Below are 57,671 nucleotides of genomic sequence, written 5' to 3'. Positions count from 1 at the left end.
CCTGTTTTTGTCTCGCCTACGTTAGTCAGAACCTTACCAGAGGTATCCTGAGTAATGGAGTAGCCACGTTTTAACGTCGCAAGTGGGCTAACAGTATCGAGTTTCTCGACAGCAAGCGCGAGTTGGTGGCGAGAGTTAAGTAGTTTTCTGCTCATCGCGTCCATTAATGTCTGTTCTAATCGCTGCAATGCCAATTTCTGCTCGCTCAAGCGTGTGAGTGGAGAGTGAAGCTGTAGCTTGTGTTGTTGACGTTCAATTTTTTGATGATGTACTGAAAAATAGCGTTCTATCGAACGCTCGAGACGAAGTGACAGTTCATCAAGTTGTTGGCTTTGTCGCTGTAGCTGATGAGTAGGGTGGTGGCGCTCAAGTCTATGCAGTAACGTTGAAGTAGCCTGCTTATGTTTGGTGAGATAATGACGAATTGAGCTCTGCAGTCTGTGTTGACGGGTATTGAATGCCTGAGCTTTATGGCTATTATCTCGGCTGACTAATTCCGCTGCAGCCGATGGAGTCGGTGCGCGCATATCGGCAACAAAGTCGGCGATAGTCACATCAATTTCATGTCCAACAGCACTGATTATAGGTATCTGACTGGCTGCAATCGTGCGTGCGACAATTTCGCTGTTGAAGCACCAAAGATCTTCCAAAGAACCGCCACCACGGCCAACTATCAAAACGTCACATTCGTTGCGACTATTCGCGCAACCTATCGCTTGTGCGATCTGAATAGCGGCGTCCTCTCCTTGAACCAATGTTGGATAAACCACAACAGGTAACGAAGGATCACGTCTCTTAAGGACATCAAGAATATCGAATAGGGCTGCGCCTGTTTTAGAGGTGACTACACCAACGCGTTTGGGATACTCTGGCAATGACTTTTTGTTGGTTTGGGCAAACAGTCCTTCCCCCGCCAGTTTCATCTTCAGCTCTTCAAATTGCTGTTGAAGTCTGCCATCACCTTCGGGCTGCATACTTTCAATGATCAACTGATAGTCACCGCGAGGCTCATAAAGAGATAAACGTGCTTTGACTAAGACTTGATTGCCGTTTTGCGGTTTGAAAGTAACGCGACGATTGTTACCACGGAACATGGCACATTTAACTTGAGCGCGAGAGTCTTTTAGAGTGAGGTACCAGTGCCCAGAAACAGGCGCAGAGAAATTAGAGATTTCTCCCACTAACCAAACAATGCCCATTTCATTTTCTAGTAACAGACGGACTTCAGCATTAAGACGAGAAACGGTGAAGATGTTTTGATTAGTCAGAGAAGACACAGCTAATCCCGTGGACGTGGGTATGGAAATTAGCGGCAATATAATACATAGCAAGGGGGTAATTGCAAGAAAAAAATCAAAAAACTTGTGGTCAAGCGATTGCGTTAGCCGTATAATCCGTCCGCAATATCTAATCCAAATGCAGCCAAGCATCTCCGCTTACTGCCCTCATTATGCGAAACGATGAGATTGGATTGTTCTTTTTACTCCTCTAATTGTGAGATATTGCAAATGCTAAGAATTGCCAAAGAAGCGCTGACATTCGATGACGTACTACTTGTGCCAGCACACTCCACTGTTCTCCCAAATACAGCTGATCTTCGCACTCAGCTAACTAAGAACATCACCCTAAACATCCCAATGATTTCGGCGTCTATGGACACCGTGACTGAAGCGCGCCTAGCAATTGCACTAGCGCAAGAGGGTGGCATTGGCTTTATCCACAAGAACATGTCGATTGAGCAGCAAGCAGAAATGGTTCATCAGGTTAAGATTTACGAAGCAGGTGTGGTTTCTCACCCTGTGACAGTTAGCCCTGATGCATCAATTGCTGATGTGGTTGCTCTTACTGAAAAGCATGGTTTTGCAGGTTTCCCTGTAGTTACTGAAAACAATGAACTTGTTGGTATCATCACTGGTCGTGACGTTCGTTTCGTAACCGATCTTTCTAAGAAAGTAGAAGTTGTGATGACACCTAAAGAGCGTCTGGCGGCTGTTAAAGAAGGTGCGACTCGCGAAGAAGTTCAAGAGAAAATGCACGAAGCGCGCGTAGAGAAAGTACTGGTTGTGAATGATGAGTTCCAACTAACCGGTATGATCACCGCGAAAGACTTCCATAAAGCAGAGCGTAAACCAAACGCATGTAAAGACGAGCAAGGTCGCCTACGTGTAGGTGCAGCCGTTGGTGCCGGTGCAGGTAACGAAGAGCGTGTTAAGGCACTCGTTGAAGCTGGCGTTGACGTATTGCTTATCGACTCTTCACACGGTCACTCTGAAGGTGTCCTAAACCGTATTCGCGAAACTCGCGCGGCATACCCAGATCTAGACATCATTGGCGGTAACGTAGCAACAGGTGCAGGCGCTAGAGCGCTGATCGAAGCTGGCGTAAGCGCAGTCAAAGTGGGTATTGGCCCTGGTTCTATCTGTACCACTCGTATCGTTACTGGTGTTGGTGTACCTCAAGTTACCGCTATTGCAGATGCGGCAGAAGTTGCCAATGAATACGGCATCCCAGTTATTGCAGATGGCGGTATCCGTTTCTCCGGTGATATCTGTAAAGCTATCGTTGCTGGCGCATCATGTGTGATGGTTGGTTCAATGTTTGCGGGTACTGAAGAAGCTCCGGGTGAAGTGATTCTATATAACGGTCGTTCATACAAAGCATACCGTGGTATGGGTTCACTAGGCGCGATGTCTCAAGGCTCTTCTGACCGTTACTTCCAGTCAGATAACGCAGCAGACAAGCTAGTGCCAGAAGGTATCGAAGGTCGAATCGCATACAAAGGCCGCCTAAAAGAGATCGTTCACCAACAGATGGGTGGTCTACGTTCAAGCATGGGCCTTACAGGCAGTGCAACGGTTGAAGATATGCGTACTAAAGCTGAATTCGTACGTATTTCAGGCGCTGGCATGAAAGAGTCTCATGTACACGACGTTCAAATTACCAAGGAAGCACCAAACTACCGTCTAGGCTAATCCTAATTTGATTAGTATAAACCTGACGGAAACGTTTGCTTTTTCCTTGAAGCATTAATAGGAGGCGAGTACACTCGCCTCCGTTTTAATAACCTAGCTTATAAGACTGCTCAAAATGACTAAAAATATTCATGACCAACGTATTCTGATCTTGGACTTCGGTTCTCAGTACACTCAGCTAGTCGCGCGCCGTGTACGTGAAATCGGTGTGTACTGTGAACTGTGGAGCTGGGATGTAGAAGAAGCGGATATTCGTGAATTCAATCCAGACGGTATCATCCTATCTGGTGGTCCAGAAAGCGTAACGGAAGACAACTCTCCACGCGCGCCTCAATACGTATTTGACTCTGGTGTGCCAGTACTAGGTGTATGTTACGGCATGCAAACTATGGCTGAGCAGCTTGGGGGTAAAGTTGCTGGTTCAACCGAGCGTGAATTCGGCTACGCACAAGTCAAAGTTTCTGGTGAATCGGCACTGTTTAAAGATCTTGAAGCAACTCAAGACGTGTGGATGAGCCACGGTGACAAAGTGGTAGAAATTCCAGCGGACTTCGTAAAAGTCGGTGAGACAGACACTTGTCCTTATGCGGCAATGGCCAATGAAGAGAAGAAATACTACGGTGTTCAGTTCCACCCTGAAGTAACGCACACTAAGCAAGGCAAGCAAATGCTTGAGAACTTTGTTCTTGGCGTATGTGGTTGTGAAGGGCTTTGGACTTCTGAGTCGATCATTGAAGATGCTGTTGCTCGTATCAAAGAGCAAGTAGGTGACGACGAAGTCATCCTAGGCCTGTCGGGCGGCGTGGATTCATCTGTCGTTGCGATGCTGGTTCACCGTGCAATCGGTGACAAACTAACTTGTGTATTCGTTGATAACGGTCTGCTTCGTCTAAATGAAGGCCAGCAAGTGATGGATATGTTTGGCGATCAATTCGGTCTGAACATCATCAAAGTTGACGCAGAAGAGCGTTTCCTGACAGCTCTTGAAGGTAAGTCGGATCCAGAAGAGAAGCGTAAGACTATTGGTCACGTATTTGTCGACGTATTCGATGAAGAATCTAAGAAGCTGAAAAATGCGAAGTGGCTTGCTCAGGGGACTATCTACCCAGACGTGATAGAATCAGCGGCCTCAAAGACGGGTAAAGCACATGTAATCAAATCCCACCATAACGTTGGCGGCCTGCCAGACGATATGGAGATGGGGCTTGTTGAGCCACTACGTGAGCTGTTCAAAGATGAAGTACGTAAGATTGGCCTAGAGTTAGGTCTGCCTTACAACATGCTTTACCGCCATCCATTCCCAGGTCCTGGTCTCGGGGTTCGTGTTCTTGGCGAAATCAAGAAAGAGTACTGTGACTTACTACGTCGTGCAGATGCTATCTTCATTGAAGAGCTACATGCCGCGGATCTTTACAACAAAGTATCGCAAGCGTTCACGGTATTCCTACCTGTACGCTCTGTTGGTGTAATGGGCGATGGACGTAAATACGACTGGGTGGTTTCTCTACGCGCCGTTGAAACGATCGACTTCATGACGGCACATTGGGCCCACCTACCATACGATTTCCTTGGTAAGGTATCTAACCGTATTATCAACGAAGTTGACGGCATATCGCGTGTGGTTTACGACATTTCAGGTAAACCACCTGCGACGATTGAGTGGGAATAATCCTGTTCGTTGATGCAAAACGCTAAAAGCCAGCCTTCGGGCTGGCTTTTTAATGGTTTGAGTATCGTACAGTCTTTCGTTCCGAAAAATTCTTATTGTTCGCCGATGATGACAGGGTTATTGAATTCTACGTCAGTGAAATATTGAGTGTTTTTGAATCCAAAAGACATTTTACTGGCTTTGACCGTTTCTTATTTCGTTGTAACTCCAAAGTGACTCGCAACTTCACATCAGCCGTGTCTATTCACCGTGATTCTTAATCTGACTTTTTCTAATCTCTTTTCAGTTTTATAAAACAAGGAAAAGTGAGATGAAGAAAGTAAGTTACTTGGCCCCCGTCGTATCTTTGGCCGCCATATCGTCCAGTTGGGCGATGAGCAATATTCAACCTGACCCGCAGAATCCGAATGGTTATGTGGTTGCCCGCGCTGACATTCAGGCGGCAGAACACGCACAAACGTCCAACCCTATGTACCAGATATGGTCTCAGGCACTGACCACTGCACCGAACAGCGTTGTTGAGGCTATTGAGCCTAACCTTGCCACTAATCCAGATAACGTTAAGCGTGCTGAACGTGTGTTTCCTCAGGCGGAGTGGGATTTTCTGACCAATATGGCTGCGCCTGAGTACACTTATACTCGCTTCCTACGAGCAATTGGTAAGTTCCCTGCGTTTTGTGCTGAGTATACTGATGGACGAGATTCTGATGCGATCTGTAAACGCTCGATCGTGACGGCATTTGCCCACTTCGCGCAGGAAACAGGCGGGCATATTGCCAAAGATAATGTGTCGGATAACCCCTTAGGCCTTGAAGAGTGGCAACAGGCGTTAGTGCATGTACGCGAAATGGGCTGGTCAGAAGGTCAGGAAGGCTATACCACTGGTTGTGGCCAGAACGATTGGCAAAACAAAAAATGGCCGTGTGCGGCAGGACAGGGTTATTTTGGACGTGGTGCTAAGCAGCTTTCTTACCACTTTAATTACGGCGCGTTTTCCGAAGCAATGTTTGATGGTGATGCGTCCGTCTTGCTCAATAACCCAGGCTTAGTTGCTGACTCTTGGTTGAACTTGGCGTCTGCGATCTGGTTCTTTTTAACGCCACAAGCACCGAAACCAGCGATGTTGCATGTGATTGATAAAACGTGGTCGCCTTCTCAACGTGAAATTGAAGCGGGGATTGGTTATGGCTTTGGCACCACGATTAACATCATCAATGGGGGCATTGAATGTGGTGAGCAGAATAAAAACAAAGGTCAGCCCGTTAACCGAATAAGATATTGGCAAGGGCTGTCGTCTTATTATCAGATTCCAATTGAAGCCAATGAAAAGAACACCTGTTGGCAACAAACCCCATACGGTAGCCTCAACCTAAATGGTGCAAAGGATGTGTTGTACACCAACTGGGATGGCAATTGGAAGTACTATGCCGATCGCCCAGGTGGTTATTCATTTGAGTGTGAATTAGTTGGATTCCAGACCGCTTACTCTGCGCTGGTACCGGGCGACTACGAAAAATGTGTGACTAATTTGTACGGCTCTCACGCGAGTTGGCCTGAAGTGCGTGTTGTTGACCAGCTAGACCCAGTTGACCCTGATCCTGGCACAGGAAAGATTTGGAGTGTCACTAAGGTCTACGGCACGGGGGATGAAGTCAGCCATGAAGGGGCGACGTATAAAGCGAAATGGTGGACTCAGGGTGATAATCCGAGTGCTGGTGGGCCATGGGAATTAGTTTCCGGGACGCCAACGGATCCTACGCCAGATCCAACCCCGAACCCTGATCCAACGCCAGTGCCTGATACCTTTATTCAGTGGCAAGCTGGTGTAACTCAGGTTGCCAACGGCGATAAAGTTACTCATGAGGGTAAATGTTTTGTCGCTAAAAATGGCCCAGGCATTTGGGACACGCCAACCCAGTCGAATTGGTTCTGGGATGAAATCTCTTGCCAGTAATGTAAAAGGTTCATGACTCAGTAAACTAAGCTCCTGCAACAAGCAGGAGCTTTTTATTTGCGGCGACTGAGAGGAGCAATGAACAGTGGCCTCAAACCGCTGATTGTTTTATTGATGGCGCAACCTGTCGTTGTGTCTAAGTTTATAGAACGGTTTTCGGAATCTTAGATTGCACATTCCAGATCTATCTTTTTTTATCGAACGGAACTAAACTTCGCGCGTAAATTTTATTAATTTTTTTGAAAGGTGTGCGAAATGTCAACAAAACTGGCTAACCCAGCTCCACTTGGTCTGATGGGTTTCGGTATGACGACCATCCTGCTAAACATTCATAACGCAGGCTTCTTCCCAATTGATTCAATGATTTTGGCAATGGGTATTTTCTATGGTGGTCTGAGCCAAGTGATTGTCGGCATGATGTGTTTTAAACGTGGTGATACGTTTGGGACTACCGCATTTACTTCTTATGGCTTGTTTTGGCTCACACTGGTTGGCTTGATCGTTATGCCTTACATGGGGTTACCGGCAAGCCCAGCACACTTCATGGGTTGGTACTTAGCTTTGTGGGGCATCTTCACGGGTTTCATGTTTATTGGCTCGCTTTGCTACCCAACAGCGAAGCAAGTGGTTTTCGGCTCGTTAACTATTCTATTTTTCTTACTTGCCGCACGTGATTTCACGGGGAGTGAGCTGATTGGCACAATTGCAGGTTTTGAAGGCATTTTCTGTGGCGCCAGTGCAATCTACTTCGCGATGGCTCAAGTACTGAACAACGAATATGGCCGCACGATTCTGCCGATAGGTGAGAAAAAAAACATCAGCGGCAACGGAAGCTGTTGCAGCGTAAAGAGTATTGCTTGCATGGCTAATTGCCGTGTTAGAAATATATTTGGGAACATAAGATGAAAGGGGTTAGCCATTGGCTAACCCCTTTTTTTACCACTGCTTTTTTATCTTAGATATCCACACTAGGTTGAAGGTTGTTCAACAGGTTTGGACTCTTCTTCTACTGCTGTAGGCTCTTTGCCTGTCTTACGACGGTATTTATCTTCCCAGTAATCTGCACCTTTGATGCCCAGTTTTACAGGGTTGAACGTGTACTCTTTCACACCTTGTTTCTGCTGCTCTTCGTAATCATTTAGTGCCTTAAGTGCTGGCTTCGCCATGAAGAAGATAATCAGAATACCAATAATGTTTAGCCATGCCATCAGGCCAACACCCACGTCACCCATTGCCCATGCAAGGTTTGCAGTCTTAACTGTACCGTAGAACACAACTGCAATAAGTGCCAATTTCAGTACGAACATCAAGCCGTTAACTTTGATGTGGCGACGGATGTAGGCCACATTGGTTTCCGCGATGTAGTAGTACGCAAGAATGGTTGTGAAAGCAAAGAAGAACAATGCAATCGCAATGAACGGTTTACCAATACCCGGTAATGCACTTTCAATTGCCATTTGAGTGAAGACTGGGCCGTTCGCTGCAATATCCGCTGCTACGTTCTGAACTAGGAAGCCTTCTGCACCGTGTACGTTGTAAGCACCCGTGATGATAATCATAAATGCTGTCGCCGAACATACTAGTAGCGTATCGATGTAGATAGAGAACGACTGTACCAGACCTTGCTGAGCTGGGTGATCAACGCTTGCAGCTGCAGCTGCATGAGGGCCTGTACCTTGACCCGCTTCGTTTGAGTAAACACCACGTTTAACACCCCAACCGATAGCCGCACCAACACCAGCCATTGGTGTGAATGCATCGCCAATGATCATTGAGAATACGCGCGGTACTTCACCGATGTTGAGAAGGATGATGATGAAGGCGGTTATGATGTAAGCCAGCGCCATGAAAGGAACTACAATCTGAGTGAAGTTTGCTATACGCTTAACACCGCCGAAGATGATGAAAGCTAAGATCACTGAGATAACTGTACCGGTGAAGATTTTCGCAAAGCTGAATGTGCCGATCGCTGTCTCGATCATTGCACCTGACCCGAACGCTGCTTCAACCGCATTACCAATACTGTTTGACTGAACACCTGGTAACAGGAAGCCACAAGCGAAAATAGTCGCGATAGCAAAGATCCATGCGTACCACGTCTGCCCCATTGCTTTCTCAATGTAATAAGCTGGACCACCGCGGAATTCGCCGTTATCTTCTTCTTTATAAATTTGAGCGAGTGTGGATTCTGCGTACGCTGTTGCTGCACCAAAGAATGCCACAACCCACATCCAGAACACTGCACCAGGTCCACCGAAACCGATAGCGGCTGCAACCCCTGCGATGTTACCTGTACCTACACGTCCAGAAAGTGAAACGGCGAGTGCCTGGAAAGAAGAAATGCCCTTGGACGAGCTTTTACCTGAAAGAAGTAAACGCCACATTTCACTAAAGTGACGAACCTGCACGAATCGCGTCATGATTGAGTAGAACAAGCCAGCGCCAAGACACAAATAAATGAGTGCCGGACTCCAGATGATTCCATTCAGAAAATCAACTAATGACTGCATAAGTATTTTCCCTGTTATGTTTTATAATGGTTGTTTTCTGAGCAGGATATTAACCTTTTTGTAACTCTATTGTTAACCAATTTATGCTTTAAAGTTTGTTTGCGTGAGCTTAGGCACAAAATGCTAAATAAATGTTAACGATTGGTGTTATTGTAGGGCGGAATTTTAAATTGCCTGAGAATTGAATTGATATGACTAAAATCACAGCGCAATTAGAGATATGCGCTGTGTTTGGTAGATTGTTTTTTGTACTGTTAGTTTTATTTATTGCAGCTATTTCTACTATTTTTCGTATCGATGAGTACTTAGCGCCTTATATTGATGGTTATTCGACCTCGTGATTACCTCCGTCAGAATATCGGCTGAACCACAGGCCATGGTCCAACCTAATGTACCATGACCAGTATTAGTGAATAGATTGGCGACTTTGGTGGCTCCAATGATGGGTGTCCCGTCGGGTGTCATTGGACGGAAGCCTGTCCAGTATTCTGCTTGGGTTAAGTCCGTGCCTTGAGGAAATAGGTTAGAAACGACATGATTTAAGGTCGCGAGTCGCTTGTCTGGCAGAGCTGGGTCAAATCCGGCCAACTCGGCTGTGCCAGCGACGCGTATTCGGTTTTCAAATCGTGTGACCGCCACTTTGTATGTTTCATCCATGATGGTCGATTGCGGAGCAAAGTCATGGTTGATCACAGGTAAAGTCAACGAATACCCTTTTACTGGGTAAAGCGGAATGTCTATTCCGACTTGTTCCAGAAGTTTTTTTGAGTAACTGCCCATTGCCACCACAAATTTGTCAGCTTCGATTTCACCCTGTAATGTCGCGACAGAGGTAACCTGATTACCTTGAATGTTCAAATGCTGGATCTCAGTGTTAAACAGAAACTCGACGCCTGCGTGCTCTGCCATTGCCTGCAGTTGCTGGCAAAATAGGTAACAATCTCCAGTTTCGTCATCTGGCAGGTAGAGTCCGCCAGTCAAAGTGCCTTGAATATTCGCTAGCCCTGGCTCCTGAATTAGGCATTCCTTGGCATCCAGTAATTGATAGCGAGTGCCACTCTCTTCCAGCAGCGTAATGTCCTTCTCAATGGCTTCTAATTGTTTGTGGTTGCGGAATATTTGTAGCGTCCCTTGAGTGCGCCCCTGATAGTTGAGGTCATACTGTTGGTTTAGCTGCGCTAAACACTCTCGGCTACGATTAGCAATCGCTAGCATTCGGGCTTTGTTAATTCGGTACCTGTCAAGCTGGCAATTTTTTAGCATTTGACTGGCCCAATGGAGGAGCTCTGGACTGAGGTTAGGTTTGATTTTTAACGGAGCATGTTTTTCTAATAGCCATTTCATCGCCTTGAGTGGTACGCCAGGTGCAGCCCAAGGGGATGAATAACCGTAGGAAATCTGTCCGGCATTAGCAAAACTGGTTTCTTCCGCAGCGCGGGGCTGACGATCAATCACCGTGACTTGAAACCCAGCCTGCGATAAATACCAAGCGCTGGTTAACCCTACGACACCACTGCCTAAGACAACGACTTTCACACTCAAACCCTCAATTTAACGATTTTGCCAAGCATGATAGATTTACATTTGATTAACAATCGATAAGAATTAACAGTACTGTATAGAAAAACTAAAAGCTTTTATGAAGTCTGTTCTGCTCAATGGTATCAATCTGGTATGCACCGTCGCGAAACACAGCAGTCTGACTAGTGCTGCCCGTGAGCTCAATCTCACTACGGGTGCGGTCAGTCAGCAGATTCAATTAATCGAAGAACGTTTAGGTTTTAACGTATTCGAACGCCATGCAAGAGGTATTCGTCTGACTGAAAAAGGGGATAAGCTAGTTCAATCAGTGACACCACATTTGCTGGCAATCGAGGAAAATACCTACAAATTGACGCATGTTAGCGACAGTAAGCAGATACGGCTTAAACTGACCCCCTCTTTGGCCTTCAAATGGTTGGTGCCACGTTTGGATGATTTTCAAAAGCGCCACCCAGACATTCAGATCCACACATTTGCGGAAGGTGCTTTGGTTGACAGCGATAGCAGAGATTATGATATTGCCATCGATTATGGACCACTACCCTATAAGTTACCCGATGCTGAACTCTTGATGGAAGAGTCTCTGCTTCCGGTAATGAGTTCAGAGTATTTTCGTCATTTTTCTCATCTTAAGTTGTCAGGCAGTGCGCAAGAATGGCAACAAGTGACGCTGCTTCATGATGCGATGCCATGGAAAGATTCTGCCAAAGACCATGAATGGCACTTTTGGGCACAACAGCATACACTCAAATTTGAAACACATAGTGGGCACTTCTTTAATCGCACTGATATGGCGATGTCTGCCGCAGAAGCGGGTTTAGGAATAGCGCTAGCACGAATGGCTCTTTTGGGAGATGAGCTTTATCAAAAAAGATTGGTCGCACCATTTCCCGCAATCCGTGCCAATGCGGGCTACTTTATTATTACCCACCTAGATAATCCCCATACCCGACTATTTAAAAGTTGGCTGAAACAACAAGTCATTAATGATTAAATTGTAAATTGCGTTTGCGAGAGCATATGCACCCACTACACTTAATGAAGTCAGTAAGCGTCAGTTTGCTGACTTGCTTATGGGGCAGCGCATATGAAATCTACACAAGGCCAATGCAGCTATCAAAATCCTGATGGCTGGTGCTGCGATCAACCGTGTGGGGAGTCAGGACTTTGTTACTGGCATGATCCCAAAGTCGATAAAAGCAAAGATAAGATTAAAGACAAGGTTGAACAATGGGCCGCAGCGGGTAAACCTTTAGACGGATTTCAGTTGGCAAAAACAGACTTGGTTGACATTAATTTGGTTAATCGAGGCAGTAAAGAAGGCTTTTCATGCCGCAATGTGGACTTTTACCGCGCGGATTTGACCGATGCGCATTTTTTCGGTCTTGATTTACGTGGCTCTTCCTTGATGAAGTCAAAGATGTTGGGAGCAAACCTTCATTGTGCAAAGTTAGATAATTGCAATTTGCTGGGGGCCGAACTTAGCCGAGCTAAGCTTGAAAATGTTGAGTGGGGGAAGTTCCTCAAGCAAGAGCTGCAGGCCAAGCAGGCTCGCAGAAAGCGTGAATACAAACAAGCTGCCTCCTTGTATCAGGAAGCGGAAGAAGTATGCCGCAATATCCGGAAACAGTGTGAAAAACAGGGATTATTTGAAATGGCGGGCGATTTCTTTAAACGAGAGATGCGCTTCCGTCGCTATCAAATGCCTAAGTTGAGTATCAAGCGAATCGTATCTAAGGTTGTTGATTTGTTCTGCGGCTATGGTGAAGATCCAATGCGTGTCGTTGGTTTTTCTATCTTTTTGATACTGGTCTGCGCTATGGCATACTTCTTTCTCGACACAACAGGGGCACATCCGATATATGAGGGCCTAAGTGGCTGGCAGTTCTACTTGTTTGAATTTCTTAATTCACTCTATTTCAGTGTGGTTACCTTTACCACTCTCGGTTACGGGGATATCTCTCCAGTCGGTTTCGCCAGGTTTATCGCTGCCTTCGAAGCTTTTCTTGGCAGCTTTACCATGGCACTGTTTGTGGTGGTGTTTGTTAAGAAAATGACACGTTAGAGGCTGCGATAATGTTGTACCAACCAGTTTTCAGCATCGATCTCATCTGCTTTAAACTGGTTGGAAAAGTGTTCGATCAGCGCAGATAAGTACTCGCTAGAGTCACACATGGTATCAAACAATAAGTCTTGGGAAGCGGCTAATGGCCCAGCCTGAGGCTTTGCTTTTGCCGCTAGTAGGACAGGAACCATATACCGCGCCTTGTTGAGAGGGGTGAGATCTTTCAACTGTCGGGCTAACTGATGAACCTTGGTTATCGAGTCCGCCTGATAGCTATTACTCTCAAGTTCAAGTTGAATAACAAATACGATCCCACGATAAAGCACCACGGCGTCAATCTCTTCACTCTCTATACCCATTGGTAAACGTAATATCACTTGTCCTGCTAGATGTGGCAGCGCTGTTAGTTGCTTTTGCAACAGGCTAATCTTGTCTTGCCACATTTGCTTCGCATCTGGCGTAAGCAGTGAGAGGTCCGCTATGTTGACCGTGTCGAGTTGGTGACAAAAGGTACAAAGAGGCGTGTTTAGTAGAATCTTCTCAGTCATGGTTTTCAAGGGTTTAGTGTGAATGCATTCACAATATGGTTAGATTTTGAACACAACGTGGATATTTATTGATAAGACATTAATTCCACATTTATTCGCTTGCCCAGGACGGTATATGAAAGACGAAACCTTATCAATTCACTTTGGTTATGAAACTGACCCAATCACCAAGTCTGTCGCGACACCTATTTACCAAACGGTTGCCTATGAGTTTGACAACGCTCAGCATGGTGCTGACTTGTTTAATCTTGAAGTCCCCGGGAATATTTACACCCGCATTATGAATCCGACCAATGACGTGTTGGAAAAGCGGATGGCTGCTTTGGAAGGAGGTGTCGCTGGTCTGGTTGTTAGCGCGGGAAGTGCGGCGATTAACTATGCGATTCTCACTTTGGCACAGGCTGGAGATAATATCATTTCTACACCACAGCTTTATGGTGGGACTTACACACTCTTTGCGCATATGTTGCCTAATCAAGGCATTGAGGTAAAGTTTGCTAAAGACGATAAGCCTGAAAGCCTTGCTGAATTGATCGATGAAAATACCAAGGCTGTGTATTGTGAAAGTATCGGTAACCCAGCCGGTAACATCATTGATCTAGAGCGAGTAGCAGAACTTGCTCATGCTCAGGGTGTGCCTGTTATCGTCGATAATACAGTGGCTACGCCAGCGCTTTGTAAGCCAATCGAGTTTGGTGCTGATATTGTTGTGCACTCGCTGACCAAGTATGTTGGCGGTCATGGTACCACGCTCGGTGGCATCATTATTGACTCCGGTAAGTTCCCTTGGGCGCAGCATAAAGCCCGATTCCCTGCTTTTAATCAGCCAGAACCGTCTTATCATGGTGTAGTGTACACTGAAGCGTTTGGTGAAGCGGCCTTCATTGGTAGAGCTCGGACAGTGCCATTACGTAACACAGGCGCTGCGTTGTCACCGATGAATGCGTTTATGTTGATACAAGGTTTGGAAACATTATCATTGCGTATGGAACGTCACACAGAAAATGCGCTCAAAGTTGCCGAGTTCCTTAACCAGCACGACAAAGTAAGTTGGGTAAGTTACGCCGGCTTGACTACCTCAGAGCATTATCCGTTGGCCGAGAAGTACATGAAGGGAAGACCCTCTGCGATTCTGTCTTTTGGTCTTAAAGATGGTTACCAAGCTGGTGTGCGTTTCTACGATTCACTAAAAATTTTTAAACGTTTAGTCAATATCGGTGATGCTAAATCACTGGCATGTCATCCCGCTTCAACCACTCACCGCCAGCTTAGCGAAGCTGAGCAGAAGCAGGCGGGTGTTTCGCCTGAAATGATCCGACTTTCAGTCGGCATTGAGCATATTGATGACATTCTTGCCGATTTAGAACAGGCACTTAGATCTTAATAGCCAAGGCACTGGGAAGTCCCAGTGCTGTCTGCCAGATCTTTTTTATTTTCACTTTCTACATTGGTTTAGTGATAATTGATTCAACAATTTGTTCGTGTTGCCGTTATAGTAGTGTAGACATTGAGTTCACGTGTTTATACAAAGACTTACTAGTATTTTTTCCCCGACAGCAGCTCGCCTCAAAAAGCAATTCTTGTTGGTTTAATGAAAGTTCATCACTCGGGGCTTATACTAGGAGAGGTAACCAGTGGTTCATCATAGTGTGAGCAACTCAAGAGCTTGCCATGAGATTGATGAATTGTTCTGGTATTTATATTGATAAATGAGATAGTTTTACTTTCGCCTCAGCATCAACGAAAAATACAAAACCTGAGGCGGTAGATTAATGGTAGCTACGCAAATTAAAATCATGTGCGTAAGTGTGAATAATACCGGGAATGAGTAAAATCAACTATGAGCGTTTCAAGCAGTACAATTCTTACAGAAAGCGGCACCAACGAACTTGAGATCATTGAATTTCATTTGGTCAAACAGATGCCAGATGGCTCGAAAAAGACGTGTTACTACGGCATTAACGTTGCTAAAGTTCGTGAAGTCATTCAAGTGCCAGAGACCACAGACTACCCTAATGCTCAGCCACATATGGTCGGTGTCTTCTCTTCCCGTGACATTCTTACTCCATTAGTGGATCTGGCTGGCTGGTTAGGTGTGCCAACCAGTACAGACTTGGAGAAGAAGTTTGTGATTGTCACAGATTTCAACCGCATGACGAATGGCTTTCTTATCGATAGCATCAGCCGCATTCATCGCATTTCGTGGAATGATGTCGAGTCCCCAAGCCAATTCCTTGAAGCAGGTGAACAAGACTGTGTCGTTGCGGTAGTACGCAAAGATGGCAATCTGATCATGATCCTAGACTTTGAGAAGATTATCGCTGACATCAATCCTGAGCTGAGCATGGAAAAATACGATGTCAAAGTAGATAAAAGCGTCGATCTCAACCAGAAAATGGTATCCAAGCGTAATGCGAAGACGGTTATGGTGGTGGATGACTCGGCCTTTATTCGCAGCTTGATTCAGGACACATTAAGTTCGGCGGGTTATAACATCATCGCATGTAAAGATGGTGGAGAGGCGCACGAGAAGTTAATGGAAATTGCGGAAGTTGCGAAGAAAGAAGAGATTTCCGTGACTGAGTTGGTCGATGCAGTGGTAACGGATGTTGAAATGCCACGTATGGATGGCATGCACTTGGTCAAGCGTTTACGTGACTCCGAAGCCTACAAAGAGTTACCCATTGTGATGTTCTCGTCGCTGATGAGTGATGACAATAGGGCGAAAGCTCTGGCGTTAGGTGCGAATGACACTATCACCAAGCCAGAGATTGGCCGTATGGTCGCGCTGATGGATCAATACGTACTCTAGTGGCCTCGCTGCTCCTCTGTGAGCGGCTTACTGCTTTGCGCTTCGAGCTGGGCAACTTCGTTGTCCAGCTCTTTTATTTTCGCTGCCATTAGGTTATGACAGTGCTCTGCGAGCTTTTTGGCATCTTCGAGCTTATAGCCTGACACATCAATGGGTTCAAGCATTTCAGCTATCACGACACCATTACTACGGCGGTTGAGATTAATCTTTTCATGGGTTGTGCTGACACACATAGGTGTAATCGGGACTCCAGCTTCAATCGCCATGCGGAAGGCACCGGTTTTAAACGGTAGTAACCCTCGACCTTTGCTGCGTGTTCCCTCGGGGTAAACCCAAACGGATAGATCTCGTTGATGAATAGCTTCTGCGACTTGTTTGATGGTATCGCGTGCTTGTGACTTGTTTTCTCTGTTAATCAGTATGTTGCCCGTAATCCAGTAAAGTTGACCAAAGAAGGGTATCCAGAGTAAATCTTTTTTCCCCAAGGATACGGTTTTTGGGCGGAGCATCCCCGGCGCTGTGACAAAGTCGTACACACTTTGGTGATTAGAAATATATACGCTATTGAATGGCGTTGGAGCTCTATCTAGTCCACGTTGTATTAATTTGAGCCCAATGAGTTTGTGTAACTGATTAAACCAACGGCAGAAGAAGTAGACATGCTTTGGATTTCTTGGGCTGAACAAGCAGTACACCAAAGCAAATAGAGTCATCAAGACAATGAAAATCGCAGCCAAAATCAAGCGAATAATACCAAGCAAAACACTTTCCCTTTCTAATTCGAGTACGTCATGAAACCGATAGAACCGATTCGGTTTAAATTAGAGTTTTCAATCTATTTTACTAAATTGCAATAGAAATTGAGTTCAGTGGGATGAGTTTCATCGAGATTTTGATATCTATCTGTAAATGATTGGGTTGTTGATGAGTATGGTAACTGCATCTCCAATCTTAAATCAGGAGATACACTGGATAGAGAAACTATTCAAATGGATAAGCGAGCGTGTTTGGAAGCCGTTATTTGTTATGTGATGGAGCATCAGCGAAGTCTCTTTGTCCTAGTTACTCTTGTTTATTTATCTTAATGACTAATTTGGCATTTATGCTTTCTCCTCGATTTGTTCGGTACTTTTGTTAGCTGAAACCGTTATCAATGCTGCTTGATTTTTAGAATAAATACTCAATAAATCCATCTATAAATTCAAATTGGCTTATTAACCAATTGCTTTTTAAGGCTTTTTATTGACCTTTATATGTTAACCAAAATTGTTGTTTAGTTGATTTTTTGCCTGTTTGTGAAGGTTTTATTTTATAAAACATTGGATATTTTATAAGCATAATTTATAGCTAATGTTCTCTTGAGTAGTTATTGGGAATGACTGTTCATGAGAATAAAGTGAATAATAATAGCTCAAAAAGGATCAGAGCAAATGCACAACATGATAAATAAAACCAAAGGGATGTTCGTCCTATCGTCAATCACAGTGGCTATGGCTGGTGCTACGTCTGCGTTTGCAGCGTCGCCAATGGGCTTTAATGAAGCCAATCTCCCGACTAAATATATAGTCAAGTTCAAAGAAGATGCACCCGCACCATTCTCAATGGCTCGTTCAGTAGTGGCTCCATCGAAAACGCGTGAAGCGGTATTAGATGAAGTGAAAGCTAGCAAAGTAGAAAAATTGGGTAACCAAGCGCTTTACAGTGTGGAAATGGATGACGGTGATCTGTCGGCACTGCGTGAAAATAGCCAAGTCGAATATGTTGAGGTCGATCCTCCCCGCTACCTATTAAGCGAAACCACGCCTTGGGGCTTTAATGCCGTTAATGCTCAGCTGTTGAGTGATTCCAATGCGGGGAACCGTACTGTGTGTATTATTGATTCAGGTTACGACATCAGTCACAACGACCTGAGTGGCAACCGTGTGCAAGGCACCAACGACAGTGGAACCGGTTCGTGGAGTTCTCCGGGTAACAATAACGCTCACGGTACTCACGTTGCAGGTACCATTGCCGCGATTGCTAACAACGAAGGCGTTAAAGGCGTGATGCCAAACCAGAACGTGAATCTGCATATTGTGAAGGTGTTTAATGAGGCGGGTTGGGGATATTCCTCAAGCTTGGTCAAGGCGATCCAAACTTGTGCGGATAATGGCGCTGATGTCGTTAATATGAGCCTAGGGGGTAGCCAGTCGAGCAGAACGGAACGTAATGCGCTTCAGTCGCTGTATGATAATGGTGTGCTACTTATTGCTGCGGCAGGTAACTCCGGTAATACAGCGCATAGTTACCCAGCATCTTACGATTCTGTGATGTCAGTGGCGGCTGTGGACAACAAAAATCAGCATGCTGCTTTTTCTCAAGCGACAGATCAAGTGGACATCGCAGCGCCAGGGGTTGCAGTGCTCTCAACTGTGACCGTCGGTGAAGGTGTGCTGGCAGATATTACGATTAACGGAGTGAGCAACTTCGATCGCGGTGTCGTTCCGCACAATCGTAAAATCCTGAGAGTCCCGGCTGATGTTAATAATCCATACAAATCCGATCCAATTGCAGGCACCGTTACTGCACCTCTTGCGGCTTGTGATATCTCTTCAGGTAGCTACAACTGTGGTGATATGTCAGGCAAGATCTGTCTGACTGAGCGTATTGAAAATCAAGCCACAGGGGTTCGCCCAGAAATTAACCCAGTTAAGGCGTGTTACAGCGCAGGGGCAAAAGCTGCGATCGTATACAGTAATCAAGCATTGTCTGGTTTACAGAGCCCATTTGTACTTGATGATAACGACGACTATCGTATGGTTTCTGTCACAGTTGACCGCGAATTCGGCCTAGAACTGGCGAATCAGCTTGGTCAGACCGTAACGGTTAAAACCACCAAGGGTGAAGATTACGAGTATTACAATGGTACATCTATGGCGACGCCGCACGTAGCGGGGGTTGCGGGGTTAGTCTGGAGCTACCACCCAACGTGTACAGCGCAACAAATACGCAAAGCACTGACAGCATCGGCAACGGACATCGATTCTGAAGGTCGTGACAACCGCACAGGTTATGGTTTGGTGAATGCGGACGCGGCGAAGACTTACTTGGATTCTGGCTGTAATGGCCCAGTCGATCTAAGTAAAGTGCTTGAGAATGGTGTAGCAAAAACGTCGTTATCTGGCGGAAGCAAATCAAGCACGATTTACACGTTCGAAGTCCCTGCTGGGGCGACTCAAGCTACCTTTAACCTAAGTGGTGGTACTGGGGATGCGGATATGTATGTGCGCTTCAATGGTACGCCTAGTACGGGTACCTATGATTGCCGCTCATGGGAGCAAGGTAACGGTGAAAGTTGTTCACTGAACGTCAGTTCTGCAGGTACCTATGAAGTATTGGTATACGGCTACTCGGCGTACAGTGGTGCATCTCTGGTTGCAACGCATAATGGTGCAGATTCCGGGAACCAAACGCCGTCACGCTTTACTAACTCAGAGACTCTAGTCATTCCAGATGACAACAGCGCGGGTGCTACGAGTTCATTGGATGTATCACGTTCCGGTGATGCGGGTACGGTATCGGTTGAACTGGACATCAGTCATACCTACATTGGTGACCTACGTGTGACGCTAACGTCACCGACGGGTGGTCAGGTGACACTGCATGACAATACGGGTAGTTCGGCCAACAACATCAAGGAGACTTACCAAGCTGATTTCAGTGGTTTTGAATCTAAAGGAACCTGGACATTGAACGCAGTTGATAGCGCTAACCAAGACACGGGTAGCATCAATAGCTGGACACTATCATTTCAATAAGGAGTGAGTATGAAGAAGCAGATATTAAGGTCATTGCCAAGTGCTGGCGCTCTCAGTCTATTAGTCGCGACTTTCTCTGCCATTGCAATGGCTGGGAACCCAGCGTTTCCCCCAGTGGATGATAGGCCTGCACAGGCCGCGGCAGAGCAACCACGATTCTTTGTCAAGTATCATGAAGGCAAAGAACAACAAGCTAGAGAGCTTCTTCATTCGAACGGTATTGACGTTATCGATGTACTCGATAACCAGCAGGTGCTGGTGGTGTCGGCCACTCAGGAGCAAATCGATAAGTTGAGTAATGACAAGCTGATTGATTATGTTGAGCCTGAGCCTATCCGGCGTCTATACTCACAGTAAGCAACGCGCCCCAATGGGGCGCTTTTTTTATGTGTTTTAGAGTAGGGACCTTACATACTGATTACGGTTGTCTGAAATACCTCGTCGGCGACATTCCTGCGCCGCTTTTTGGAAATTTCCCGATTGAATATGCTGGTTAAATTTTACAAACGTATTTTGAAGCTTAGGCTTGCCCAAGCTAAAGATCATATCCAATAGCGCCAACTTAACTTTGTCTGGCAACTGTTCAAAGTTTGTTTTTCCATAGATAGCTCACAGCTCGTTCTCAAAGTTCTCGATGTGCTGCTCCATCATACTAAGCATGGCTTGGTCACTGAGAATCAGACTAGTGTGTCTTTGGTAAAAACCTGCACCATATTTTCGCCCATAGGGAAGCCTCCTTATTTGTGTGAACTCTTGTATCATCTCCGACTTTGTTGCTATTTTCCTTGAAGATGAATGGATAAGCTGTAATTTTTAGCCTGGTGCGTAGTGGCAATTAAATACCCAACCCCTACTGTGACGTTCCCACGGGTATCGAGGTACATATGAGGCACTTTTCCTTCATATTAATCAATTTAACTAAGCGCTTCTGATTCGGCTCGGATTTGTTCTACTGAGTTTGATTTCATTTGCAAGTAGGTCGTTTGGGCTGGCAGAGCAAACTCTGCTTGATTCGCTTTAACAATTTGTTCAATACGCATCAGTAAATCTTGCTGCAATTGCAAGAACTCATTTCTGTCTTTAGTATCAATATGAGCCAATACATCAATGTTTAAACTGTATTTGTCAAAGCCTGAAAAATGGACGCGTAGGGGCGATTCGAGTACATCTGGGTGTGCCAAAAACGCTGTTTTTATTTCATAGGCAATCTGTTCGACTTGAGGCATAGACGTCTCGTATCGCAGACCTATCTGAGTACTAAACGGATAGCGATCTCGACGAGTGAAGTTGACGATTTCCATTTTGACCAAGTCGCCATTCGCAATGGTTATTTGGGTGCGATCTTTCGCTCGAATTCGCGTCGAACGTACGCCTATACGCTCAACAACACCAGAGACTTGGCCAATTTTGCAGTAGTCACCTACAGACAATGATTTGTCCATAAACAGTATCACGCCACCAATCAGGTTTTCCATCGTCGGTCTAATCGCAAGTGCGATAGCCATACCACCGAGGCTTAAGCCAGTGACGATACCGTAGACTGGAACGCCGATACGGCTTAAGCCATAGCCAAAGATCGACACGGCTAAAGCAGAGCCGACCAGAGTCCCTACAATTTGTGTCACGCTTTGGCGTAACTCGGAGGTATTCTCGCTTCGATTGGGTAAAATTGTGCAAGCTCTGTAGCCAACTAGGTAAGCTGACTGAGTCACTAAAAGCCAGATCAATAGCTCACCAGAGACGTTCAAAGTCGACATTAACTTGCCCGTCATATTGATTTCGTGGCTGATCAAATATAAGAAAACGCCAATTCCCACCGCCATTACTACTGGGGTCAATATAGTCCTACCAAGATAGCGATAAACAGCGTAACCGTAAGCAAATAACACTAGGCAGACTATCGCCAATGCGATCCACTGCCATACTGCTTGATCAGAAAACTCTATCATGAACGCATCTGGGAGGGCTTCAATATAACCAAACCAAGCTGGTGGAATCAGTTTCCCTGCACTCAGAGAGTAAAACTGATAAAAGTCATCGACTGCGCCGTTGCGGTTAGGCAAATGTTTGACAAGCTGATAGTTGGAATAGAGCTTATCGACGGTTTGAGCTGAGAATAAGTATTGACCATCGCTTTGTTTTTCAATCACCAATTGAGTGTGAGGCAGCCGCCAATAGGCGATATTTTTTTGATCGGGAATCGATGTAGCTTCAAACTCTGGAAGGCGATCGAGGATCTCTTTCATCAGCATAACGGACTCTAGTGCAACTCGTTGCTTGCTCGATTTTGGGATTTCAGAGAGATCAAAACATTGCATTGCTTTATCGAACAGAGCATACACCGATTGTTTGGCCGCTTCTTTCTCTGTTGTCGGTAAGGAAGGCAGTTCTAACAGGGTTTGGTTGGCTTGCTCGACCAAGTGGATGAAGCTGAGGTAGGTTGCTTGCGGGCTACTCGTGTCCGGTGGAGCCAAAGGAAAACGTTCACTAGCAAGTGTATAAACTGAAGACAAAGACAGACTAAGAACACATAAAACTCTGAATACAGAAATCATCATTGATGCACACCTTACGTATTGATCTACTAGATTATACTAATCTAATTGATATTTGTTTTGTTGCATATTTGAGTCAATGTTCTCACTTTACTTTCAGGAAAAACTGCGCTTTAAGTCCGATAAAGTGGTGGGCAGACTGCTCACTCTTTATTGATATGTCTATAATTTAGGCTGGTGCTACACTTGAACAATGCAAAAGTACGGGGAGTATTCGAGATATGTGGCCATTTGAAAAAAAGACCGAAGAAGCGGAACAAAAGCGTATTCGACAGCAGAATTACCATCTAATTGTCGCCTCCATGAATCAGGCCTTGGTCACGATTGAATTTGATCCTCAAGGGAAGATCAAAACAGCCAGTTCGTTGTTTTTAAAAGCGATGGGTTATCAACTGGAAGAGCTAGTTGGTAAACATCATCGTATTTTTTGTGATAAAAGCTACGTACAGAGCTCTGAATACTCGCGTTTCTGGCAATCTCTGGGACGAGGTGAAGTGAAATCGGGTACTTTCGAACGTTACAGTAAGTCTGGAGATTTGGTCATCATAGAGGCGACCTATTTCCCAGTATTTAACGATACTGGCGCAGTAACTAGTGTAATAAAAATAGCCAGTGACGTGACAGAGAAAGTCAAACAAGCACGAGCCGATAAAGATCTTATTGCGGCACTGCATCAAAATTTCGCGGTGATTGAGTTTCAGCCTGACGGCACGATCATCGATGCAAATAAAAACTTCTTAACTGCTCTTGGCTACTCAATGGAGCAGGTCCAAGGGCAGCACCATCGCATGTTCTGCTTTGATGAGTTTTATCATGAAAATCCTAATTTCTGGCGTGAACTGGCGCAAGGTCGGGCTTTTTCCGGTCGTTTTCTACGCAAGACAAGTTATGGAGAAGAACTGTGGATCCAAGCTTCATATAGCCCAGTTCGCAATGAAAAGGGAGAGGTGTATAAAATTGTTAAATTCGCTTCCGATATTACCGCTGATGTCACTCGTGAAATGGCGATTGCAGAAGCGGCAAACATTGCTTATTCAACAGCGTTGCAAACCTCTCAAGTGGCGCAGAACGGCAATCAGGTACTTCAAGAAACCGTAGGTATTTCACAAAAAATGATGGATAACCTCACGGCATCGATCAGTCAGATTGATGAACTAGCCACGCTGTCTGATGATGTATCCGAAATTGTCAAAACCATTGGCAGTATTGCGGAGCAAACCAATTTGCTGGCACTGAATGCAGCGATTGAGGCTGCGCGGGCTGGTGATCAGGGAAGGGGCTTTGCTGTTGTAGCAGATGAAGTGCGAAAACTGGCTTCAAGAACGTCCGAATCGACGGAAGAAATTACCCAAGTTGTGAATAAGAATATGTCCTTGACCAAAGAAGTCACTCAAGCAATGAACGAGGTTAATTCTGTGGCTCAGGAGGCAAGCGGAAAAATTCAAACGGTTTCAGAAACCATGGATGAAATCTACACTGGCTCAGAAAGTGTCGCCTCTGCGGTGAATAGTTTTAAAAACAGCGAAGCGTGATTACAGTCATCTTGTGAACACTCAATAGAAAGTTTGGCTTGCCTATTGAGTGTTTCTTTCCGTTTGTCGGTTGATCTTCAACGTTACCTCTATTGCCTATTTGAGCAAAACACCTTCCGCAGTCAGCGTCACACTTTGACTCAACCCGCTGTTTTAAATATCACGTCTAATCAGACCATTGGTTAGAATAAGCCCACTTTGGGTTGAAAATACGTTGATAAAAGCGAAATGAAAATATACTGGGTGGGCCTGCTCACTGCCTTATTGAGTTCAACGGGTTACGCTAAAATCGCCCCTATTTCAGAATGGCAATGTAGTATGATGAAAAGTCAAGGGGTGTTGAATGAGGGCGCTCCATTAGGCTGTGATCGACTTTCTAAAGTTGATTTCGACTTTACTCACTTTGATGGGCAAACTCAGCAGGGCAGCATGATAGTGTTCGATGTTGTTGCCCCTTCCGTAGAGCGGATTTTCACCGAGCTACATAAACGTCAGTTTCCGCTTCATTCTGCGCGCTTAATGCGTGAATTTCGAGGCGATGATACTGCTTCTATGGCCGCGAACAACAGCAGTGCTTTCAATGCTCGCTCTATCACTGGCGGGTCTAGTTGGTCGAAACATGCTTATGGTGTCGCCATTGATATCAACCCGGTACAAAACCCGTTTCTAGAATTTGGCTCAGATGGCAAAATCACAGTTAAACCGATTCAATCAGTAGATAACTACATTAACCGAACTCGTTTTCGAGCTCGAAATGAGATCGAACGTCAAGGCATGGCCGAAGAGGTCACAGAGCTTTTCGCATACCACGGGTTCCTTATCTGGGGCGGGGACTGGAATACGCCGATAGACACTCAGCATTTCGAAGTCGGGTCGCGTCAATTTATTGAAAAGCTGGTAAATCAACCTAAACCCGATGCAATGGAAGCATTCAACCAATACGTTGCGTCATATCGCCATTGTTTCGAGCAAAATGAAGCGGAGGGAAGTGAGAAGGCGCGAGCGATGTGTGCGTACAAAACAGTACAAGCGTTTTAATCATCAAGATTGCTGTGATATCAAATACTTGGCTGACTATCGTCATCATGGCTGATTTCTGGTCAGCGACAGCACAGCACACGAGCCTTGTTAAGGCAAACACTGACGAGCTTTGTCATGCGGCGAGCTTTGGTTACTTAGCCGAAAATAGACGTAAAATTGCCTGCCTCTGTTGTATTACCTCTGCTGTTGTCTTGTTCCTAAAGCATCAAAAAAGCCCGCTAGCGGGCTTATCTTAAATCAACATCATTGGCCGATAGCTCAATACACTCGAGCTATCGGAGTCGGTGTCTCAACCGCTACTTATCATGTTGAGTCAGTAGGTCATAGGCATCCTGAGTACGAGCTAAGAGAAGTGAATCGTCCAAATCGTCATCATCACGTAAGTCCGGATCGCTACAGTAAGCATCGACACAATAGAACAAGCTATTGAGGACTTGGTAGACATTCTCGGGCATTGGTCTCGATTCATTCTTGAACATCTCTAGGTATCGTTCCTCAAATTGAGCTCCCGTAAGTTGACCTGATAGGAACCGAGACATCAACAATGTGTAGCTTTTAGAACACTCTATCGAACTCATAGTTTACCTGTATTTAAAACACACTCTAGTTGTTTTGGGTTTAGTTGACCACTACAAACCTGCCGCTCATATGAACGCCAGATATCTTTCGCGTAGTCTTAGGCTACTTCTGATTGCTTTTGTTTTAGATACAAAAAGGGCCAACCCTTTCGAGTTGGCCCTTTCCAAACGTTTGGTGGAGCTGGCGGGAGTTGAACCCGCGTCCAAAAACCATTCATCATTGGTACTACATGCTTAGTCGATCTTTACATTCACCAAATACCTGCGAACCGACACGCCAGTAAGTGACTATCCTGAATTAAATTTCGCCGTTCATCTCTCAGGCGGGAGAATCCGGGCTAGCGCGTTTGGGTTTGATCTCTCGTTGGTCCCCGTCTTACGTGCGGAAGCTAGGGCGAGAGAGCTCTGAGCAGGTTATTAAGCTGCTAGTGCGTAGTTTTCGTCGTTTGCGACTATTTTTTTGCGGCTTTTTACGTGGCCAACCGCCCCACGGCATGCACCTCAGACTGCAAAATTCCTGTCGAATCCTAAATCAGCCCCAAAGTGTTCTTCGCATAGTACCAGAAAAGTGTAACCTGTCTAGACTTGTGCGTTTAAGTGCTCAATATTAGCGCAGTGAACTCTTCATTACGCGCGCTTTTTCTCTCGCCCAATCTTTTTCTTTCAGATCAGTACGTTTATCGTGCAGCTTCTTACCTTTCGCAACACCGATTTTCATCTTCACCCAAGAGCGAGACCAGTAGAGCGAGAGTGCAGCAAGCGTCATACCTTCACGGTTAATTCGACCAAAAAGGTTATCAAGCTCACGGCGGCTCATTAGTAGTTTACGCACACGGGTAGGGTTCGCCACAACGTGTGTCGATGCTTGGTTAAGAGGAGTAATAGTCATGCCACTCACAAAGGCTTCACCATCTCGCATAAACACGTAGCTTTCTGCGATGTTTGCTTTGCCTTGACGAAGTGCTTTAACTTCCCAGCCTTGAAGCTCCATTCCCGCTTCGATTTCATCATCAATGAAATATTCGTGGCGAGCTTTCTTATTGACAGCGATGGTATTGCTACCCGCTTTTTGTTTCGATTTTTTCTTTGCCATAATGGCTGCATTATACGGTTAGGAACTGAGTTAGGAAATCCCTTTATTTGCGCTGAGTGCAAATAAAAGTAAAATTGGTACATGCCTGTCGTTTAGGCGGACGTTTTGAGGAGTCTATATGAAGCAAGTCAGCCGTTCAGCACTGGTATCCTTTAGTGCTGAACAGATGTTTAAGCTGGTAAATGACGTGGCCAGTTATCCTGAGTTTTTACCTGGGTGTTCCGGCTCCCGAGTGATTGAATCCAGTGGTTCTGCCATGGTTGCTTCCGTTGATGTGTCGAAAGCAGGGATCAGTAAAACCTTTACCACATCAAATGAGCTGATCAGTGATGAAGCGATCTTGATGAATTTAGTTGATGGCCCTTTTAAGATATTAAAAGGGGGTGGTTTTTTACTGCCTTAGATGATCAAGCTTGCAAAGTTGAGCTGAAGTTGGAATTCGAATTTTCCAGCAAGATGATTGAAATGGCTTTCGGTAAAATTTTCAACGAACTGACCAGCAATATGGTCAACGCGTTCACTCAGCGCGCGAAACAGGTGTATGCATGCTATGAGTATTGAGTCTGACATGATCCACGTTGAGGTGGTATATGCATTACCTCAAGAACAGCGAGTGTACACTCTGGTTGTGAACAAAACGATGACGGTTGAAGAGATCATCACAGAATCCGGTGTTTTAGAGCAATATCCTGAAATTGACCTTGCAAACAATAAGGTTGGGGTTTTTAGCCGTAACATAAAGCTCGACGCAACGGTTCGAGATAAAGATCGTATCGAGATATATCGTCCATTGTTGGCGGACCCGAAAGAAATTCGTCGTAAGCGAGCCGAGCAAGCCAAAGCAGAAGGTTCTGCTGATCCTGTGACCGGTGGTAAGAAAAACCCGTTGAGGAAGGAAGGTTAAAGAGCGGGAACGGACTTCGTCCTATGGATCGCTCCGCTCCTAGATAACGGGATCGGGCTTCGCCCTTCTGGAGAGCTAGAGTTGATTTCTCAACCAAAGTGGAACAACTTAGTTTTCCAGTTTTCCAGTTTTCCAGTTTTCCAGTTTTCTAGGTCGAAGTCCGTTCCCGCATCCCGTTTCCGTCGCTAGGCATTCCAAACAAAAAGGGTTGACGTAATACGACAACCCTTCAAATCTTCTCCAGCTCTCCAGCTCTCCAGCTCTCCAGCTCTCCAGCTCTCCAGCTTTAGTTAATACTCTCAAAAAAGTCTTTGCTCGGCGGGAAATCTCCAGTGACGTCAACCAACTGCCCTTTATCATTGAAGTTGACGATCAGGTTCTTTTGAATGGAATCCTGATGACCTTCAGTGTGGTGATAAATGTAGTACCAAGTATCAGGGAAGCCGTTTTCAATCAGCATTGGGGAGCCCATCACAAAACGTACCTGTTCTTTGGTCATACCAAATTTAAGTTGATCGACGGCTTGTTGCTCAACATAGTTACCTTGGTTGATGTCGATTCGGTAAACGAGCTTTTCTAATAGGGAGCAGCCAGTCAACAGTGTCATAGAGAGTGGTAAAGCGATTAGCCACTTTTTCAATTGCATACGGATAGATTCTTGTAACGGATATTTCTCAAATTGGCCTGATAATAAACAAGCTGGCCGACAATGTAAAAAGCTCATCTTGTTTTGAACTGTTTCAGACCACGATTTTTGAATTTAGTTGCAAACTCTCACCAAATTTCCACAAGGTCGGAACTTGGGTCTTAAGTTGAGACTAAGCCTTCGATTCTCTCAAGCCGCAATCAATAACTCTTTTGCATTCGCCAAGGTCGACTCTGTAATTTCACTGCCGCCAAGTAATCTGGCTAATTCGGATACGCGCTGTTCGTGATTCAAAGAATGCATCTGAGTTTCTGTTTTGCCAGCTTTGGTTTGTTTGGCTACAAAGAGTTGTTGGTGGCCACAGCCCGCCACTTGAGGCAAGTGAGTCACACAAAGAACTTGCGTTGACTCGCCAAGCTTACGAAGCATTCTACCTACAACAGCAGCCGTGGGTCCGCTGATACCCACATCTACCTCATCAAAGATTAAACTAGGTGTGTCGACTTTTTGTGCCGTGATTACTTGAATGGCTAAAGAAATACGTGATAACTCACCCCCAGAGGCGACTTTGGCAATGGGCTGAATAGGTTGACCAGGGTTGGTTGACACCATAAAACAGACGTTATCCATGCCGAGGGGAGAAGGATGAGTACATTGCTTATCGACTTCGATACAGAATTGCGCTTTTTCCATGCTGAGCTCATGCATACTGGCGGTGATGAGTTTATTGAGCTCTTTAGCGTAGCGACATCGAGACTTGTGAAGTTTCTCTGCTGAGGTCAGGAAAACCTGATAGTTGTTTTCAACAGCTTGCTCTAACTCTTCCAGCTTTTCATCGGAACAATCTAAAGCCTCAATTTGCGACGACAAATCTTGATGATGCTGATATAGCTCATCGGGTAGAACATGATGTTTACGAGCCATCGACATGATTTTTGTGAAGCGTTCTTCAACAAATGCCATACGTGCAGGATCAACATCGATGTTATCGAGGTAACCACGCAGTTCGTTATTGGTCTCCTCTATTTGAATCATGGCTTCTGATAGCATGTTAGGCAACTCTGAGAGAGATTCATCCAATTCAGCGAGCTGGATCAGGGAGCTACTGGCTGATTGGAGAATACCAAGCGCATTAACTTCTTCACCTTCGTAAATAAGCTCGATGGCTTGTTGGCAGGTGGCGGCGAGCTCTCCGCTATTAGACAATCTTTTGTGTTCCTGTTCGAGTTCTTCATATTCATCCTCGCCAAGAGAGAGCTCATTAAGCTCTTTGATTTGGTATTCAAGTAGTTGTTTTTGCGCAAGATTAGCCGCACTATTTTCTTTTAACTGCTTAAGGGTGTTATCGGCCTGACGCCAATTTTGATAGGCATTACGAGTGCCTTTTAAAAGGTTGCTATGGCCTGCATATTGGTCCAGCATGGCCATTTGGTAGTCACTCTTCATGAGTTGATGGTGCGCATGCTGACCATGGATGTTGATCAGTAATTGCCCAAACGTTTTTAGTTGTGAAAGTGGTACCGGGCTGCCATTAATGAAGGCTCTTGAGCGGCCTTCTTTATTGATGATGCGACGCAAGATACAGTCACTGCCTTCCAGCAGATCGTTATCTTCTAGCCAACGCGTTGCGTGAATGTTGTTTTCAAGGGAAAAAGCCGCACTGACTTCGGTTTTTTCTTCCCCTTGGCGTACCATGCTGGCTTCCGCCCGACCACCTAAGCAAAGACCTAAAGCGTCAATTGCAATAGATTTACCCGCACCGGTTTCTCCAGTGATGGTGGTCATGCCGTGAGATAGCTCCAGCTGTAGAGATTTAACAATAGCGAAATTATTAACACTTAGATGAGCCAGCATTTCGTATACCTGTTTAAATGAACAATACTGTATAAGAAAACAGTATATACTGTTTCTTTATACAGTAAAGTGGCAGGTGTGAATTTTTGTGAAGAGGCTCTAAACCTTGTTGGGCGAAAGAAATGTCATTCCATAGACCGAAGAATGAGGGAGTAGGGAATCTCTGTTAGTTTTCGACTTGCTTCGAGAGATCCCCCACTTGTTCGTACCTCACTCTTGAGGATGACGTTACTGACCTCTGTCATTTCATAGACAGAAGAATGAGGGAGTAGGGAATCTCTGTTAGTTTTCTACTCGTTTTGTGAGATCCCCAACTCGTTCGTAACTCACTCTTGAGGATGACGTTACTGACCTCTGTCATTCCATAGACCGAAGAATGAGGGAGTAGGGAATCTCTGTTAGTTTTCTACTCGTTTTGTGAGATCCCCAACTCGTTCGTGCCTCACTCTTGAGGATGACGTGACTGACCTCTGTCATTCCATAGACCGAAGAATGAGGGAGTAGGGAATCTCACAAATGCTCGGCTTAATCGTTCTTTTTTCAACCTTTTTATTCAGAGAACCCATTTATTATTGGTGCAGCATGGGGTTAGGTATAAGGAGTCTATGTGAAACAACCTGCTGTATACATACTGACTAACCAGTCCTGTAGCTGTCTGTACATTGGCGTGACTAGTAACCTCAAAGCGCGGGTATGGCAGCACAAAAATGGCAGGGTGGGTGGATTTAGCAAGCGATATAACATCGACTGTCTAGTTTACTACGAGCTTTTTCTTGATATCACAGACGCGATTTATAGAGAGAAGCAATTGAAAAAGTGGAAGCGAAAATGGAAAGAGAGATTAATCAACGAAACCAATCGTCGTTGGGCTGACTTATACGACTTTCTTTGAGAGATTCCTGACTCTGTCGTTCCTCCATCTCAGGAATGACAGAACGTTGTCTCTTGTCCTGTCATTTCTTATTGAGCTCTTAAAACAACCGGCTTGACCAACCTAGCTTGTTTCTCAGTACATGGTAATAGCTGTAATCTTTCGGGTGGATTAAATTTAACGTATTGGGGCTTTGGTAAATATGAATTTCATCGCCCGGTGATACTGGTAGAGAAACTTGGCCGTCACAGCCCACTTCTTGAGTCCCTCTATTGTCCGGAGAGACAACCAGTTTAATACGACGTTTACTGTCTACAACTAACGGGCGGCTGGATAAAGTATGCGGAAACATAGGTACAAGAGAAATGGCATTTAGACTGGGTGATAAAATAGGCCCGCCGCCAGAAAGTGAATAAGCCGTTGAACCTGTCGGTGTAGAAACAATTAGCCCGTCGGCGCGCAGAGAAAAGGCGAAGCTTTCGTCAATATATACTTCGAACTCAATCATATGAGCTACTTGCCCTGGGTGCAGTACCGCTTCATTTAAGGCAGCGTTATGGCTCTTTACTTGCCCATGGCGGTGTACTTCGGCTTCGAGTAAAAAGCGTTCTTCTTCAAAGAATTCGCCATCAAGTACTTTTTAAGTGCAGACTGAAAGTCTTCTGGATTGAGGTCGGTCAGGAAGCCAAGATTACCTCGGTTCACACCAATTACTGAGATATTGAAGCGCGAGAGTACTCTTGCTGCACCAAGCATATTACCATCACCACCGACGACAATCGCTAAGTCTGCCGCTTTACCCAGTTGAATTAGGCTCGCAAAATGTTCATTTGGTATATCGTCTAAAATTTCCGCTAACCTATCGTCAATAAAAACCTGATACCCTTCCGATTGGAGCCAGATATAGAGCTCTCTATGGGTCTGAATGGCTTGCTGATCTCGGGGTTTACCGATGATGGCGATCACTTCAAAAGGCTTTTTCATAGGTTTTCCGCACTAAATAGGCTTGATTCGACAATCTTCATCCCCATAATAATGGCAAGTTAGCTATTTATGCGAATTTTTATGTACCGAAAAGCGATAAACGTGATGCTTTAGGTACAGATGGAATTAAATTCTGGAGATATCATGAGCAACGAAGAAAACAAGATCAAAGAAGAAGAACTACAGCAGCAAGACACTGCACAAGAAGTTGAAGCAGAAGTTGTAGGTACTGACGCTGATATCGAATGGAACGAAGAAACAGACCAAGATGAACAAGAGTCGAAGGTTGCTCAACTTGAAGCGGCACTTCTATCGAGTGAAGCGAAAGTAAAAGAGCAACAAGACTCTGTTCTTCGTGCTAAAGCTGAAGTTGAAAATATGCGCCGCCGTACAGAAACGGAAATTGACAAGGCACGTAAATATGCACTGAACAAGTTTGCAGAAGAACTGTTGCCGGTTATCGACAACCTTGAGCGTGCAATTCAAGCTGCCGACACCGATAATGAAGCAGTGAAACCAATCGTTGAAGGTGTTGAGCTTACACATAAAACGTTCGTTGATACGGTCGCTAAGTTTGGTTTGAAAGAAATTAACCCGGAAGGTGAAGCGTTCAACCCTGAAATGCATCAGGCGATGTCTATTCAGGAGAGCCCAGATCACGAGTCAAACACGGTTATGTTTGTCATGCAGAAAGGCTATGAGTTGAATGGTCGTGTGATTCGCCCTGCGATGGTGATGGTGGCGAAATAATTGTTCCCCTAGACTGATGAAGTTAAAGAAAAGAGAGGTCAAAACCTCTCTTTTTTTATCTTGTCGAAACGTTGAAAATGACCAAATAAACGCATTGATTCAGTAAATTACATTGTGGTCAAAGTATATTCGAAAATTTATTTCCTATTAGAAATATGTAACATTATCGTAAACAAGCGCTTTATTTTGTAACTTTTGTGTGTATTATGTGCGAACTCTGCCGCGTATTTAGGCGGAATTAACTATAAAATCATAAAATACAAACACAACATTCTGGAGATAAAGGATGGATAAATCGCTTTCAAGCAAGATATTTGTAGGCTTGTTCGCTGGCCTGCTGATTGGTACTGCGATTCAGTACCTGTTTAGCGGAATTGCTATTTTTGATACTTACCTTCTAGGCGCAGCGGAAGGCGCAGGTGGTATGTTCGTATCTTTGATCAAACTTCTCGTTGTTCCACTGGTCTACGTTTCTATCGTATGCGGTATTGTCGATCTAAAAGACATCACTGCGTTTGGTCGTCTTGGCGGTAAAACTTTTGCCTTATATATCTTTAACACCATCATCGCGATTACCGCGGCACTGACGGTTGGCCTTGTTTTCCAACCGGGTGCTGATGCCAATCTGGCGGGGACAATTTCAGAAACGGTTAAGCTAACGACGACTGAAACACCGGATATCTTCTCACTGGTCGTTAACATTGTACCTAGCAACCCGGTTCAGGCATTTGCTAATGGTGACATGCTACAAATCATTTTCATGGCAATTTTGACAGGTCTTGCTATTCAAGCGCTTGATTCACGCGGTGGGCCTGCTATTCGTACGTTCAAAATGGCTAACGAAATCATGATGAAGCTTGTTGGTCTAGTGATGAGCCTAGCGCCATACGGTGTATTTGCACTGATGATTCAGCTAGGTGCAACGCTTGATGCTAACACACTCATGTCTGTTGCAGGCTACGTCGCACTTGTTGTTTCAATGCTAGTATTCTGGATCTTCTTCTTCTACCCAATGGCAGTAGGCATTGCGACAGGGACTTCTCCAAAGACGTTCCTACGTGCAACTCGTGAGCAGATCCTATTCTCTCTATCGACAGCAAGCTCGAACGCTACGATCCCTGTAACAATGCGTACTCTAACGGAGAAACTACAGGTTTCAAAATCAGTAGCAGGTTTTGGTGTGCCACTAGGTGCAACCATGAACATGTCTGGTGTTTCTATCTACATCGCACTAGCAACTATCTTTGTTGCGAACGCGTTTGGTCAGCCAATCAATACTGCTGACGTGTTTACGCTAGGTCTAACTATCTTGCTGCTATCAATCGGTGCGGGTGGTGTTCCTGGTGGTGGCGTGGTAATGGTCGGTGTTCTTCTTCACCAACTAGGTCTTCCACCAGAAGGTCTTGCAATCATCGCAGCAGTAGACCGTATCAACGATATGTTCTGTACTTCTTCTAACGTAGTAGGCGACACAGCTGTAAATACTATCGTTGCTAAATCAGAAGGTGAAATCGGTAAAGAACAAGCAGAAGTAGAAGCACAACCTGCACAAGCGAATGCTTAATCATTAAAGTGTCGGAATTTGAAAGCGAGCCTTAGGGCTCGCTTTTGGGGCTTTAAGGGAGGAACCCATGTGGAGAAGCGACTATGGGTCATTCCATAGAGCGAAGAATGAGCGAGTAGGGAATCTCTGTTAGTTTTCTACTCGTTTTGTGAGATCCCCAACTCGTTGGTACCTCACTCTTGAGGATAACGTGATTGACTTCCGTCATTCCATAGAGCGAAGAATGAGTGAGTAGGGAATCTCGCGAAGTTATCAGCCAATCTTTTTAACTTTTTTTCACTTATTCCCTTGAAAACTCATTTACAGCCCTTATCTATTGGGCATAAGTGAAGCAAACAAAATTATTTTAGTTTGTGAGTAAGGGTTGAAACCCTATTCTCCATCCCCACATAGGGGATATAGCAAAACGAAAATAGAATTTATTCGGAGATAGCCTGATGGGTAAAATCATTGGTATTGACTTAGGTACTACTAACTCTTGTGTTGCTGTTCTAGACGGTGACAAGCCACGCGTAATCGAAAACGCGGAAGGCGAGCGTACAACAGCATCAGTTATTGCATACACAGATGGTGAGACGCTAGTAGGTCAGCCAGCTAAACGTCAAGCGGTTACAAACCCAACTAACACGCTATTTGCAATTAAGCGTCTAATCGGTCGTCGTTTCGAAGACGAAGAAGTTCAGCGTGACATCGAAATCATGCCTTTCAACATTGTTAAGGCTGACAACGGTGATGCTTGGGTTGAGGCACAAGGCCAGAAAATGGCAGCTCCTCAGGTATCTGCTGAAGTACTGAAAAAAATGAAGAAAACTGCAGAAGATTTCCTAGGTGAGGAAGTCACTGGTGCAGTTATCACAGTACCTGCTTACTTTAATGACTCTCAGCGTCAAGCAACGAAAGATGCTGGCCGTATCGCAGGTCTTGAAGTTAAACGTATCATTAACGAACCTACTGCAGCCGCTCTAGCATACGGTCTAGACAAGCAAGGTGGTGATCGCACTATCGCAGTATACGACCTTGGTGGTGGTACATTCGATATCTCTATCATTGAAATTGACGAAGTTGAAGGTGAGAAAACGTTTGAAGTACTAGCAACTAACGGTGACACACACCTTGGTGGTGAAGACTTCGATAACCGCATGATCAACTACCTAGTTGAAGAGTTCAAGAAAGAGCAAGGCATCGATCTTAAGAACGACCCTCTAGCAATGCAGCGTGTTAAAGAAGCAGCAGAAAAAGCGAAGATCGAGCTTTCTTCTACTTCTCAAACTGACGTAAACCTACCTTACGTAACGGCAGATGCGACTGGTCCTAAGCACATGAACGTTAAAGTGACGCGTGCTAAGCTAGAATCTCTAGTTGAAGACCTAGTTCAACGCTCTCTTGAACCACTAAAAGTGGCGCTAGCTGACGCTGATCTATCTGTAGGCGACATCACTGACGTTATCCTAGTAGGTGGTCAGACTCGTATGCCTATGGTTCAAGCTAAAGTGGCTGAGTTCTTTGGCAAAGAAGCGCGTAAAGACGTTAACCCTGACGAAGCAGTAGCAATGGGTGCTGCCGTTCAAGGTGGTGTACTTGCGGGTGACGTTAAAGACGTACTTCTACTAGACGTTACTCCTCTATCTTTCGGTATCGAAACGATGGGTGGCGTAATGACTAAGCTAATCGAGAAGAACACAACGATCCCTACTAAAGCGGACCAAGTGTTCTCTACAGCTGAAGACAACCAGAGCGCGGTAACTATCCACGTACTGCAAGGTGAGCGTAAGCAAGCGACTTACAACAAGTCTCTTGGTCAGTTCAACCTAGAAGGTATTCAGCCAGCACCACGTGGCATGCCACAAATCGAAGTAACTTTCGACCTAGATGCTGACGGTATCCTAAACGTATCTGCGAAAGATAAAGCGACGGGTAAAGAGCAGAAGATCACTATCCAAGCTTCTGGCGGTCTATCAGACGAAGAAATCGAGAAAATGGTTCAGGAAGCAGAAGCTAACAAAGAAGCGGACAAAAAGTTCGAAGAGCTAGCTACTGCACGTAACCAAGCAGACCAAATGATTCACGGCACTCGTAAGCAAGTTGAAGAAGCAGGTGAAGCGCTTCCAGCTGACGAGAAAGAAAAGATTGAAGCTGCGATCAGTGAACTAGAAGAAGCGCGTAAGGGTGAAGACAAAGAAGCGATTGACGCTAAAGTTCAAGCTCTTATGGCTGCCGCTCAAAAGCTGATGGAAATTGCCCAGCAGCAAGCTCAGGCTCAACAAGCTGGTGCGGAAGCTGGTGAACAGCCTAAGCAAGAAGAAGACGTTGTAGACGCTGAGTTTGAAGAAGTTAAAGACGAGAAAAAATAATTCTCGACTCTGAGTTAACTTAAAGTACTATGCGGGCGTTTGGGGCAACTCATACGCCCGCCTGTTTGTAAATATAATGTCTTTCCAGATAAGTACTTTTGCACAAAGCCTTTATCTAGAATGATACAAACACCAAGCGACAATCGGTCGTTTGCAGTAATAAATTGGTGACGAAGAACATGTCAAAACGTGATTTTTACGAAGTATTAGGCGTAAGCCGAGATGCATCAGAACGTGATATTAAAAAGGCGTACAAGCGCCTTGCAATGAAATTCCACCCAGACCGTAACCAGGGTGATGAGTCTGCTGCAGATAAGTTTAAAGAAGTAAAAGAAGCGTACGAAATCCTACTGGATCCTCAGAAAAAAGCAGCCTACGACCAATATGGTCATGCAGCCTTCGAACAGGGCGGCATGGGCGGCGGTGGCTTTGGCGGCGGTGCTGGTGCAGATTTCGGTGACATATTCGGTGACGTGTTTGGTGACATTTTCGGCGGTGGCCGTCGCGGAGGTGGTGGTCAGCAACGCGCTCAACGCGGGGCGGACCTGCGTTACAACATGGAATTGTCGCTAGAAGAAGCGGTTCGCGGTGTTTCAAAAGAAATTGAAGTTCCAACCCTAGTGAACTGTGACGTTTGTGATGGCAGCGGCGCCAAGAAAGGCTCGTCTCCTGAAACGTGTGGTACTTGTCATGGCCATGGCCAGGTTCAGATGCGTCAGGGCTTCTTTGCGGTTCAGCAAACCTGTCCTACCTGTCACGGTAAGGGCAAGATCATCAAAGATCCTTGTAACTCATGTCATGGTCAAGGCCGTAAGCAGAAGACCAAAACACTTAACGTTAAGATTCCTGCTGGTGTTGATACTGGCGATCGCATCCGTCTTTCTGGTGAAGGTGAAGCGGGAGAAATGGGCGCTCCTGCGGGTGACCTATACGTACAGGTTCATGTCAAAGAGCACCATATCTTTGAACGTGATGGTAACAACTTATACTGTGAAGTACCTGTTAGTTTCGCAATGGCTGCACTGGGTGGTGAAGTCGAAGTTCCAACACTAGATGGTCGCGTGAACCTTAAAGTGCCAACCGAAACTCAAACGGGCCGAATGTTCCGTATGCGCGGCAAAGGCGTCAAGGGTGTTCGTGGCGGTGGCGTGGGCGATTTGATTGTTAAGCTGGTTGTCGAAACGCCAGTGAATCTAAGTACGCGTCAGAAAGATTTATTGAAAGAGTTTGAAGAATCTTGCGGTGGCGAAGCGGCAACGAAGCACAAGCCAAAAGCCGAAGGCTTTTTCAATGGTGTGAAGAAGTTCTTTGATGATCTGACCAGCTAGCCCAAAAACGAGCAAAAAGCCTGCTACTATGCAGGCTTTTTTTATGGCCAGCAGGTGGTTGGGCGTTGGTTGTTGCTCGCATCTAAGCTTAATTCGTTTGTTTTGTTTTCTACTAAGCAGACATCGAGATTTTGTTGAGTATCGGCTTGGGCGGTCGCTTTGATAATGTAAGCTGTATTAGCTCCACTAGTGATAGAAAATATGAACCGCCTTTGGTCAGTCTGACAAAGAGTGCATCGACCACCGGATAAAATGTGCTCCCATTGATATCTGCCGTTAAAGTTGGATTCCAACTCAAGTTGAATCCTAGCTAAGTCTGCAATCGCAGTGGCTCGATGAGATTGACGAACGAACTCCAAGTATTTGGGATAGACAAAAATAGCTAAAGTGGCAATCACACTTGTCACCACCAACAATTCGATCAAAGTCATTCCGTTTAGACTTTGGTTGCACTGTTCGCAACGATTTTCACCAAACACTCCGAATCCCTCTTTTCTTTAGTGTCTTGTCATTGTTTCTTAATGTTAGCATCGAGCCAAGTATGGTTTTGCTCCTCTTTGGCTTTACATGGAAAATTGGGAAACACCTCGTGGCTTTACATTGGTCGAAACTCTGATCGTTCTATCGCTGGTTTGTGTTGCTGTATCACGAGTGATACCCAGCTTTGAATCTGTTTCTATGACCACCAAAATGACCAGGTTAGCGACTGAACTCAATGGTTTTGTGGTCATGGCTAAATCTCTTGCAGTCATGCGTCGGCAGCCACTATGGATCCATTTGTCAATCGTTAACGGTAGTTGGGAGTTGGAGCTAACTGACAGTGAAAAGGAGTATCAGGGTGAGGTATTAATGCGTTTGTCGGGAAGTTCATTTTCTGGGATAGAGATCGAGACGACTTATAGCTCAAATCAAATCAGTTTTGACGCCACTCATGGCCGACCTAAAAGCGGCCGATTCATTTTTTTCCTCGCCAGCGTTCGCAGATGGCTCTCGAACTTAGAACACATTTTCGTTCCGCAATTGTGCGAGTTTGTTCTCCAAGCTCAACCTATCTTGGCTACGAGGCATGCTGAGTGTTAAAACAAAGAGGAACAAGCTTAATAGAGTTCCTTATCTCTAGCGCTATCAGTGTTGTGATTATTGGTATGGTTATTGGCATGTTAACCCATCACAACCAGGTGAGCGTTCGTCGTGCTAACGAACTCATGCTAGTTCAAAATACAAATAGCGTTCTTCAAACGATGAAGCAAGATTTACATCGAGCGGGGTATAATGGCAGTTTTAGTACAAGAGCGATTCTGTCTGGTGCGACACAGACTTACCATGTCAGGGTCGATAATCAAACGAGTCTCATCGCTTATGCCTATCTTTCAGGTGAAGTAGGAACAGAGCAAGCATACACTAACGTAGTGTATCAAAGAGAGACACAGTCTCCGGACCTTCTTAAGGTGTGTGAGAAAAAAATTGCCATATGTCATGTCCGTTAATGAAGCAGAGAATTTTAACGTCCATTTTGGTAACACCTGTAACACCTTGTTTGATCGCCGCCGTATCGTGGTTGATTCTTTTGCACTGGACGTTGAGCGATTGTCTGGCCTTTCTTTGTCTTCGGCACTGGTGACTATTACACTCTCCACTAAACTTTCTACTCAGCCACAAGTCACCCAGTCGCTTACGTTTACTATTAAGCAGAGGAATTGGTGAAATGAGGCGGCAACGTGGTGCATTTCTTATCTTTGTCACTAGTTTGTTACTTGCTGCGAGCTTGATGGTGATCATCGGCAGCTATAAAGGTGTGTTCTACCAGATAAAGCGTAGCCAAAACGAGATTGAGAGCCGTAAAGTTCACTGGCTAGCCGAAGGAGGCTTAGATTGCGCTTTCGTCAATGTTCTAAGTAAGGGGCGTATTCCGGAAGATTTGAGTCTTTGCAAACGCTTACTTGGGCTTGATGAACTTGAAATCGTCACAGGGAGACCACACACAATCCGAGCATCCAGTGGATACGTCACCCTAAGTAAGGCTTTTCTCCTTCCAGAGCTCAAGATCAAAAGTGCTATCACGGCCATCAATCATTTGTTGGTAAGCGGTGCGCTATACCTTTCGCCGCATCATGGTACAAGAATATCTAAACAAGAATGGGCTTGTATTTCGCTTCGATATCAAGGCGAACTTTACGCTCAAAGTTATGCCACCAAGCCACCAAGGAAAGCGGTGGATGTTTCACGCTATTTTTCTTCAGAGGATAAAAGCTTTCAGCCTCGTTGCATCGAAAAAAATTATACGAAATTTGCATGGCAACTTTCTTCTACTCAGGATGATTTTATCCGACAAGAAGAGCTTGAGCCCTTTAAGGAAGTTTTCGCTACTGCTCGTGATAATTGGTATGCAGTGATGACAGCGACCAATCTTTTTGGTTATGTGCCAGATTACTTATCAAGCTCATTACCCGCAAACGCCAGTGATTTGCCTCTTCCTCAAATTGTCGAAAACTGTGGACAAGAGATCATAAAACTCGTTGAAAAGTCTCATGAGTTTATCTGGGTGTATGGAGGGTGTGAGTTGACATCAGAAGAAGTCATAGAGATGAATCTTGCTATCAGTACGCATTTGAAAACTGGCTTGATTTTAGTGTTGCACAATGGAGCTGTTGCGGTGTCGGGACATCAAGCATTGAATGCGCTGGTTTATCATTTTATTTCTGATCCATCGGCACTTAAGAACGCTGGTTTGGATAAAATGGAAAATGAAAGTCTATCCATAAACCTGATAAAAATCATGGGTAGATTTTCCTCTATTGCAAAAATTGAGGAGAGGCAGGTGAGTTACTTTCAACAGGGGAGCTTCTATCCGAATGGAGGTTTGATTTTAGATGCGCCGGACCACTATGCATTGATCGATGGCTCTCTCGATACTGAGTTCAAGCAAAGTGTGACATCCAGTCCAGCGAGAAAGCTTCATCCAACCTTATGGGTTCGGGGTGGTTGGTATGATTTCTAACCAATCTGGTTTGAGTTTCATCGAGGTTTTACTCACGTTATTACTGCTTAGCGGTGGCGCTTTCACTTTAGCTAAGCTTCATGTTGACGTCGAAGTGAAATCAGAGTGGGCGAATCATGCTACCAAGGCCCTTTACCTCGCAGAGTCAAAGCTTGAGCGATTTACTACCCATGGTGCAATGGTTAATCAGAAAAACTACCCATTCGAAGCCATTGATCAAGATCCCTGCTTTGCTCTTTCGGCTTGTCAACCTTCCTCTTCTGGCGAGCATCAAATACGTTGTCAATCTAAGGCAAGGCCACAGAATGGTATTCAACTAAAGCTCATTACGGTAGAAGTTTGCTGGAAAAATCATCATGGAAAAAAAGCTATCGGTTGTATTGACGACATCAATTTCCAAATTCAATGAATTTAGTATGTAGCTTATTTTATATAGACAAATGCTATTAGTTTTTTACCCACAAACCTCCTCTATGTTTTTCAAAATGGTTTCAAGTTTGTTTCAATTTATGGGTTTTAGTTGTTTTTATTTTGTTGTGAACTGATAGCTATTTTGCAAAATATGTCTCCATATATGGAAAAAATCATGGAATCCTGTGCTTTTAAAAGGGGGATTTAATAAAATATGGCGTTGATAAATAGGTCGTTGCAAACCTGACTACAGGCCTAAGACAACAACATCACATATGGAGTTACCATGAGTAACCAAGCTATAAAAAAAGCGCCATCGCCCAAGTCGAGTGGTATGGACCGCTTTCTTAATTTTATTGAACGTGCCGGCAACAAAATCCCAGATCCGGCTATTCTGTTCTTTTGGGCACTGATCATTACTTGGGCAGCTTCAGCACTGCTCTCTAACGTAAGTTTTGACCTTATTAACCCCCGCTCAGGCGAAGCGCTTGCAATTAATAATCTTTTAACTGGCGAATCTTTAGCAAGCTTCTTGGCAAACATGGTGTCCACTTTTACTGGTTTTGCTCCGCTAGGTATTGTACTAGTCGCAATGCTAGGTGTGGGTGTCGCTGATTCTTCTGGCTTTATCACGACGGGCCTTAAGAAGATGCTCAACTTCACGCCAGCTAAGCTTCTTACTCCAATGCTTATTCTGGTGGCTATCGTATCGCATACCGCTGCAGATGCGGGGTATGTGCTGGTTATTCCTCTTGGTGGTATCATCTTCCACGCCGCAGGTCGTCACCCTCTAGCCGGTATCGCAGCAGCGTTTGCTGGTGTATCCGGTGGTTTCTCTGCAAACTTTATCCCTTCAGGTATCGATCCTCTGCTAGCGGGCTTCACTCAGACAGCGGCGCAAGTTCTTGATCCTGAATACGTGGTTAACCCACTAGCGAACATTTTCTTCACTGGCCTATCTTCAATAATCATTGTTGCTATCGGTTGGTATGTAACTGAGAAGATCATTGAACCGCGCCTAGCGAACACGCCAATTGACGAAGACGCAGAGAAAGCACCAGATCTAGGTTCTTTCACCGAGCTCGAGTCTAAAGCGTTTCGTTACGCGGGTTGGGCGATGATGGCTGGTATCGCTGTTCTTATTGCTGCAATCATTCCAGATAACTCAGCACTGCGTTCTCCTGAAGGTGAAATTACAGCGTTCTCAGCACCGTTAATGAAGTCGATCGTTCCATTGATCTTCATTCTGTTCATCATCCCTGGTTACGTTTACGGCCGAGTGTCTGGCACGTTCAAGACAAGTAACGACATCATCAAAGCGATGGCGGACACTATGTCTACAATGGGCGCTTACATCGTAATGTCGTTTTTCTGTGCTCAGTTCCTATCAGCATTCGCGCAGTCAAACATAGGTACTATGCTTGCGCTATATGGAGCTCAGGGTCTGAAAGCGATGAACCTACCAGGTGAAGCTACGATCATCGGTATGATTCTACTAACAGCTTCTGTAAACCTTCTAATTGGTTCTGCATCTGCAAAATGGGCACTGATTGGTCCGATTCTCGTGCCTATGCTAATGGCTGTGGGGATCTCTCCTGAACTATCGCAAGCGGCTTACCGTGTTGGTGACTCTGTATCGAACATCATTTCTCCTCTGATGGTGTTCTTCCCGTTAGTGGTGGTTTACTGTCAACGTTACGTGAAGTCGACGGGTATCGGCACGTTAGCATCACTAATGATGCCATTCTCGATTGCCATGCTAATTGGTTGGTCTATCTTCCTAGTGGCTTACTGGATGCTAGGTATTCCTCTAGGTATTCAAGCGCCATACACATACACAATGTAAATACCGCTTACTATTTAGGTATTTGAAATTTGAAAGCGCTGGTCGAAAGACTGGCGCTTTCTTTTTTGTGCTGGGATGACGCGGGAGGTGCTCGGTGCCCGGCTTTCACTTAAGCGTTCATACGGGTAGAATTTGCTACCTCTAGTCGTTTACGCATATAACCGGAGTTTTCTTTGTCAGAATCTCAATTTACCCCTGAAGATGAGTTTTTTATGTGCCGAGCTATGGAGCTTGCTGCTCAGGCCGAAGAAGAGGGAGAGGTCCCCGTTGGCGCTGTACTAGTCAAAGATGGTGAGATCATTGCGGAAGGATGGAATCAGTCAATTGGTCATCATGACGCGACGGCTCATGCTGAAATGCAAGTATTACGCAAAGCAGGCAAAGTACTGGAAAACTACCGATTGTTGGACACAACGCTATACGTCACCTTAGAACCATGCCCTATGTGCGCTGGCGCTCTGCTTCACAGTCGGGTTAAACGTATTGTTTATGGTGCCCCGGATCTAAAAGCGGGTGCGGCGGGAACAGTACTTAACTTGTTTGAACATCAGGCAGCATATCACTATGCCGATATTGAACAAGGATTGATGGAAGAAGAGTGTCGAGGTCAACTTCAAGCGTTCTTTAAACGTCGTCGCAAAGAGAAAAAAAGCGCAGAAACAGGCGAAGGGCTCAGAAGGGTAAGGTTCTCAGCAAACACCTGCATCTAGGTGTTTGCCTACTGGGCTTATGCGCAACTTAGCTGCATAAAAGCTCTGTGACGAGCAATGACTTTTTTTCTTGTTGTTACTGAGCATTCTTTTTCGACGGTTGGCTGCCACCGTTTTATTAAGGCGTTTTGACTGCATTTTATGTCTACGCATAAAACAACCTCCTACTATAGGTTATATCTAGATTATTGCTTTCTTAATTGAAGGCACTGATTATATTGAGTAACTGATTTCTACCAGTTCTTTGTTACCATTTTAATAATGTTTATGAGATAGCTATCACACGATATTATGTATGGGTGATTTAGTAGAATTCAAGTGCACAATCATTAAACAATGATTGTGCACTTGTACGCTTATTTATTCTTGAGTTGCTGATGCTGGTATAGCACCTGAAGTGGCTGGATCTGAGAGTGTTGCATTCTCTAGTACTTCGATGACTGTAAGATCGTCTGTGCTGACATCGCTACTGTCAGCGGATTGCTGCTCGACATGCCCAATGATGCTCTGATAGTAGCGTCGGATGTTTTCGACGTAGTTTCGCGCTTCGTCACCGCGGGCGTAACCATACCGCGTTTGGCTGTAGTATTTTTTCTGGCGCAACAACGGTAAGCGGTCTTTCACATCCGCCCAAGAATCCGGGTTGCCACCTTGCTTTTTGGTTAGTCTCCTTGCGTCCATCATGTGACCATAACCGACGTTGTATGAGGCAAGGGCAAACCAAATCTTTTCATGTTTATCGATGGAGTCTGGGATGCGGGAAACCATACGACGTAAATAGTCAACTCCGCCTCTAATCGACTGCTTTGGATCGAGTCGATTGGTTACTCCGACACTTTTAGCCGTTGGCAGAGTCAGCATCATCATGCCACGTACTCCTGTTGGGGATTTAGCGAGCGGATTCCAATGCGATTCTTGATAAGCTAAAGCAGCCACCAAACGCCAGTCAAACTCTTCTGAATACTGTTTAAACAGTGGTGCCCATTGAGGAAGTTTTGAATTGAGTGCACGGATAAACGCGCGCGTATCAACGTAATCGAAGCTGCCAATATGGCCAATATACTTTTCTTCTAATGATGCGAGGTGACCAGATTGTTTGGTGTAGCCAAAGAATTCGATCATCAATGCATATAGGCTTTCGTCCTCTGAGCGTCGCACAAACCAAGAAATAGGCTGGTCTTCGGTTAGTTCAAATGCAAGAGCAATATCAGGGTAGATACGTTGAGATAGGGATACTTCGACGGAGTCGGCGACAGTAAACATCAAATCACCGTCAGAAACTTGCTTAAGCAGATCACTCACCTCTGCTTCAGGATCAATTTCAAACGCGAAGTCAGGATGTTCTTCTCTTTTGATGGCATTGAGTGTTTGTTTAACATGTGAATCACTGATAATTTTCAGGATGGGCAGCTCCTCTCCATCATCGCTAAGCGTGGGCTGAAGGTTAAGGAGTTGCTCTAGGCTACGTGGGCGCCTTTGACCTTTTTTATACACAACCTGTTGGCTAACGTAATAGTAAGCAGGTCCGGGTCTGAATCGCTCCATTCGTTCAGGAGATTGAGTCAAACCGGCGGCAATAATGTCGATTTCACCTTTGGCCAGTGCAGGGTAGAGTGATGAGATACGATAGGCTGGTTTCATTTCCAATTGCACACCAAGTTCATTGGCGAACTCGCGAGCCAGTTCGTAATCCAAGCCCGCAGGGCCATCAAGACCGATATAGTAGGACAGTTGGTTATTCAGAGTTCCGACACGTAAAACACCTCGTTCACGTATCTGGTCCAAATCACTTTTGGGCTCTGATTCAATCTGACAGCCGGATAACATCAATACCGAAAACAGCAAGGCGCTGATTGACGTCCAACGATTCAAGTAATGCTTCTTCATTCACATCATTCTCATACTTCCAGTAGGGCATTTATATCAAAGTGTCATAACAAGGCAAGACAATCAGAGCGACTTCGAGTTAAAGATTTAAAAATAGGATTATTGCTGTAATTCAAATTTGACGAAAAAAATGACGCAAACGGTTGCTTTTGGTGTTACATCACAAAAATAATTCCTTTATAATGCGCCAGCAAAGAAGAGGTGGAATCGGTATAGGTTTTTATTTCTTAGGGAATAGCATCAAATTTATTTTTTCTAACCGACTGAATTTATTCCAATATCACCTTAATCAATTGCATAAGAGACCTAAGCGCATGAGAATTTTTCGTGGCTCCCCAGCTCTATCTGAATTTCGTGTTAACAAGCTTCTCGAGCTTTGTCGTGAATTGAGCCTTCCTGTGACTGGCATTTACGCAGAGTTTGCCCACTTTGCTGAACTGTCAGCGGATCTAGATGTTCAAGAAGTTGAAAAACTAGAAAAACTCCTGACTTACGGTCCAACAATTGAAGAGCACGAGCCAGAAGGTCTTCTTCTGCTAGCTACTCCTCGCCCTGGTACTATCTCACCTTGGTCTTCAAAATCGACTGATATTGCTAATAACTGTGGTCTAGATAAAGTCGTTCGTCTAGAGCGTGGTACGGCTTATTACATTGAAACTTCTGCTGAACTGACAGAACTGCAACTCGTCGAGCTTAAAGCGATTCTTCATGACCGCATGATGGAAGTGGTTTTCACTGACTTTGAATCTGCACAAGCGCTTTTCCAAGTGGCAGAACCTGCACCAGTGGCGGATGTTGACCTACTTAATGGCGGCCGTGCTGCGCTTGAAAACGCAAACGTTACCCTAGGCCTTGCGCTTGCGGATGACGAAATCGAATACCTTTACGATGCGTTTGTGAACAAGCTAGATCGTAACCCAACAGACATCGAACTGATGATGTTTGCACAGGCGAACTCGGAGCACTGTCGTCACAAGATCTTTAACGCAGACTGGACTATCGACGGCGTTAAGCAAGAGAAGTCTCTGTTCAAGATGATCAAGAACACATTCGAAACGACACCAGAAAACGTGCTTTCTGCGTACAAAGACAACGCAGCAGTCATGGTGGGTTCTGATGTCGGTCGTTTCTTCCCGAACCCAGAAACTCGCCAGTACGGTTACAACCAAGAGAAAGCGCACATCCTAATGAAGGTGGAAACGCACAACCACCCAACGGCTATCTCGCCATGGCCGGGCGCTTCGACGGGTTCTGGTGGTGAAATCCGCGACGAAGGCGCAACAGGTATTGGTGGTAAGCCAAAAGCCGGTCTAGTTGGTTTTACTACCTCTAACCTACGTATTCCTGGTTTTGAACAGCCATGGGAAACAGACTTCGGCAAGCCAGGTCGTATCGTTAACGCACTAGATATCATGCTAGAAGGCCCACTTGGTGGCGCGGCGTTCAACAACGAATTTGGCCGTCCAAACCTACTTGGTTACTTCCGTACTTACGAAGAAAAAGTGAACTCTCACGCTGGTGTTGAGGTTCGTGGTTACCATAAGCCAATCATGATTGCTGGTGGTATGGGGAACATCCGTGACGAGCACGTACAGAAGAAAGAGATCCCTGTGGGTGCAAGCCTAATCGTTCTTGGTGGTCCTGCAATGAACATCGGTCTTGGGGGCGGTGCAGCATCTTCAATGGCATCAGGTCAATCAGCAGAAGATCTCGATTTTGCTTCAGTACAGCGTGAAAACCCAGAGATGGAACGCCGCTGTCAGGAAGTGATCGACCGTTGTTGGCAGCTTGGTGAAGAGAACCCAATCGCATTCATCCACGATGTGGGCGCGGGCGGTATCTCTAACGCACTTCCAGAGCTTGTAGACGATGGCGAACGTGGTGGTATCTTCCAACTGCGTGACGTACCAAACGATGAACCGGGCATGAGCCCACTTGAGATCTGGTGTAACGAATCTCAAGAGCGCTACGTAATGGCAGTTGCGCCAGAGAACATGGAAGTATTCGATGCGATTTGTAAGCGTGAGCGCGCACCATACGCTGTAGTCGGTGTGGCAACGGAAGAGCGTGAACTGAAACTTGAAGATTCACACTTCGAAAACACGCCGATCGATATGCCAATGGATGTTCTTCTAGGTAAGACGCCTAAGATGCACCGTGATGCAAAAACACTGAAAGCGAATAACCCAGCAGTTAACCGCGATGGTATCGAACTAAACGAAGCAGCAGAGCGCGTGCTACGTCTACCTACGGTTGCAGAAAAAACATTCCTTATCACCATCGGCGACCGTACGGTAACAGGTCTTGTCGCGCGTGACCAAATGGTTGGCCCATGGCAGGTGCCAGTAGCAAACTGCGCGGTAACTGCAGCAAGTTACGACACTTACCACGGTGAAGCGATGTCAATGGGTGAGCGTACACCAGTGGCTCTACTAGACTTCGGAGCTTCAGCTCGCCTAGCGGTGGGTGAGGCAATCACTAACATCGCAGCGACAAACATCGGTGATATCAAACACATTAAACTGTCTGCTAACTGGATGTCTCCAGCCGGTCACCCAGGCGAAGATGCGGGTCTTTACGAAGCGGTTAAAGCGGTGGGTGAAGAGTTATGTCCGGCACTTGGCCTGACTATCCCTGTGGGTAAAGACTCAATGTCGATGAAGACCAAATGGGAAGAGAATGGCGAGCAGAAAGAAGTCACGTCTCCACTATCTCTAATCATCACAGCGTTTGCTCGTGTTGAAGATGTACGTAAGACAATCACTCCTCAGCTACGCACTGACAAGGGTGACACGTCACTGGTTCTTATCGACCTAGGTAATGGTCAGAACCGTCTAGGTGCAACAGCACTGGCGCAGGTTTACAAGCAGCTTGGTGATAAGCCAGCAGACGTAGATAACGCTGCGCAGCTAAAAGGTTTCTACGAAGGCGTTCAAACACTTGTAGTGAACGACCAAGTTGTGGCTTACCACGATAAGGGTGATGGCGGTCTTTTTGTTACTCTAGCTGAGATGGCATTCGCAGGTCACTGTGGTGTTAAAGCGAACATTGAAGCACTGGGCGAAGACGCACTAGCAGCGCTATTTAACGAAGAACTAGGTGCGGTACTTCAGGTTAAGAACGAAGATTTAGACGCTGTACTTTCAACGCTAGCAGCAAACGGCCTAGAAGCATGTTCACACGTAATCGGCTCAGTCGAAGCGTCTGATGAGCTAGTCATCACTTCTGGTGACACAGTCGTTCTTGAGCGTAACCGCACTGAACTGCGTACTATCTGGGCTGAGACAACGCACAAGATGCAAGGTCTACGTGATAACCCAGCATGTGCTGACCAAGAGCATGAAGCGAAGAAAGACAACTCGGACCCAGGTCTGAACGTTAAGCTAAGCTTCGATGTGAACGAAGATGTCGCTGCTCCATACATTGCGAAAGGTGCTAAGCCTAAGATGGCAATTCTGCGTGAACAGGGTGTTAACTCTCACGTTGAGATGGCAGCAGCATTCGACCGCGCTGGCTTTGAAGCGACAGATATTCACATGAGCGACATTCTAACCGGTCAAGCCGTTCTGGAAGAGTACCAAGGCCTAGTGGCTTGTGGTGGCTTCTCTTACGGTGACGTACTAGGTGCGGGTGAAGGTTGGGCGAAATCTATCCTGTTCAATGAGCAAGCTCGCAACCAGTTTGAAGGCTTCTTCCAACGCGAAGATTCCTTCTCTCTAGGTGTATGTAACGGCTGTCAGATGCTATCGAACCTGAAAGAGCTAATTCCAGGTGCAGATCTATGGCCACGATTCGTTCGTAACGAATCTGAGCGTTTTGAAGCTCGTTTCAGCCTAGTGGAAGTTCAGAGGTCTGACTCGGTATTCTTCGATGGTATGGCGGGCTCTCGTATGCCAATCGCAGTTTCTCACGGTGAAGGCCGCGTAGAAGTACGTGATGCTGACCACCTAGCCGCGATTGAATCATCAGGTACGGTAGCAGTGCGTTACGTGGATAACCACGGCAATGCGACTCAGCAATACCCGAACAACCCGAACGGTTCACCAAACGCAATCACAGGTCTAACGACTCAAGATGGCCGCGTGACTATCATGATGCCGCACCCTGAGCGTGTATTCCGTACAGTCGCGAACTCTTGGTCTCCTGAAGGGTGGGGCGAGAACGGTGCTTGGATGCGTATGTTCCAAAACGCACGTAAGAACGTGGGCTAAAAGCTAAGAGTGTAGAAACAATATGTTAAGCGCAGATCGAGAGGTCTGCGCTTTCTTTTTGGGGATGTGAGAAGCGGGAACGGACTTCGATCTAGGGAACGCTTTGCTAGTGGAACGGACTATGTCCTCGCTATGTGAGGAAGTCATTCCATAGACCGAAGAATGAGGGAGTAGGGAATCTTTGTTAGTTTTCGACTTGCTTTGAGAGATCCCCCACTTGTTCGTACCTTACACTTGAGGATGACGTGATTGACTACCGTCATTCCATAGACCGAAGAATGAGGGAGTAGGGAATCTTTGTTAGTTTTCTACTTGCTTTGAGAGATCCCCCACTTGTTCGTACCTCACTCTTGAGGATGACGTTACTGACCTCTGTCATTTCATAGACAGAAGAATGAGGGAGTAGGGAATCTCTGTTAGTTTTCGACTTGCTTCGAGAGATCCCCAATTCGTTCGTACCTCACTCTTGAGGATGACGTTACTGACCTCTGTCATTTCATAGACCGAAGAGTAAGGGAGTAGGGAATCTCTGTTAGTTTTCTACTTGCTTTGAGAGATCCCCCACTTGTTCGTACCTTACACTTGAGGATGACGTGATTGACTACCGTCATTCCATAGACCGAAGAATGAGGGAGTAGGGAATCTCTGTTAGTTTTCGACTTGCTTCGAGAGATCCCCAACTCGTTCGTACCTCACTCTTGAGGATGACGTTACTGACCTCTGTCATTTCATAGACAGAAGAATGAGGGAGTAGGGAATCTCTGTTAGTTTTCGACTTGCTTCGAGAGATCCCCAATTCGTTCGTACCTCACTCTTGAGGATGACGCGATGAATAATCGTGATTCTATGAAAGAAACCATTAGCCAAATGGTGGCTTTTAAGCTTTAATACCGCCCTTGCCAAGGGATGGTGTTAAACAGCTCAGCTTAGATGGAGTTATTAAGTTGACCGAATCCCTGATTAATCCCTTAGGAAATTAACAAATGTCTAAAAACCAAAAATTTGCCATTCGTGTGACTGAAAAGCGTAATGGTTGGTGTGCAGAAATTACTCGCCAAGTGACGTCACGCAAAACATCTGTATCTAAGCGAGAAGCAGGCTTTGAAACAGAAGCTCTGGCACAAGAATGGGCGGAGAAAGAGCTAGCAGGTTTTATTCAAAACCAAGCGGTACGTAACGAACGCAAAGGTGAAGCACGTAAAATTCGTGTTGAACGTGAAGAACGTCTAGCTCAAGAAGCCGCTGAAAAGAAAGCACGCTATGAAGAAGCGAAACGCGCAGCAGCAGCGCAAGCTGAACTTGACGATGAAGATGATTTCTTCGAAGAAGAGTAATAAGTCGTTATTCAATAAAAAACCGCCAGCGAGGCGGTTTTTTTGTATCTAATCAACGGCAGATTAACGGAACTGACCAGCTTCAGGTAAGAAATCAAAACCAGCAGAGGCTAACTTGGTTTCTAGCGCTGATTTATCTATGTCAAAGAAAGCAACAAGCTTGTCTAAGTCACCGCCAAAGTCATCGCGTAGCTTCATGTTGACAATGCTCATTAGCATTATTGGATCCATCGTCTCAAAGTTCACCAAGTTCATTACTTATCCTCGAAATCTGAAATCAGCAGATTCGCTGCTGCAAACGCCGCTTTGTCTCTTACATGTTGCGATAGGCTAGTATCCGCTGCAATATCGTTTAACGCTCGTAGTGAACAAGCAATCGCTTTAGGTACATAGGCTTGGTCGCCACTGCCAATTTGCGCGTAGAGTTCGCGGACCAAGTCGCAGCAATCATATACTTTCATATTGTTAACCTAATAATTAAATGAGAACTGCTCTCAAATATACACAGGCTGCCAATGAAACTCAAAGCAGCGGTTTGTTCTGGCTCAAACTCTAGGCTGAGCTGCTGGATCTTTATTCGCTTTGGCTTAGTTTTGCAGTTGTTGTTCAAGCTGGAAAGTTACTTCTGGGGCAAGTTGTAACTGCTTGGCTAACTCCTGCAAATAGGCTTTCTCCATGAAATTTTGTTCATCGACAACAATTAGAGAGGCGAGATAAATCTCTGAAGCTTGTTGTGGTGACTGAGCGAGCCGAGCAATTTCGCTTGGATCGAGAGGTTTGTTAAGCTCATTGTGGAGCATGGTTTGTAACCCAGTATCCGCACCTGCTTCTTTCAGTGTGGACTCTATGCGCTGCATTTCTTCTGCATCGACATGACCATCTGCTTTTGCAGCGGCAATCATAGCTTTGATGATAAGCTCGTTATGAATAGTATCGTTGGCATTAAAATCTTCTCGCACTGAAGCCGTTTTTTGTTTTCCTTGCCAGTTATTGTAAACGGTATAGGCCAGTGCGCCTAGAGCTGCCGCACCGCCAATTTTGAGTGCATTTTTACCGACTTTTTGCCAAGTTTCTTACTTTTTTTAGACCCCATGAGTAGGTTGACTAAGCCACCACCGACAGCACCTGCACCGAGGGACTTCAGCGTGCTTGAACCGGACTGCTGCTGCATTTTTTGTTGACCCTGACGAACAAGGTCTGAGTTTAGCGCTTGATTTAATAAACCTTTCAAATCCATTCCGGACCTCCTTAGTTTTGTTCAGACTAATTCAGGTTAGATGAATAGAAGATTAATACGTGATAATAAAAAAGGCGAGCATTCAGCTCGCCTTTTCACATATCGTTTTCCTAACTGTTATTCTTGGGCGTACCCATGAATACCAAGCAACTTACCATCGAGATAGGCTTCTTTTTCATCCTTCATGATCAGGCGTTCTTCAACTAGCCACTGTACGACCAGAGGATAAATTTTATGCTCTTGCGTCTGAACACGTTCGGTTAACGTCTCAACTGTGTCTTCGTCGAAGATAGGCACTTTAGCTTGTAGGATTACCGGGCCACCATCCAGCTGTTCAGTAACAAAGTGAACACTGGTACCGTGTTCTTCATCTCCAGCATGAATGGCTCGCTGGTAGGTGTTCAGACCTGGGTACTTCGGTAGTAGAGAAGGGTGGATATTGATCATTCGACCTCTGTAGTGGCGAACGAATTCACCACTTAAGATGCGCATGTAACCCGCGAGTACAATCACATCTGGCTTGTATTCATCCATCTGCTTCATCAATTCATGATCAAACGCGTCGCGGGTATCGAATGACTTTGGGTCCAAAGAGTGTGCGGCTGCGCCCGCTTTCTTAGCTCGCTCTAAACCATAAGCTGTTGCTTTGTTTGAAAAAACAGCGGTCACTCGGCCAGTACTGATCTTGGTTTCACAAGCATCAATTATCGCCTGTAAGTTCGAACCATTTCCTGAAACTAAAACAACAATACTCTTCATAATTTATTTGATCTCTACTTGTTCTTCATCCGCATTGGCATCGGCGATTTCACCAATAACCCATGCTTTCTCGCCTTCTGCTTCAAGCAATGCTACTGCAGCGTTTGCTTGTTCTTTTGGCAGCGCAATCACTAGACCAACACCACAGTTGAATGTGCGGTACATTTCATGAGTGGTCACATTGCCTTTTTCTTGCAGCCAGTTGAAGATCACTGGCCATTGCCAGCTATTGCCATCGATAACGGCTTTGGTGCCTTCAGGCAGTACGCGAGGAATGTTTTCCCAGAAACCACCGCCAGTAATGTGAGAAATAGCATGGATGTCGTGCGCTTCAATCATTTTTAGCGCAGACTTAATGTAAATTTTTGTTGGCTCTAGTAAGTGCTCGCCAATGGTACGACCCGCTAATTCTTCGTTTTTGTCCGCGCCTGATACTTCGAGGATCTTACGAATCAGTGAGTAGCCGTTTGAGTGAGGACCACTTGAACCTACCGCGATAAGTGCGTCACCTGCCGCGACTTTGCTGCCGTCGATAACGTCTTCTTTCTCAACCACACCGACACAAAATCCCGCGACGTCATAATCTTCGCCTTCGTACATGCCCGGCATTTCAGCGGTTTCACCGCCAATTAGGGCACAGCCAGCTTGAATACAACCATCTGCAATACCAGTAACGACATCGGCAGCAGTGTCTACATCCAGTTTGCCTGTTGCGTAATAGTCTAGGAAGAATAGCGGCTCAGCACCTTGAACTATCAGGTCATTAACGCACATGGCGACAAGATCTATGCCGATGGTGTCATGTTTGTTCATATCCAGCGCAAGACGCAGTTTTGTCCCAACACCGTCAGTACCCGAGACAAGTACTGGCTGCTTGTATTTTGTTGGTAGCTCACACAGAGCACCAAAACCACCAATCCCCCCATTACTTCAGGGCGACGAGTGCGTTTAACGGCACCTTTGATTCGGTCTACAAGTGCGTTACCAGCATCGATATCTACGCCAGCGTCTTTATAGCTAAGAGAAGTGTTATCAGCACTCACAAGCAAGTCCTCAGTTTGAAAGTTGGATATGAAATCGGCGCTATTCTAACAGCGGATAAAGCAATATAGCAAACGTTTGCGCGAGTTTTTTCTTTTGTCCTAGCGCAAGAAATTGAGAACGAAATCGTTTATAATCCGAAGGTTTGTTTAAAAATCACCTATGTATCCGGAGATGGAAATGAAAGTTGTTGAAGTAAAACACCCTCTTGTTAAACATAAACTTGGTCTAATGAGAGAAGGTGAGATCAGCACTAAGCGCTTTCGTGAGCTAGCAACTGAAGTTGGTAGCCTACTGACTTACGAAGCCACTGCAGACTTTGAAACTGAGAAAGTAACCATTGAAGGTTGGAATGGTCCAGTAGAAGTAGACCAGATTAAAGGCAAGAAAGTAACGGTTGTGCCAATCCTGCGTGCAGGTCTTGGCATGATGGATGGTGTTCTTGAGCATATGCCAAGCGCACGTATCAGTGTTGTTGGTATCTACCGCGATGAAGAAACACTAGAGCCAGTACCATACTTTAACAAGCTTGCTTCAAATATGGATGAGCGTATTGCTCTGGTTGTTGACCCAATGCTAGCGACTGGTGGTTCGATGATCGCTACGATCGACTTGCTGAAAGAGAAAGGCTGTAAGTCTATCAAGGTTCTTGTGCTTGTTGCTGCTCCAGAAGGTATTGAAGCGCTAGAAAAAGCACACCCAGATGTTGAACTGTTTACTGCAGCTATCGATGAGAAGCTAAACGACAAAGGCTACATCGTTCCTGGTCTTGGTGATGCTGGCGATAAGATCTTCGGTACAGTATAAGCTGAGACGCTAAGTGAATTAAAAGAGGAGCCTAACGGCTCCTCTTTTTTGTTGTATGGAACGGACTGCGTCCTTCGAAGGGGGAGGCCAACGTTATACACCGTCATTCCCTAGACTGACGAAGGAAGGAATAGGGAATCTCGATAAGTCATCGACTCGCTTGAAGAGATCCCCACCTCACTCGAGCCTCGCTCTTGAGGATGACATGATAACTTTTTGAAAGAAAAAGGGTTGACATAAAATGCCAACCCTCGAAAATTTCTCCAGCTCTCCAGCTCTCCAGCTCTCCAGCTCTCCAGCTCTCCAGCTCTCCAGCTCTCCAGCTCTCCAGCTCTCCAGCTCTCCAGCTCTCCAGCTCTCCAGCTCTCCAGCTCTCCAGCTCTCCAGCTCTCCAGCTCTCCAGCTCTCCAGCTCTCCAGCTCTCCAGCTCTCCAGCTCTTTGCTTACTTCTTCAGACTTAAAGTGCCGCCAGAGCGTGGTTTTGCAGGGCGCTGTGATTTGTCACTTGCAGGCTTATAGAAAGTCTTACCTTTATTTGGCTTGGCTTTAGAGTTGCTTGAGTTGTTACCACTATTGCGGCCTTTCTTCGAGTTTGGCGCATGGCGGAACTCATCGGCATTACGGCCTTTAAAAGTACGACTCTTCTGATTGCGACGCGCCTTGGAGTCTTGGTTTTCTTCACGACTGTCAAATAGCTTGGCGTCAGTCGCTTTGCGAATGTTACGACCGCGTGCATCCACTTTGGAAGCGTCTTCCGTTCCACTCGATGATTCACACATTGCGAGAATTTCTTCGATCTCATCGTCGCTTAGATAGCGCCATTGACCGTTCGGGATCCCATCCAGGGTGATATTCATAATACGTACACGACGAAGCTTGAAGACTTCGTAACCAAGAGCTTCGCACATGCGGCGGATCTGTCGGTTCAGGCCCTGAGTGAGGACAATGCGGAAAGAAAATTTCGTCTCTTTACTGACTTTACATGGCAGTGTCGTGGTATCGAGGATATCCACACCCGAGCCCATTTTTTTGATGAACTGTTCGGTAATCGGTTTATCGACACGGACCACATACTCTTTCTCGTGATTATTGCCAGCGCGAAGTATCTTGTTAACAATATCACCGTCATTGGTCAGAAAGATCAAACCATCAGATGGTTTGTCTAGACGACCGATAGGAAAGATACGCTTCTTGTGGCCAATGAAATCAACAATGTTGCCGGGAATATCACGTTCAGTGGTACAGGTGATGCCTGTAGGCTTATTCAAAGCAATGTAGATGGGTTTATCTGTCGCTGCGTTGATAGGTTTACCATCAACGCAAACGTCGTCGCCCGGTAGAACTTTAGTGCCCATTTCAGGGACTTTGCTATTGATCGTGACACGACCTTGCTCAATTAGGCGGTCGGCTTCGCGGCGTGAGCAAAAGCCTGTTTCACTGATGAATTTGTTTAAGCGTTTGGCATCTTGTGACATGTTGTTCTCTCTAACGTTTCACAACGGCATTAATCTAAAAATGAAAAAGCAGCCCGTTAGGCTGCCCATATATTCTAGCACTGTTATGCCATCTGAGTAAGTTTAATCTTACTCAGCAGAGCAAGTGGTTAACCAAGGCGTTTTTGATGTCGTTCTCGATTCTCGAGTTTCTTATCCGAGCTTTTGCGCAGCATGACATAAACGGCGCCAGTGCCACCATGAAAGCGCTGTGCGCTATGAACGCATTGTACGTCTCGAATTTGCTCCAACCATTGTGCCACATAGCTTTTCATTAGTGCAGGTGGATTAGATTTTTCACCACGGCCGTGGACGATGACAACCGTTCTAATATCCATTGATATGCACTGTTTGAGAAATTTAACCACTTCATCCCGAGCTTGTTTCAAGGTAAGGCGGTGCAAGTCAAGACGAGCTTGGATAGGGTACTTTCCCAAGCGCAATTTTCTGTAGACGCCTTCCTGAACACCATCTCGCTTAAACTCGATGATATCTTCGGGTTTGAGCATAGGGGCATGATCTACTGACAAATATTCTGGGTCATCTTCAGTTAACCAGATAGCGGCTTCTCGTTTGGCAAGTTGTGCTTCAGTGACTTTATGGTGTTTTTTGTGTTCGGTTGTATCTTGTTGGATGGGTGTGACGTCGCCCATCATTTCTTTGAACAAAGCAAAATCATCATCGTGAGACATAACAGCATCTCAGAGTAGGGAATCAGTAACCTTATTATACCTATAGCAGCCAATAATGGTGCACAGATTTAGGCCACTGAAAATAAAAAACCGAAGTAGACAAAGGATCTACTTCGGTGCATAGCGATACTCTATTCGAAAAATAGGGCTAAGCGATCTAGTGAGGAGATTTGTCGTTCATTACTTTGTAAATGAAGTAACCGCCGTAAAAAAGCATCAGACCTAAAGCTCCAAAGATGACTAGCATCGAAGATAGCCCAACTGCATTACCAAACAGGAGATTCAGCCAAAAGTCCATGTTTCCTCCAAATCCAAAATAGTGATG

At 45.5% G+C, this 57,671-nt stretch carries 42 protein-coding genes, 1 other RNA gene and 7 pseudogenes (1 of these 50 cut by a window edge); 28 read left to right on the top strand and 22 right to left on the bottom strand.

From position 1 onward, the window contains the following. A protein-coding gene (xseA, locus tag KW548_15025) for an exodeoxyribonuclease VII large subunit (GenBank protein ID QXX06370.1) crosses the window boundary here: on the bottom strand, nt 1-1,277 show its 5' portion. Its footprint begins 55 nt before the window's first position; only the first 1,277 of its 1,332 coding nucleotides appear in the window; it begins with the start codon at nt 1,275-1,277; its stop codon lies off the left edge, out of view. Between the two features lie 231 nt (nt 1,278-1,508). On the opposite strand from xseA, the gene guaB reads away from it, so the two are divergent. The 4 genes and pseudogenes from guaB to KW548_15005 all read left to right on the top strand — a co-directional run bounded on the left by guaB (nt 1,509) and on the right by KW548_15005 (nt 7,408). Next, nucleotides 1,509-2,972 carry an IMP dehydrogenase gene (gene guaB, locus KW548_15020; GenBank protein ID QXX06369.1) on the top strand — a complete coding sequence of 488 codons (1,464 nt, stop codon included), beginning with the start codon at nt 1,509-1,511 and terminating at the stop codon, nt 2,970-2,972. Nucleotides 2,973-3,087: 115 nt separating this feature from the next. Further along, nucleotides 3,088-4,641 carry a glutamine-hydrolyzing GMP synthase gene (gene guaA, locus KW548_15015; protein QXX06368.1) on the top strand — a complete coding sequence of 518 codons (1,554 nt, stop codon included), beginning with the start codon at nt 3,088-3,090 and terminating at the stop codon, nt 4,639-4,641. A gap of 310 nt (nt 4,642-4,951) precedes the next feature. Then, on the top strand, nt 4,952-6,595 hold the full coding sequence (locus KW548_15010) for a chitinase (GenBank protein ID QXX06367.1): 1,644 nt from the start codon (nt 4,952-4,954) through the stop codon (nt 6,593-6,595). A 255-nt stretch (nt 6,596-6,850) separates the two neighbouring features. Next, nucleotides 6,851-7,408, top strand: a pseudogene (locus tag KW548_15005) (acetate uptake transporter). 155 nt (nt 7,409-7,563) lie between these two features. Here the strand turns inward: KW548_15005 and KW548_15000 are convergent. Together KW548_15000 and KW548_14995 are read right to left on the bottom strand one after the other, a co-directional pair. Continuing rightward, a complete protein-coding gene (locus tag KW548_15000) occupies nt 7,564-9,105 on the bottom strand; it encodes an alanine:cation symporter family protein (protein QXX06366.1) in 1,542 nt (513 codons plus the stop codon). Between the two features lie 282 nt (nt 9,106-9,387). Then, nucleotides 9,388-10,641 carry a D-amino acid dehydrogenase gene (locus KW548_14995; protein ID QXX06365.1) on the bottom strand — a complete coding sequence of 418 codons (1,254 nt, stop codon included), beginning with the start codon at nt 10,639-10,641 and terminating at the stop codon, nt 9,388-9,390. A gap of 103 nt (nt 10,642-10,744) precedes the next feature. Between KW548_14995 and KW548_14990 the strand changes: the two genes are divergently transcribed. Both KW548_14990 and KW548_14985 read left to right on the top strand, forming a co-directional pair. After that, entirely contained in the window at nt 10,745-11,641 is an 897-nt protein-coding gene (locus tag KW548_14990) for a LysR family transcriptional regulator (protein QXX06364.1), read from the top strand. Nucleotides 11,642-11,734: 93 nt separating this feature from the next. Next, nucleotides 11,735-12,712, top strand: coding sequence for a pentapeptide repeat-containing protein (locus KW548_14985; protein QXX06363.1), 978 nt, complete (start codon nt 11,735-11,737; stop codon nt 12,710-12,712). Here KW548_14985 and KW548_14980 read toward each other — a convergent pair. Continuing rightward, a complete protein-coding gene (locus KW548_14980) occupies nt 12,709-13,155 on the bottom strand; it encodes a hypothetical protein (protein ID QXX08087.1) in 447 nt (148 codons plus the stop codon). The two genes, KW548_14985 and KW548_14980, sit on opposite strands and share 4 nt — an antisense overlap. A gap of 220 nt (nt 13,156-13,375) precedes the next feature. Here KW548_14980 and KW548_14975 point away from each other — a divergent pair, with 220 nt between their 5' ends. Then, nucleotides 13,376-14,644, top strand: coding sequence for an O-acetylhomoserine aminocarboxypropyltransferase/cysteine synthase (locus KW548_14975; GenBank protein QXX06362.1), 1,269 nt, complete (start codon nt 13,376-13,378; stop codon nt 14,642-14,644). Nucleotides 14,645-15,100: 456 nt separating this feature from the next. After that, a complete protein-coding gene (locus KW548_14970; GenBank protein QXX06361.1) occupies nt 15,101-16,072 on the top strand; it encodes a chemotaxis protein in 972 nt (323 codons plus the stop codon). Here the strand turns inward: KW548_14970 and KW548_14965 are convergent. Beyond that, the gene (locus KW548_14965) at nt 16,069-16,833 is read right to left on the bottom strand and encodes a 1-acylglycerol-3-phosphate O-acyltransferase (GenBank protein QXX06360.1); all 765 of its coding nucleotides are present in this window, start codon (nt 16,831-16,833) and stop codon (nt 16,069-16,071) included. The genes KW548_14970 and KW548_14965 overlap by 4 nt on opposite strands. A 669-nt stretch (nt 16,834-17,502) precedes the next feature. Between KW548_14965 and KW548_14960 the strand changes: the two genes are divergently transcribed. Together KW548_14960 and KW548_14955 are read left to right on the top strand one after the other, a co-directional pair. After that, complete coding sequence (locus KW548_14960; GenBank protein QXX06359.1) at nt 17,503-19,869, top strand: S8 family serine peptidase; 2,367 nt, start codon at nt 17,503-17,505, stop codon at nt 19,867-19,869. Between the two features lie 9 nt (nt 19,870-19,878). Beyond that, nucleotides 19,879-20,226, top strand: a complete 348-nt coding sequence (locus KW548_14955; GenBank protein QXX06358.1) for an ATPase — start codon at nt 19,879-19,881, stop codon at nt 20,224-20,226. 557 nt (nt 20,227-20,783) lie between these two features. Here the strand turns inward: KW548_14955 and KW548_14950 are convergent. After that, nucleotides 20,784-22,424 (bottom strand): mechanosensitive ion channel family protein, encoded by a 1,641-nt coding sequence (locus tag KW548_14950; protein ID QXX08086.1) that lies wholly within the window; start codon nt 22,422-22,424, stop codon nt 20,784-20,786. A gap of 221 nt (nt 22,425-22,645) precedes the next feature. Between KW548_14950 and KW548_14945 the strand changes: the two genes are divergently transcribed. Further along, nucleotides 22,646-23,956: a PAS domain-containing methyl-accepting chemotaxis protein gene (locus KW548_14945; protein QXX06357.1), complete on the top strand. Its 1,311-nt coding sequence runs from the start codon at nt 22,646-22,648 to the stop codon at nt 23,954-23,956. A 228-nt stretch (nt 23,957-24,184) separates the two neighbouring features. Beyond that, a complete protein-coding gene (locus tag KW548_14940) occupies nt 24,185-24,994 on the top strand; it encodes a M15 family metallopeptidase (protein ID QXX06356.1) in 810 nt (269 codons plus the stop codon). Between the two features lie 299 nt (nt 24,995-25,293). On the opposite strand, the gene KW548_14935 is transcribed toward KW548_14940, so the two are convergent. The 3 genes from KW548_14935 to smpB all read right to left on the bottom strand — a co-directional run bounded on the left by KW548_14935 (nt 25,294) and on the right by smpB (nt 26,668). Further along, nucleotides 25,294-25,575: a hypothetical protein gene (locus KW548_14935; protein ID QXX06355.1), complete on the bottom strand. Its 282-nt coding sequence runs from the start codon at nt 25,573-25,575 to the stop codon at nt 25,294-25,296. Between the two features lie 173 nt (nt 25,576-25,748). Next, nucleotides 25,749-26,115, bottom strand: a transfer-messenger RNA (tmRNA) gene (ssrA, locus tag KW548_14930). A 67-nt stretch (nt 26,116-26,182) separates the two neighbouring features. After that, entirely contained in the window at nt 26,183-26,668 is a 486-nt protein-coding gene (smpB, locus tag KW548_14925) for an SsrA-binding protein SmpB (protein ID QXX06354.1), read from the bottom strand. Between the two features lie 118 nt (nt 26,669-26,786). Here smpB and KW548_14920 point away from each other — a divergent pair. After that, nucleotides 26,787-27,229: pseudogene (locus KW548_14920) on the top strand (SRPBCC family protein). Next, on the top strand, nt 27,219-27,572 hold the full coding sequence (locus KW548_14915; GenBank protein QXX06353.1) for an RnfH family protein: 354 nt from the start codon (nt 27,219-27,221) through the stop codon (nt 27,570-27,572). The pseudogene KW548_14920 and the gene KW548_14915 overlap by 11 nt, the downstream one beginning before the upstream one ends. Before the next feature lie 286 nt (nt 27,573-27,858). Here KW548_14915 and bamE read toward each other — a convergent pair whose 3' ends face one another. Both bamE and recN read right to left on the bottom strand, forming a co-directional pair. After that, nucleotides 27,859-28,218 carry an outer membrane protein assembly factor BamE gene (bamE, locus tag KW548_14910; GenBank protein QXX06352.1) on the bottom strand — a complete coding sequence of 120 codons (360 nt, stop codon included), beginning with the start codon at nt 28,216-28,218 and terminating at the stop codon, nt 27,859-27,861. A gap of 189 nt (nt 28,219-28,407) precedes the next feature. Further along, on the bottom strand, nt 28,408-30,072 hold the full coding sequence (gene recN, locus KW548_14905; GenBank protein ID QXX06351.1) for a DNA repair protein RecN: 1,665 nt from the start codon (nt 30,070-30,072) through the stop codon (nt 28,408-28,410). Between the two features lie 607 nt (nt 30,073-30,679). On the opposite strand from recN, the gene KW548_14900 reads away from it, so the two are divergent. Beyond that, nucleotides 30,680-30,964 carry a GIY-YIG nuclease family protein gene (locus KW548_14900; protein QXX06350.1) on the top strand — a complete coding sequence of 95 codons (285 nt, stop codon included), beginning with the start codon at nt 30,680-30,682 and terminating at the stop codon, nt 30,962-30,964. A 79-nt stretch (nt 30,965-31,043) separates the two neighbouring features. On the opposite strand, the pseudogene nadK reads toward KW548_14900, so the two are convergent. Beyond that, nucleotides 31,044-31,927, bottom strand: a pseudogene (gene nadK, locus KW548_14895) (NAD(+) kinase). Between the two features lie 144 nt (nt 31,928-32,071). On the opposite strand from nadK, the gene grpE reads away from it, so the two are divergent. From grpE to dnaJ, 4 genes are all read left to right on the top strand, one after another. Further along, a complete protein-coding gene (grpE, locus tag KW548_14890; GenBank protein QXX06349.1) occupies nt 32,072-32,677 on the top strand; it encodes a nucleotide exchange factor GrpE in 606 nt (201 codons plus the stop codon). A 286-nt stretch (nt 32,678-32,963) separates the two neighbouring features. Continuing rightward, a complete protein-coding gene (locus KW548_14885; GenBank protein QXX06348.1) occupies nt 32,964-34,241 on the top strand; it encodes a dicarboxylate/amino acid:cation symporter in 1,278 nt (425 codons plus the stop codon). A 437-nt stretch (nt 34,242-34,678) separates the two neighbouring features. Then, on the top strand, nt 34,679-36,592 hold the full coding sequence (gene dnaK / locus KW548_14880; protein ID QXX06347.1) for a molecular chaperone DnaK: 1,914 nt from the start codon (nt 34,679-34,681) through the stop codon (nt 36,590-36,592). Nucleotides 36,593-36,771: 179 nt separating this feature from the next. After that, nucleotides 36,772-37,920 (top strand): molecular chaperone DnaJ, encoded by a 1,149-nt coding sequence (gene dnaJ / locus KW548_14875; GenBank protein ID QXX06346.1) that lies wholly within the window; start codon nt 36,772-36,774, stop codon nt 37,918-37,920. A 41-nt stretch (nt 37,921-37,961) separates the two neighbouring features. Here dnaJ and KW548_14870 read toward each other — a convergent pair whose 3' ends face one another. Beyond that, nucleotides 37,962-38,399 (bottom strand): prepilin-type N-terminal cleavage/methylation domain-containing protein, encoded by a 438-nt coding sequence (locus KW548_14870; protein ID QXX06345.1) that lies wholly within the window; start codon nt 38,397-38,399, stop codon nt 37,962-37,964. Between the two features lie 88 nt (nt 38,400-38,487). Between KW548_14870 and KW548_14865 the strand changes: the two are divergent. The 6 genes and pseudogenes from KW548_14865 to tadA all read left to right on the top strand — a co-directional run bounded on the left by KW548_14865 (nt 38,488) and on the right by tadA (nt 43,885). Then, nucleotides 38,488-38,993: pseudogene (locus tag KW548_14865) on the top strand (GspH/FimT family pseudopilin). A gap of 132 nt (nt 38,994-39,125) precedes the next feature. After that, nucleotides 39,126-39,624: pseudogene (locus tag KW548_14860) on the top strand (pilus assembly protein PilW). 1 nt (nt 39,625) lies between these two features. Next, nucleotides 39,626-40,918 (top strand): hypothetical protein, encoded by a 1,293-nt coding sequence (locus KW548_14855; protein QXX06344.1) that lies wholly within the window; start codon nt 39,626-39,628, stop codon nt 40,916-40,918. Beyond that, nucleotides 40,908-41,327 carry a hypothetical protein gene (locus KW548_14850; protein QXX06343.1) on the top strand — a complete coding sequence of 140 codons (420 nt, stop codon included), beginning with the start codon at nt 40,908-40,910 and terminating at the stop codon, nt 41,325-41,327. Before KW548_14855 ends, KW548_14850 begins: the two co-directional genes overlap by 11 nt. 288 nt (nt 41,328-41,615) lie before the next feature. Further along, the gene (locus KW548_14845) at nt 41,616-43,175 is read left to right on the top strand and encodes an AbgT family transporter (protein ID QXX06342.1); all 1,560 of its coding nucleotides are present in this window, start codon (nt 41,616-41,618) and stop codon (nt 43,173-43,175) included. A 212-nt stretch (nt 43,176-43,387) separates the two neighbouring features. After that, complete coding sequence (gene tadA, locus KW548_14840; protein ID QXX08085.1) at nt 43,388-43,885, top strand: tRNA adenosine(34) deaminase TadA; 498 nt, start codon at nt 43,388-43,390, stop codon at nt 43,883-43,885. A gap of 360 nt (nt 43,886-44,245) precedes the next feature. Here the strand turns inward: tadA and mltF are convergent, their stop codons facing one another. Continuing rightward, nucleotides 44,246-45,772, bottom strand: a complete 1,527-nt coding sequence (mltF, locus tag KW548_14835) for a membrane-bound lytic murein transglycosylase MltF (protein QXX06341.1) — start codon at nt 45,770-45,772, stop codon at nt 44,246-44,248. A 314-nt stretch (nt 45,773-46,086) separates the two neighbouring features. On the opposite strand from mltF, the gene purL reads away from it, so the two are divergent. Further along, nucleotides 46,087-49,983, top strand: coding sequence for a phosphoribosylformylglycinamidine synthase (purL, locus tag KW548_14830; GenBank protein QXX06340.1), 3,897 nt, complete (start codon nt 46,087-46,089; stop codon nt 49,981-49,983). A 983-nt stretch (nt 49,984-50,966) separates the two neighbouring features. After that, nucleotides 50,967-51,317, top strand: coding sequence for a DUF3622 domain-containing protein (locus KW548_14825; GenBank protein QXX06339.1), 351 nt, complete (start codon nt 50,967-50,969; stop codon nt 51,315-51,317). Between the two features lie 63 nt (nt 51,318-51,380). Here the strand turns inward: KW548_14825 and KW548_14820 are convergent, their stop codons facing one another. The 5 genes and pseudogenes from KW548_14820 to purM form a co-directional block, all read right to left on the bottom strand. Further along, nucleotides 51,381-51,572, bottom strand: a complete 192-nt coding sequence (locus tag KW548_14820; protein ID QXX06338.1) for a DUF4250 domain-containing protein — start codon at nt 51,570-51,572, stop codon at nt 51,381-51,383. Further along, the gene (locus KW548_14815) at nt 51,572-51,778 is read right to left on the bottom strand and encodes a YaeP family protein (protein QXX06337.1); all 207 of its coding nucleotides are present in this window, start codon (nt 51,776-51,778) and stop codon (nt 51,572-51,574) included. The genes KW548_14820 and KW548_14815 overlap by 1 nt, the downstream gene beginning before the upstream one ends. Before the next feature lie 126 nt (nt 51,779-51,904). Beyond that, a pseudogene (locus KW548_14810) lies at nt 51,905-52,554 on the bottom strand (tellurite resistance TerB family protein). Between the two features lie 117 nt (nt 52,555-52,671). Continuing rightward, on the bottom strand, nt 52,672-53,313 hold the full coding sequence (purN, locus tag KW548_14805) for a phosphoribosylglycinamide formyltransferase (protein QXX06336.1): 642 nt from the start codon (nt 53,311-53,313) through the stop codon (nt 52,672-52,674). A 3-nt stretch (nt 53,314-53,316) separates the two neighbouring features. After that, a pseudogene (purM, locus tag KW548_14800) lies at nt 53,317-54,356 on the bottom strand (phosphoribosylformylglycinamidine cyclo-ligase). 178 nt (nt 54,357-54,534) lie between these two features. Between purM and upp the strand changes: the two are divergent. Then, the gene (upp, locus tag KW548_14795; GenBank protein ID QXX06335.1) at nt 54,535-55,161 is read left to right on the top strand and encodes a uracil phosphoribosyltransferase; all 627 of its coding nucleotides are present in this window, start codon (nt 54,535-54,537) and stop codon (nt 55,159-55,161) included. Nucleotides 55,162-55,604: 443 nt separating this feature from the next. Here the strand turns inward: upp and rluF are convergent, their stop codons facing one another. From rluF to KW548_14780, 3 genes are all read right to left on the bottom strand, one after another. Continuing rightward, nucleotides 55,605-56,636: a 23S rRNA pseudouridine(2604) synthase RluF gene (gene rluF, locus KW548_14790; GenBank protein QXX06334.1), complete on the bottom strand. Its 1,032-nt coding sequence runs from the start codon at nt 56,634-56,636 to the stop codon at nt 55,605-55,607. 128 nt (nt 56,637-56,764) lie between these two features. Next, the gene (smrA, locus tag KW548_14785) at nt 56,765-57,346 is read right to left on the bottom strand and encodes a DNA endonuclease SmrA (protein ID QXX06333.1); all 582 of its coding nucleotides are present in this window, start codon (nt 57,344-57,346) and stop codon (nt 56,765-56,767) included. Between the two features lie 157 nt (nt 57,347-57,503). Further along, nucleotides 57,504-57,644 (bottom strand): DUF3149 domain-containing protein, encoded by a 141-nt coding sequence (locus tag KW548_14780; protein QXX06332.1) that lies wholly within the window; start codon nt 57,642-57,644, stop codon nt 57,504-57,506. Nucleotides 57,645-57,671: the final 27 nt, after the last annotated feature.

It is taken from the genome of Vibrio neptunius, assembly GCA_019339365.1.
Lineage (GTDB): Bacteria > Pseudomonadota > Gammaproteobacteria > Enterobacterales > Vibrionaceae > Vibrio > Vibrio neptunius.
This window is presented reverse-complemented; position numbering and strand designations above follow the sequence as displayed.

Excerpts from the sequence above, each read along its gene's own strand:
- guaA (QXX06368.1), top strand. The coding sequence starts at position 3,088 with ATGACTAAAAATATTCATGACCAACGTATTCTGATCTTGGACTTCGGT.
- purN (QXX06336.1), bottom strand. The coding sequence starts at position 53,313 with ATGAAGAGTATTGTTGTTTTAGTTTCAGGAAATGGTTCGAACTTACAG.
- KW548_14950 (QXX08086.1), bottom strand. The coding sequence starts at position 22,424 with ATGATTTCTGTATTCAGAGTTTTATGTGTTCTTAGTCTGTCTTTGTCT.
- recN (QXX06351.1), bottom strand. The coding sequence starts at position 30,072 with ATGCTGGCTCATCTAAGTGTTAATAATTTCGCTATTGTTAAATCTCTA.
- KW548_14980 (QXX08087.1), bottom strand. The coding sequence starts at position 13,155 with ATGTGGCAAGACAAGATTAGCCTGTTGCAAAAGCAACTAACAGCGCTG.
- KW548_15000 (QXX06366.1), bottom strand. The coding sequence starts at position 9,105 with ATGCAGTCATTAGTTGATTTTCTGAATGGAATCATCTGGAGTCCGGCA.
- KW548_14940 (QXX06356.1), top strand. The coding sequence starts at position 24,185 with ATGAAAATATACTGGGTGGGCCTGCTCACTGCCTTATTGAGTTCAACG.
- KW548_14845 (QXX06342.1), top strand. The coding sequence starts at position 41,616 with ATGAGTAACCAAGCTATAAAAAAAGCGCCATCGCCCAAGTCGAGTGGT.
- KW548_14915 (QXX06353.1), top strand. The coding sequence starts at position 27,219 with ATGAGTATTGAGTCTGACATGATCCACGTTGAGGTGGTATATGCATTA.
- smrA (QXX06333.1), bottom strand. The coding sequence starts at position 57,346 with ATGTCTCACGATGATGATTTTGCTTTGTTCAAAGAAATGATGGGCGAC.
- mltF (QXX06341.1), bottom strand. The coding sequence starts at position 45,772 with ATGAAGAAGCATTACTTGAATCGTTGGACGTCAATCAGCGCCTTGCTG.
- guaB (QXX06369.1), top strand. The coding sequence starts at position 1,509 with ATGCTAAGAATTGCCAAAGAAGCGCTGACATTCGATGACGTACTACTT.
- KW548_14975 (QXX06362.1), top strand. The coding sequence starts at position 13,376 with ATGAAAGACGAAACCTTATCAATTCACTTTGGTTATGAAACTGACCCA.
- KW548_14885 (QXX06348.1), top strand. The coding sequence starts at position 32,964 with ATGGATAAATCGCTTTCAAGCAAGATATTTGTAGGCTTGTTCGCTGGC.
- smpB (QXX06354.1), bottom strand. The coding sequence starts at position 26,668 with ATGGCAAAGAAAAAATCGAAACAAAAAGCGGGTAGCAATACCATCGCT.
- KW548_15010 (QXX06367.1), top strand. The coding sequence starts at position 4,952 with ATGAAGAAAGTAAGTTACTTGGCCCCCGTCGTATCTTTGGCCGCCATA.
- rluF (QXX06334.1), bottom strand. The coding sequence starts at position 56,636 with ATGTCACAAGATGCCAAACGCTTAAACAAATTCATCAGTGAAACAGGC.
- KW548_14935 (QXX06355.1), bottom strand. The coding sequence starts at position 25,575 with ATGAGTTCGATAGAGTGTTCTAAAAGCTACACATTGTTGATGTCTCGG.
- KW548_14855 (QXX06344.1), top strand. The coding sequence starts at position 39,626 with ATGAGGCGGCAACGTGGTGCATTTCTTATCTTTGTCACTAGTTTGTTA.
- upp (QXX06335.1), top strand. The coding sequence starts at position 54,535 with ATGAAAGTTGTTGAAGTAAAACACCCTCTTGTTAAACATAAACTTGGT.
- dnaK (QXX06347.1), top strand. The coding sequence starts at position 34,679 with ATGGGTAAAATCATTGGTATTGACTTAGGTACTACTAACTCTTGTGTT.
- KW548_14815 (QXX06337.1), bottom strand. The coding sequence starts at position 51,778 with ATGAAAGTATATGATTGCTGCGACTTGGTCCGCGAACTCTACGCGCAA.
- KW548_14985 (QXX06363.1), top strand. The coding sequence starts at position 11,735 with ATGAAATCTACACAAGGCCAATGCAGCTATCAAAATCCTGATGGCTGG.
- KW548_14970 (QXX06361.1), top strand. The coding sequence starts at position 15,101 with ATGAGCGTTTCAAGCAGTACAATTCTTACAGAAAGCGGCACCAACGAA.
- KW548_14850 (QXX06343.1), top strand. The coding sequence starts at position 40,908 with ATGATTTCTAACCAATCTGGTTTGAGTTTCATCGAGGTTTTACTCACG.
- KW548_14825 (QXX06339.1), top strand. The coding sequence starts at position 50,967 with ATGTCTAAAAACCAAAAATTTGCCATTCGTGTGACTGAAAAGCGTAAT.
- tadA (QXX08085.1), top strand. The coding sequence starts at position 43,388 with ATGTGCCGAGCTATGGAGCTTGCTGCTCAGGCCGAAGAAGAGGGAGAG.
- KW548_14960 (QXX06359.1), top strand. The coding sequence starts at position 17,503 with ATGCACAACATGATAAATAAAACCAAAGGGATGTTCGTCCTATCGTCA.
- KW548_14780 (QXX06332.1), bottom strand. The coding sequence starts at position 57,644 with ATGGACTTTTGGCTGAATCTCCTGTTTGGTAATGCAGTTGGGCTATCT.
- KW548_14945 (QXX06357.1), top strand. The coding sequence starts at position 22,646 with ATGTGGCCATTTGAAAAAAAGACCGAAGAAGCGGAACAAAAGCGTATT.
- KW548_14820 (QXX06338.1), bottom strand. The coding sequence starts at position 51,572 with ATGAACTTGGTGAACTTTGAGACGATGGATCCAATAATGCTAATGAGC.
- purL (QXX06340.1), top strand. The coding sequence starts at position 46,087 with ATGAGAATTTTTCGTGGCTCCCCAGCTCTATCTGAATTTCGTGTTAAC.
- KW548_14990 (QXX06364.1), top strand. The coding sequence starts at position 10,745 with ATGAAGTCTGTTCTGCTCAATGGTATCAATCTGGTATGCACCGTCGCG.
- dnaJ (QXX06346.1), top strand. The coding sequence starts at position 36,772 with ATGTCAAAACGTGATTTTTACGAAGTATTAGGCGTAAGCCGAGATGCA.
- KW548_14955 (QXX06358.1), top strand. The coding sequence starts at position 19,879 with ATGAAGAAGCAGATATTAAGGTCATTGCCAAGTGCTGGCGCTCTCAGT.
- grpE (QXX06349.1), top strand. The coding sequence starts at position 32,072 with ATGAGCAACGAAGAAAACAAGATCAAAGAAGAAGAACTACAGCAGCAA.
- bamE (QXX06352.1), bottom strand. The coding sequence starts at position 28,218 with ATGCAATTGAAAAAGTGGCTAATCGCTTTACCACTCTCTATGACACTG.